Source organism: Gordonia sp. ALPHA1B1 (assembly GCF_005502615.1).
Taxonomy (GTDB): domain Bacteria; phylum Actinomycetota; class Actinomycetes; order Mycobacteriales; family Mycobacteriaceae; genus Gordonia; species Gordonia hongkongensis.
This window is the reverse complement of sequence record NZ_SCOC01000037.1, coordinates 1-45,492: the sequence shown is the minus strand read 5'-3', so window position 1 is coordinate 45,492 and position 45,492 is coordinate 1. Positions and strand designations below refer to the sequence as shown.

General features: G+C 68.5%; 39 protein-coding genes and 2 pseudogenes. 17 read left to right on the top strand and 24 right to left on the bottom strand.

All coding sequences use genetic code 11. The features are described 5' to 3' along the window. Nucleotides 1–267: 267 nt before the first annotated feature. The 6 genes from groL to FFS52_RS19580 all read left to right on the top strand — a co-directional run bounded on the left by groL (nucleotide 268) and on the right by FFS52_RS19580 (nucleotide 8,902). Nucleotides 268–1,920 (top strand): chaperonin GroEL, encoded by a 1,653-nt coding sequence (gene groL, locus FFS52_RS19605; RefSeq protein WP_078113340.1) that lies wholly within the window; start codon nucleotides 268–270, stop codon nucleotides 1,918–1,920. Between the two features lie 282 nt (nucleotides 1,921–2,202). Next, a complete protein-coding gene (locus FFS52_RS19600) occupies nucleotides 2,203–3,996 on the top strand; it encodes a helix-turn-helix domain-containing protein (protein ID WP_171011682.1) in 1,794 nt (597 codons plus the stop codon). 138 nt (nucleotides 3,997–4,134) lie between these two features. Next, nucleotides 4,135–6,030 carry an acyl-CoA dehydrogenase gene (locus FFS52_RS19595; protein WP_137810667.1) on the top strand — a complete coding sequence of 632 codons (1,896 nt, stop codon included), beginning with the start codon at nucleotides 4,135–4,137 and terminating at the stop codon, nucleotides 6,028–6,030. Between the two features lie 65 nt (nucleotides 6,031–6,095). Further along, nucleotides 6,096–6,857, top strand: a complete 762-nt coding sequence (locus FFS52_RS19590) for a glucose 1-dehydrogenase (protein WP_065631863.1) — start codon at nucleotides 6,096–6,098, stop codon at nucleotides 6,855–6,857. Between the two features lie 31 nt (nucleotides 6,858–6,888). Beyond that, nucleotides 6,889–7,407 carry a PH domain-containing protein gene (locus FFS52_RS19585; protein ID WP_078113338.1) on the top strand — a complete coding sequence of 173 codons (519 nt, stop codon included), beginning with the start codon at nucleotides 6,889–6,891 and terminating at the stop codon, nucleotides 7,405–7,407. Then, nucleotides 7,394–8,902 (top strand): PH domain-containing protein, encoded by a 1,509-nt coding sequence (locus FFS52_RS19580; protein WP_078113337.1) that lies wholly within the window; start codon nucleotides 7,394–7,396, stop codon nucleotides 8,900–8,902. The genes FFS52_RS19585 and FFS52_RS19580 overlap by 14 nt, the downstream gene beginning before the upstream one ends. Nucleotides 8,903–8,957: 55 nt before the next feature. On the opposite strand, the gene chrA is transcribed toward FFS52_RS19580, so the two are convergent. After that, on the bottom strand, nucleotides 8,958–10,412 hold the full coding sequence (chrA, locus tag FFS52_RS19575) for a chromate efflux transporter (RefSeq protein WP_137810666.1): 1,455 nt from the start codon (nucleotides 10,410–10,412) through the stop codon (nucleotides 8,958–8,960). Between the two features lie 352 nt (nucleotides 10,413–10,764). Between chrA and FFS52_RS19565 the strand changes: the two genes are divergently transcribed. From FFS52_RS19565 to FFS52_RS19555, 3 genes and pseudogenes are all read left to right on the top strand, one after another. Next, entirely contained in the window at nucleotides 10,765–10,986 is a 222-nt protein-coding gene (locus FFS52_RS19565) for a chromate resistance protein ChrB domain-containing protein (RefSeq protein ID WP_249356502.1), read from the top strand. Between the two features lie 149 nt (nucleotides 10,987–11,135). Beyond that, a pseudogene (locus FFS52_RS19560) lies at nucleotides 11,136–12,967 on the top strand (FAD-dependent oxidoreductase). A gap of 41 nt (nucleotides 12,968–13,008) precedes the next feature. After that, nucleotides 13,009–13,674, top strand: coding sequence for a TetR/AcrR family transcriptional regulator (locus FFS52_RS19555; RefSeq protein WP_137810665.1), 666 nt, complete (start codon nucleotides 13,009–13,011; stop codon nucleotides 13,672–13,674). Here the strand turns inward: FFS52_RS19555 and FFS52_RS19550 are convergent. Further along, nucleotides 13,605–14,123, bottom strand: coding sequence for an NUDIX domain-containing protein (locus FFS52_RS19550; protein ID WP_137810664.1), 519 nt, complete (start codon nucleotides 14,121–14,123; stop codon nucleotides 13,605–13,607). The two genes, FFS52_RS19555 and FFS52_RS19550, sit on opposite strands and share 70 nt — an antisense overlap. Before the next feature lie 77 nt (nucleotides 14,124–14,200). Here FFS52_RS19550 and FFS52_RS19545 point away from each other — a divergent pair, with 77 nt between their 5' ends. Beyond that, entirely contained in the window at nucleotides 14,201–15,910 is a 1,710-nt protein-coding gene (locus tag FFS52_RS19545) for a nucleobase:cation symporter-2 family protein (RefSeq protein WP_137810663.1), read from the top strand. 28 nt (nucleotides 15,911–15,938) lie between these two features. Here the strand turns inward: FFS52_RS19545 and FFS52_RS19540 are convergent, their stop codons facing one another. After that, on the bottom strand, nucleotides 15,939–16,316 hold the full coding sequence (locus FFS52_RS19540) for a cupin domain-containing protein (RefSeq protein ID WP_078113335.1): 378 nt from the start codon (nucleotides 16,314–16,316) through the stop codon (nucleotides 15,939–15,941). Between the two features lie 151 nt (nucleotides 16,317–16,467). Here FFS52_RS19540 and FFS52_RS19535 point away from each other — a divergent pair, with 151 nt between their 5' ends. The 4 genes from FFS52_RS19535 (at nucleotide 16,468) to rsgA (ending at nucleotide 19,516) form a co-directional block, all read left to right on the top strand. After that, nucleotides 16,468–16,701: a hypothetical protein gene (locus tag FFS52_RS19535; RefSeq protein WP_078113382.1), complete on the top strand. Its 234-nt coding sequence runs from the start codon at nucleotides 16,468–16,470 to the stop codon at nucleotides 16,699–16,701. Next, nucleotides 16,702–17,085, top strand: a complete 384-nt coding sequence (locus FFS52_RS19530) for a VOC family protein (RefSeq protein WP_058251932.1) — start codon at nucleotides 16,702–16,704, stop codon at nucleotides 17,083–17,085. A gap of 72 nt (nucleotides 17,086–17,157) precedes the next feature. Then, a complete protein-coding gene (aroA, locus tag FFS52_RS19525) occupies nucleotides 17,158–18,459 on the top strand; it encodes a 3-phosphoshikimate 1-carboxyvinyltransferase (RefSeq protein WP_137810662.1) in 1,302 nt (433 codons plus the stop codon). A gap of 22 nt (nucleotides 18,460–18,481) precedes the next feature. Further along, the gene (gene rsgA / locus FFS52_RS19520) at nucleotides 18,482–19,516 is read left to right on the top strand and encodes a ribosome small subunit-dependent GTPase A (RefSeq protein ID WP_068970078.1); all 1,035 of its coding nucleotides are present in this window, start codon (nucleotides 18,482–18,484) and stop codon (nucleotides 19,514–19,516) included. A gap of 12 nt (nucleotides 19,517–19,528) precedes the next feature. Here the strand turns inward: rsgA and FFS52_RS19515 are convergent, their stop codons facing one another. From FFS52_RS19515 to raiA, 9 genes are all read right to left on the bottom strand, one after another. Then, nucleotides 19,529–20,728 carry a fatty acid desaturase gene (locus FFS52_RS19515; protein ID WP_065631851.1) on the bottom strand — a complete coding sequence of 400 codons (1,200 nt, stop codon included), beginning with the start codon at nucleotides 20,726–20,728 and terminating at the stop codon, nucleotides 19,529–19,531. Nucleotides 20,729–20,800: 72 nt separating this feature from the next. Further along, on the bottom strand, nucleotides 20,801–22,144 hold the full coding sequence (locus FFS52_RS19510; protein ID WP_065631850.1) for a fatty acid desaturase: 1,344 nt from the start codon (nucleotides 22,142–22,144) through the stop codon (nucleotides 20,801–20,803). 232 nt (nucleotides 22,145–22,376) lie between these two features. Further along, nucleotides 22,377–23,495, bottom strand: a complete 1,119-nt coding sequence (locus FFS52_RS19505; RefSeq protein ID WP_137810661.1) for a GNAT family N-acetyltransferase — start codon at nucleotides 23,493–23,495, stop codon at nucleotides 22,377–22,379. 106 nt (nucleotides 23,496–23,601) lie between these two features. Beyond that, nucleotides 23,602–24,717 (bottom strand): ferredoxin reductase, encoded by a 1,116-nt coding sequence (locus FFS52_RS19500; RefSeq protein ID WP_137810660.1) that lies wholly within the window; start codon nucleotides 24,715–24,717, stop codon nucleotides 23,602–23,604. Between the two features lie 76 nt (nucleotides 24,718–24,793). Beyond that, nucleotides 24,794–25,360: a hypothetical protein gene (locus tag FFS52_RS19495; RefSeq protein WP_058251938.1), complete on the bottom strand. Its 567-nt coding sequence runs from the start codon at nucleotides 25,358–25,360 to the stop codon at nucleotides 24,794–24,796. Nucleotides 25,361–25,426: 66 nt separating this feature from the next. Continuing rightward, nucleotides 25,427–26,917, bottom strand: coding sequence for a wax ester/triacylglycerol synthase domain-containing protein (locus FFS52_RS19490; protein WP_065631847.1), 1,491 nt, complete (start codon nucleotides 26,915–26,917; stop codon nucleotides 25,427–25,429). A 55-nt stretch (nucleotides 26,918–26,972) separates the two neighbouring features. Next, a complete protein-coding gene (locus FFS52_RS19485) occupies nucleotides 26,973–27,494 on the bottom strand; it encodes an Rv3235 family protein (protein WP_349291571.1) in 522 nt (173 codons plus the stop codon). Between the two features lie 263 nt (nucleotides 27,495–27,757). After that, nucleotides 27,758–30,586: a preprotein translocase subunit SecA gene (gene secA, locus FFS52_RS19480; RefSeq protein WP_137810658.1), complete on the bottom strand. Its 2,829-nt coding sequence runs from the start codon at nucleotides 30,584–30,586 to the stop codon at nucleotides 27,758–27,760. A 152-nt stretch (nucleotides 30,587–30,738) separates the two neighbouring features. Further along, entirely contained in the window at nucleotides 30,739–31,560 is an 822-nt protein-coding gene (gene raiA / locus FFS52_RS19475; RefSeq protein ID WP_068970071.1) for a ribosome-associated translation inhibitor RaiA, read from the bottom strand. Between the two features lie 395 nt (nucleotides 31,561–31,955). Between raiA and FFS52_RS19470 the strand changes: the two genes are divergently transcribed. After that, nucleotides 31,956–32,585, top strand: a complete 630-nt coding sequence (locus FFS52_RS19470; RefSeq protein WP_137810668.1) for a ComF family protein — start codon at nucleotides 31,956–31,958, stop codon at nucleotides 32,583–32,585. Nucleotides 32,586–32,602: 17 nt separating this feature from the next. Here the strand turns inward: FFS52_RS19470 and lpqB are convergent, their stop codons facing one another. Genes lpqB through mtrA form a run of 3 tightly spaced genes read right to left on the bottom strand, consistent with a single transcriptional unit; the run spans nucleotide 32,603 to nucleotide 36,704 of the window. Beyond that, entirely contained in the window at nucleotides 32,603–34,351 is a 1,749-nt protein-coding gene (gene lpqB, locus FFS52_RS19465; protein WP_137810657.1) for an MtrAB system accessory lipoprotein LpqB, read from the bottom strand. Beyond that, the gene (mtrB, locus tag FFS52_RS19460) at nucleotides 34,348–36,021 is read right to left on the bottom strand and encodes an MtrAB system histidine kinase MtrB (RefSeq protein WP_058251944.1); all 1,674 of its coding nucleotides are present in this window, start codon (nucleotides 36,019–36,021) and stop codon (nucleotides 34,348–34,350) included. Before mtrB ends, lpqB begins: the two co-directional genes overlap by 4 nt. Then, complete coding sequence (mtrA, locus tag FFS52_RS19455) at nucleotides 36,018–36,704, bottom strand: MtrAB system response regulator MtrA (protein ID WP_091344371.1); 687 nt, start codon at nucleotides 36,702–36,704, stop codon at nucleotides 36,018–36,020. The genes mtrB and mtrA overlap by 4 nt, the downstream gene beginning before the upstream one ends. A gap of 88 nt (nucleotides 36,705–36,792) precedes the next feature. On the opposite strand from mtrA, the gene FFS52_RS19450 reads away from it, so the two are divergent. Continuing rightward, nucleotides 36,793–37,446: a dTMP kinase gene (locus FFS52_RS19450; protein ID WP_137810656.1), complete on the top strand. Its 654-nt coding sequence runs from the start codon at nucleotides 36,793–36,795 to the stop codon at nucleotides 37,444–37,446. A gap of 379 nt (nucleotides 37,447–37,825) precedes the next feature. After that, complete coding sequence (locus FFS52_RS23940; protein ID WP_137811466.1) at nucleotides 37,826–38,341, top strand: hypothetical protein; 516 nt, start codon at nucleotides 37,826–37,828, stop codon at nucleotides 38,339–38,341. Nucleotides 38,342–38,421: 80 nt separating this feature from the next. Here FFS52_RS23940 and ahcY read toward each other — a convergent pair whose 3' ends face one another. From ahcY to FFS52_RS19400, 9 genes and pseudogenes are all read right to left on the bottom strand, one after another. Further along, nucleotides 38,422–39,891 (bottom strand): adenosylhomocysteinase, encoded by a 1,470-nt coding sequence (gene ahcY, locus FFS52_RS19440; RefSeq protein ID WP_058251947.1) that lies wholly within the window; start codon nucleotides 39,889–39,891, stop codon nucleotides 38,422–38,424. A 108-nt stretch (nucleotides 39,892–39,999) separates the two neighbouring features. Further along, nucleotides 40,000–40,179, bottom strand: coding sequence for a methionine/alanine import family NSS transporter small subunit (locus tag FFS52_RS19435; RefSeq protein ID WP_058251948.1), 180 nt, complete (start codon nucleotides 40,177–40,179; stop codon nucleotides 40,000–40,002). Then, entirely contained in the window at nucleotides 40,176–41,753 is a 1,578-nt protein-coding gene (locus FFS52_RS19430) for a sodium-dependent transporter (RefSeq protein WP_137810654.1), read from the bottom strand. The genes FFS52_RS19435 and FFS52_RS19430 overlap by 4 nt, the downstream gene beginning before the upstream one ends. 188 nt (nucleotides 41,754–41,941) lie before the next feature. After that, on the bottom strand, nucleotides 41,942–42,244 hold the full coding sequence (locus tag FFS52_RS19425; RefSeq protein WP_058251950.1) for a WXG100 family type VII secretion target: 303 nt from the start codon (nucleotides 42,242–42,244) through the stop codon (nucleotides 41,942–41,944). 46 nt (nucleotides 42,245–42,290) lie between these two features. Then, nucleotides 42,291–42,614 (bottom strand): WXG100 family type VII secretion target, encoded by a 324-nt coding sequence (locus tag FFS52_RS19420; protein WP_014927790.1) that lies wholly within the window; start codon nucleotides 42,612–42,614, stop codon nucleotides 42,291–42,293. A gap of 118 nt (nucleotides 42,615–42,732) precedes the next feature. Beyond that, on the bottom strand, nucleotides 42,733–43,563 hold the full coding sequence (locus FFS52_RS19415) for an ESX secretion-associated protein EspG (protein ID WP_058251951.1): 831 nt from the start codon (nucleotides 43,561–43,563) through the stop codon (nucleotides 42,733–42,735). After that, on the bottom strand, nucleotides 43,560–44,615 hold the full coding sequence (locus FFS52_RS19410; RefSeq protein ID WP_058251952.1) for a PPE domain-containing protein: 1,056 nt from the start codon (nucleotides 44,613–44,615) through the stop codon (nucleotides 43,560–43,562). The genes FFS52_RS19415 and FFS52_RS19410 overlap by 4 nt, the downstream gene beginning before the upstream one ends. Before the next feature lie 77 nt (nucleotides 44,616–44,692). Beyond that, nucleotides 44,693–45,004, bottom strand: coding sequence for a PE family protein (locus tag FFS52_RS19405; RefSeq protein ID WP_137810653.1), 312 nt, complete (start codon nucleotides 45,002–45,004; stop codon nucleotides 44,693–44,695). Then, a pseudogene (locus FFS52_RS19400) lies at nucleotides 45,001–45,411 on the bottom strand (hypothetical protein); the annotation flags it as partial. The gene FFS52_RS19405 and the pseudogene FFS52_RS19400, both read right to left, overlap by 4 nt. Between the last annotated feature and the right edge of the window lie 81 nt (nucleotides 45,412–45,492).

Below are 45,492 nucleotides of genomic sequence, written 5' to 3'. Positions count from 1 at the left end.
CCAGCGAACCCAACGCTGGCGATCCACCCTGCCCACACACCAGCACCAACCATCAAAAGGCGACACCGACAACCGATCGGCGAAACCCTACCCACCCGTGAAAGATTCAGGCTCAGGGAGCAGGGGGTTGGCCGCCCTCCGCAAGCTCCGGGCGCTCCTCAGGGGGCAGGGGTGGGCCGCGCCGTCGAGGTGCGAGCAAAGGGCGAGCAGCACAACAGATTTACCGCAGTACACAGCCGAGAACACCGAACGAAAGGCAGGACGACCATGGCCAAGGAGTTGCGCTACAACGCCGAAGCGCGGCTGCGGCTCGAGCGAGGGGTCAACGCACTCGCCGACGCGGTCAAGGTGACGCTGGGACCGAAGGGACGCAACGCGGTCCTGGAGAAGCTCACCGGCCCTCCGACCATCACGAACGACGGGGTGACCATCGCCCGCGAGATCCAGTTGCGCGACCCGTTCGCCAACATGGGCGCCCAGCTCGTCAAAGAAGTGGCGATGAAGACCAACGGGGTGGTCGGCGACGGCACCACCACGGCGACCGTGCTGGCGCAAGCAATGGTCCGTGAAGGTCTACGGGCGGTCGAACAGGGCGCCAACCCGATGCGGGTGCGTCGAGGCATCGAGCGTGCCATCGCCACCGTGATCGAGTCGCTGTCCGAGCAGTCCGTCGCACTCGGCGGGCGCAGCGACCTCGAGCGGATCGCCACGCTGGCCGCCAGCGACGACGAGGTGATCGGCTCGGCGATCGCGGCGGCCGTCGAGTACGTGGGTCGTAACGGTGTCATCACCACCGAGGAGAGCGACACGCTCGGGCTGGGCGTGGACGTGGTGGACGGCATCGAGTTCGACCACGGGTACATCTCCGGCTACATGGTGACCAATCACGAACGCATGGAAGCGGTTCTCGAGAACCCGGTGGTCCTGCTGACGAACAAGAAGATCACCACCGTTCAGGAGATCATGCCCAGCATCGAGGCGGCCAAGCGTGCCGATCGACCCCTGTTGGTCCTCGCCGAGGACGTCGACGGCCCGGCCCTGCAGCTCCTCGTCGGCGGCAACATGCACAAGACGATGCAGTCGGTGGTGGTCCGGGCCCCGGGCTTCGGACATCGGCGGGTGGCCGAACTCGAGGATCTCGCCGTCGCCCTGGGCGGTCAGGTGATCGCGAAGGACACCGGGCTGGAACTGTCGGAGGTCTCCGTCGAGCAGCTCGGCAAGTGCGACCGGGTGACCATCACCGAAGATGCGACGACGATCGTCGGCGCGCGTGGCGACCAGGGTCTCGTCGACGCGCGGGTGGCGCAACTCGAGGCCCAGCATGCCCGCGCCCGCATCGACGCCGACCGCGACAGCCTCGAACTGCGGATCGCGCGGCTGACCGGCCGGGTGGCCGTGATCCGGGTCGGCGGGGTCACCAGCGTCGAACTCAAGGAGCGCATGCTCCGCGTCGAGGACGCGCTGGCAGCGACACGCGCGGCGGTCGAGGACGGCATCGTCTCCGGCGGCGGAACGGCTCTTGCGCAGGCACATCGGGCGCTCGAGTCGCTCGCCGAGGTGTCCGGTGACGAGGGCGTCGGCATCGACGTCGTGCGTCGATCGATGGCCGAGCCGCTCTTCTGGATCGCCACCAACGCCGGGTTCGACGGCGACGAGGTGGTCCGGGTCGTGAGCGGCCTGCCGCTGGGGCACGGTTTCAACGCGATGACCGGTGGCTACGGCGACATGTTCGACGAAGGTGTCATCGACCCGGCGAAGGTCACCAAGGCGGCACTGGAGAGTGCCGCGTCCATCGCCGCCCTGCTGATCACCACCGAGACGGCTGTGGTCGAAGAGGTCCTCACCCACCCGGGCGCCATCGAGGCGCCCGGCTTCGGCGACCTCGCCGAGGGCATGGTCCGACCCTCCAACATCTACTAGGCCGGCCTTCATCAGGCCGCCACCGGCCGGCCCACACCGGCCGGTGGCCATCGACCCCGGCGGGGACGTCACCGCACGACGGTGACGGGGGCCGGTCGCGATCGGAATTCGTTCTCGGCGTCGATCGCGGCCGGCCCACCGCCGAGCCGTCCCGACAGGCGGATCCCGGCGGGTCAGCACGGTCCGTTTCGTCCGGCTCGACCCACCCCCGCCACCAGCCCGTTGTTCTGTACACTGCTGATGATGTGAGACGTACATCACAGTAGGGAGTTGTCTACCCCGGTGAATCATCAGCCCTCAGCCCAGGCCCGGAATTCGATCGCTTACGTCGCGCGGGCGCGCGAACGTTTCCTCAGCGACGACGGCGTAGCCGACGACCGTTTCGGCGGCACCGTCCGCGACGCGATCTCCACCTCGTGGAGACGGTCGCGGTCGTTCAAGGTGCAGGCGGACCGACTCGAACTCCCCTTCGTCCGCGAACCGAACACGGACAGCCCGTTGATGAGCGCGGCCCGTCCGGTGCTCGACCAGCTCGCCGTCGACCTCTCGGCGGAACCGGTGAGCATCATCCTCACCTCCCCCGACGGCGTGGTCCTGTCGCGCGCCACCGGCAGCCGGGAACTCCTCGGCCAACTCGATGCCGTCTCCCTGGCTCCCGGGTACAGCTACAGCGAAGAACACGCCGGCACCAACGGGATCGGCACCGCACTCGAGACCCGGCAGGCCACACTCGTCACCGGCGCCGAGCACTACGCCGGCTGCCTCGCTCAGCTCAGCTGTGCCGGTGTCCCGATCCGAAACCCCTTCTCCGGCGGCATCGTCGGCGCACTCGATCTCACCGGATGGGTGGAGGAGGGGGGTTCACTGCTGCTCTCCCTGGCCAAGTCGGCCACCGTCCAGATCGAGCAGCAGATGCTGACGAACGCCAGCGAGCGCGAATCCCGGCTGCTCGCAGCGTATCTCGCCACCTGCCGCCGTGCGCCGCAGATGATGGTCCTGGCGCTGGCCGCCGACGTCGTGCTGATGAACCGGCGACTGCGCCAGAGCATCGATCCGCAAGACCAGGTGTCGATGCTCGAGCACGCCGTGGACCAGACCCTGGACAATTCGTCGACCCGCCGGGTCAACACCCTGCCCAGCGGACGCGCGGTCCGACTCGCGCCGGTCGTCGAGTTCTCCGACACCGACGCCGGCATCGCGGTCTTCCACGTACACCTGATGGATCCCGGTCCGGCTCCGGAACCGCGACGCCGTCCGACGGCCGCGGCGACGCTGCCCGGCATCGTCGGCCGCAGTTCGTCGTGGCGGGAGTGTTGTCATCGCATCGCCCAACATGTCGGCGCGGGCCGATGGATCGCGGTATCGGGCGAACGCGGGAGCGGCCGGGCCGCGGTGTTGCGTGCGGCCGCCGGCCAGTACCGCCGCGGCACCATCCGCGTCTTCTCCGCCGAGGACTTCTCCGACGCCGACACCCTCGACACCTTCACCGCCGAGATCGAACGCGACGACTTCGCGATCATCCTGCGCGACATCGACGAGTTCGACGACGACATGTTGTTCGACGTCGCCGACGTGCTGCAGGGTCGCGAACACGCGGGCTGGCTCGGCATCACCCTGAGCACCGTCGACACACTGCCAGCGCTCGGCGCGACGCTGCTTCCGTTCTTCTCCCACACCGTCGAGGTGCCACCCCTCCGGCACCGCATCGAAGATCTACAGGTCCTGGTGCCCGCGATCCTGCGCCAGCTCACCCGCGGCAAGGAACTGCCGGTGGCGCCGGACGCGATGCGCCAGCTCAGCAAATACACCTGGCCGGGCAACGTCGCCGAACTGCGTCAGGCCCTGCGCGACGTGGTCACCCACCACCGTTCCGGGACGATCACCGTCACGCAACTGCCCCCGACGTATCGGGCGCAGAGCCGTCACACCCTCACCCGCATCGAGGCCCTCGAACGCGACGCCATCGTGCGCAGTCTCGAGGAGAACGGCCACAACAAACTCGCCGCCGCCCACGCGCTGGGCATCTCGCGCGCGACGATCTATCGCAAGATCAAGGAATTCGGTATCGACGTCTGACCACGCCGGCCGTGTCGCCGCTCGGGACAACCCACTGGCGAAACCCGGGTCGGGGCGAGCCCTGATGCCGGGGCATGATGGACGGGCGACGGACATCCGCGTACCAGCGTCCGCCCACCTGAACGACGAGGAAGTGCGATGACCACACCCATGTCCCGGCGGGACCTCGAGTTCCTGCTCTACGAATGGCTCGATGTCGAGACGCTGACCTCGCGGGAACGCTTCTCGGCACACTCACGGGAGACCTTCGACGCCGTGCTCGAACTCAGCGCCGACATCGCGATGAAGTGCTTCGCACCCGCCAACAAGATCGGCGACGCCAACGAGCCCTACATCGGTGACGACGGCAAGGTCGTCCTGCCCGACGAGATCGTCGCCGGCCTCACCGAGTACCGCAAGGCCGGTCTCATCTCGGCCTCCTTCGACGACGAACTCGGCGGCATGCAACTGCCCACCGTCATCCGCCAGGCCTCCGCCGTGTGGTTCCAGGCCGCCAACGCCGCGATGTCGTCGTACAACTTCCTCACCGTCGGCAACGCGAACCTGCTGGCCGAGTACGCCACCCCCGAGCAGCGCGACACCTGGGTCCGTCCCCTCGTCGAAGGCCGCTTCTCCGGCACGATGTGCCTGTCCGAGCCACAGGCCGGCTCGTCGCTGGCCGACATCACCACCAAGGCCGAACCCGCCGGCGACGGCACCTACCGCATCACCGGCACCAAGATGTGGATCTCGGGCGGAGACCACGAACTCACCGAGAACATCGTCCATCTCGTCCTGGCGAAGATCCCCGGCGGCGGCCCCGGCGTCAAGGGCATCTCGCTGTTCATCGTGCCCAAGTACCTCGCCGACGGAACACGCAACGACGTCGCGCTCGTCGGCCTCAACCACAAGATGGGCAACCGCGCCACCACCAACACCCTGCTCAACTTCGGCGATGGCACCTTCCCCGCCGACTCCACCCAGACGGCTCCCGGCGCTGTGGACGATCAGCCCGCTCGCTCCGCTCCCGGCGCTGTGGACGATCAGCCCGCTCGCTCCGCTCCCGGCGCTGTGGACGATCAGCCCGCTCGCTCCGCTCCCGGCGCTGTCGGCTACCTCGTCGGCGACGAACACCGCGGCCTGTCCTACATGTTCCACATGATGAACGAAGCGCGCATCGGCGTCGGATTCCTCGCCACCGCACTGGGTTACGCCGGGTACCGGGCCTCGCTCGACTACTCGAAGGTGCGTACGCAGGGCCGACCCGTCGACCACAAGGACCCGTCGACCAAACCGGTCCCGATCATCGAACACGCCGACGTGCGTCGCATGCTGCTCGCCCAGAAGTCCTACGTCGAAGGCTCTCTCGCGTTCGGGTTGTACTGCAGCACCCTCGTCGACGAAGCAGCCACCACGACCGACCCCGCCGAACGCGACCGGTTGAACCTGTTGCTCGAGGTGCTCACCCCGATCGCGAAGAGCTGGCCCTCCCAGTGGTGTCTCGAGGCGAACAGCCTCGCGATCCAGGTCCACGGCGGATACGGTTACACCCGCGAGTTCGACGTCGAGCAGTACTACCGGGACAACCGGCTCAACCCGATCCACGAAGGCGCCCACGGCATCCACGGCTTGGACCTGCTCGGGCGCAAGGTGATCATGCAGGGCGGGGCCGGTCTCGCCGCGCTGGCCGAGACGATCGAGGCCACCGTCGCCCGCGCACGGACTGTCGACGGACTCGACACCCTTGCCGACACGCTGCACGCGGTGGTGGACCGGCTGGTGAAGGTGACCGCGCACATCTGGTCGGCGGGCGACCCGAAGCTGTCGCTGGCCAACGCCACGATCTACCTGGAGACGGCTGGCCACATCGTGATCGCCTGGATCTGGCTCGAACAACTCCTCGCCGCCGACGGCCGGACCGGTGACTTCTACGACGGCAAACGCGCTGCGGCACAGTATTTCTTCCGGTATGAACTACCCAAGACCGGCCCACAGCTCGATCTGCTGACCGCACTCGACCGCACCACCCTCGACGTAGAACCGTCCTGGTTCTGACGCCGATTCCGACTCGACCGGCGCCCCGCGTCGGTCACCGTGCTGAGTACTCAAGGGAGACAACGATGTCCGTGATGGATCTGTTCGACACCACCGGCAAGGTGGTCATCGTGACCGGTGCCTCGTCCGGGCTGGGGGTCTCGTTCGCCCGCGGTTTCGCCGAGGCGGGCGCGGATGTCGTACTCGCCGCGCGCCGGGCGGAGAAGCTCGCCGACACCGCTGCCGCCGTCGAGGAACTCGGCCGCAAGGCGCTGGTGGTCCCCGCAGATGTCGCCGACCCCGAGCAGTGTCAGCGGGTCGTCGACGCCGCGATGGAGACCTTCGGCAAGGTCGACGTGCTCATCAACAACGCCGGCGTCGGGACCGCGTACCCGGCGACCCGCGAGACCCCCGAACAGTTCCGCGGCGTCATCGACGTCAACCTGAACGGCTCCTACTGGATGGCCCAGGCCTGCGGGCGGGTGATGCAACCGGGTAGCTCGATCATCAACATCTCGTCGATCCTCGGCATCACCACCGCCGGGCTGCCGCAGGCGGCGTACGCCGCGAGCAAGGCCGGCGTCATCGGCCTCACCCGCGACCTGGCCCAGCAATGGGGCGCGCGCAAGGGCATTCGCGTCAACGCCATCGCCCCCGGATTCTTCGAGAGCGAGATGACCGACACCTACCAACCGGGATATCTCGACTCCCAGATGCCCCGGGTACTCCTCGGCCGGACCGGACACGGCGAGGAACTCGCTGCCACCGCGATCTGGTTGTCCTCGGCCGCAGCCGGATACGTCACCGGCCAGACGCTGCCCGTCGACGGCGGCATCACCGTCACCTAGCATCGGGGAATCCACCCCTAGACTGGCGGCAATGGAGCCCTCATCTGATCCGACCGTGCCGGTGCACCCCACCCTGCGTGACCCGGTCAACAGTGTCGATCCACGCGCCAAGACCCTGTGGCGCATCGGCCCGCTCGTCCTCGGGGTCCTGGGCGTGGTCGCCGCCGTCGTGGTGGCCGTCGTCGTCGACCAGACGCGATGGATCGCGGTGCTCGCCGCGGTCGCGGTGGTCGTCGTGACCGTCGCCTGGGTCGCGATTGTCCCGCAGTGGCGTTACCGCTTTCACCGCTGGGAGGTCAGCGACGACGCGGTGTACTCGCAATCGGGCTGGTTCGTCCGGCACCGCGTGATCATCCCGATCGCCCGGATCCAGGTGGTCGACACCGAGGCCGGGCCGATCGAACAGTTCCTCGGGCTGGCGACCCTCACCGTGACCACGGCGTCGTCGGCCGGGACGATCCACATCGCCGGTCTCGACGCGGAGGTCGCACGGACGACCGCCGCCGATCTGACCATCCGCACACAGGCTTTCACCGATGACGCGACCTGAGCCGTTCGCCGTCGACGGGCCGGAGGACTGGCACCGGTTGTCGCCGTGGATGATGGCCGTCAAACCCGTCGAGCTCCTGCCCTCACTGATCCCGGTCGTGATCGCGCTGGTCTTCGCCGGCTCGGGCGCGCCGCTGTTCACCCTGATCGCCACCGCGGTCATCGTGCCCTTCGTGACGGTGGTGCCCTGGCTGACCACGCGCTACCAGGTCACCGATGAGCACGTCCGGGTGCGCAGCGGGCTCGTCACACGCAAGGTCGCGACCGCGCGCCGGGACCGCATCCGCAGCGTCGACCTCACCGCGTCCCCGGTTCACCGCGTGCTGAAACTGCAGAAGGTCAAGATCGGCACCGGAGGGGACGACGAGTCGTCGGCGGTCGTCCTCACCGCACTCACCGTCGACGAGGCGCGGGCGCTGCACGACAATCTGATGGCCACGCGCATCCTGCGGGGACCGTCGGCGCCCGCCGGCACCGACCCCGACGACCCGACCGCCCCGGTGGCGGCCGAGGACCCCACGGTCCTGGCACGGTTCCAGACCTCGTGGCTGCGCTACTCCCCCTTCTCCGTCGCCGGGCTCGCACTGGCCGCGGGCGCCGCCGGCCTCGCCGCGCAGATCGCCAACGACGCCGGGGTTTTCACGGAGGGGATCGGATTCGCGCGCGACGCCGTCGACTCCATCCGCGAGACCGCGATCGGACTCGTCGTGCTGGGTGCCTGTCTGCTCGTGATCGTCGTCGGCGGCATCCTGTCCGTTCTGGGGTACGTCCTGAATTACTGGAACTTCCGGCTCCTCCGCTCCCCCGACGGGACCCTGCGCACCGAACGCGGACTGCTGACCACCAACGCGATCAGCTTCGACGAACGGCGCATCCGCGGCAGTCACCTCACCGAGCCGGTCCTCATGCGCCCACTCAAAGGCGCTCGCCTGCAGGCGATCGCCACCGGCAGCACCAAGCACCCGCTTCTGCTGCCACCGGCACCGATCGACGAGGCGATGCGGGTGGCCGGTCTGGTCACCGACGAACGCACCGAGCTCACCACGCCGCTCGTCGGACACGGCGTCACCGCCGGGCGACGTCGGATCAACCGCGGATTCCTGTCCGGCGCAGTGGTGTTCATCGTCATCTGCGTCGCGATACTCACGCACGCCCTCCCGACACCATGGCTGGCGGTGGGGGTCGTCGCCGTTCTCGGCTCGACCGCGCTCGGTGTCGTCCGCGCCCGGCACCTCGGGCATCGGCTGACCTCTCGCTCGGTGGTCATCGCACCGCCGAGCGTCGCGCGGCAACGCATCGTCGTCGACCGGGACGGTGTGATCGGCTGGGCCAGCCGTACGTCGCTCTTCCAGCGCCGGGCGGGCGTCACCACACTCATCCTCGCCACCGCGGCGGGCGCCGAGCACTACCCTCTCGTCGACGTCGACGAGGAGACCGCGGCCGGCGTCGCCCGTGATGTCTCGCCCGACTGGATCCGCCCGTTCCTCGTGCCCTGACGACACCCGTTCAGGTCAGGGTCGTTCAGGTCAGGGTCGTTCAGGTCAGGGTCGTTCAGGTCAGGGGCAGGCCGACGGCGGCGGCGAGCAGGCCGAGCACCGCGCAGATGCCGAGGGTCCGGAGCACCGACTGCTTGAGCGGATAGATCAGGACGAAGGCGATCACGGTGATCACCACGGCCAACGGACGCAGGGTGTCGAGATGCGGGACCGCGAGGTGCAACGGCCCGGCGGTGACGACCGTGGTGTCCCGGAACAGCGTGTGCAGTGCGAAATACAGTGCGAGATTGGCGATCACGCCGACCACCGCGGCGGTGACGCCGTTCAGCGCGGACGTCAGATGCCGGTTGTTGCGGAGCTTCTCGATGAACGGCGCGCCGAGGAAGATGAACACGAAACTCGGCACGAACGTGACCCAGGTGGTCAGGAGTGCGCCGATGGTCGCCGCGACCCAGGGGTCGAGACCGCCCGGATCGCGATAGGCGCCGAGGAACGCGACGAACTGGACGACCATGATGAGAGGGCCGGGGGTCGTCTCGGCGAGTCCGAGTCCGCGCACCATCTCACCCGGCGTGACCCAGCCGTAGACCTCGACCGCCTGCTGGGCGATGTAGGCCAGGACGGCGTAGGCGCCGCCGAAGGTGATGAGGGCGGTCCACGTGAAGAACGTGCCCTGCTGGGTGAACACACTGCCCGTCCCCGTGGTCGCCACGACGATGCCCATCGGGATGATCCAGGCCAGCGCACCGACACCGAGCACCAACCCGGCGCGACGCCAGCTCGGGGATGCCGTGTGGATCGCGTCGTCGGCGATGATCGGCGCGGGCCCGTCGTCGGCGACCTCCTTCTGGGCAGCGACGACACGGCGGCCGGTCAGCCAGCCCAGGACGCCGGCCACAGCGATGACCATCGGGAATGGGACAGCGAAGACCGCCAGGGCGATGAACGCAGCGACCGCGATCGCGATCTGCACCGGCCCGGTGAGCGCCCGTTTGCTCACCCGCGTGACCGCCTGGGCGACGATGGCGAGCACCGCGGGGCCGATGCCGGCGAACAGGGCCGCCACGATGGTCGTCGCGCCGAAGGCGACGTAGATCGCCGACAGCCCGAGTATCGCGATCACCCCGGGCAGGACGAACAGGATGCCCGCGATCAGCCCACCGGCGGTTCCGTTGAGCAGCCAACCCACGTAGATGGCCAATTGCTGGGCTTCGGGCCCGGGCAGCAGCATGCAGTAGTTGAGGGCGTGGAGAAACCGGCGCTGGCCGATCCAGCGCCGGTCGTCGACCAGTGCTCGCTGCATCACCGCTATCTGACCCGCGGGACCCCCGAAGGTCTGCAGCGAGATCAGGAACCACGCGCGGGTCGCGGTCCGCAGCGAGACCCCCGCGGTCGGGTCGACGTGGTCACCCGACTCGACGGCCGCCGACCCTTCGGCCTCCGGCGGACCGTCCGCACGTCTCGACGCATCCGAACTCCCGGGTCGACCGGATCTCTCCGACATCGCCACTCGCACCCCTTCCACCACGCACCAACGTGCCCACGTCGCCGCGATCGTGCGGCTCCCAGCAGATGCAACCACGAGGTCTGGTCGGCCGCGCCCACCAACCCGGCCGAGTTCGAACGCATCCGCGCCGAACTCCAGTCGGCCCGCGGAGCCGAGTACGCGGACATAGTCGACGAGGCGCAGCAGGCGGACGACCATGCCGACCCCGCGAAACAGCTCGGCGTCCTACGTCGCAGGTTCCGTGAGATCACCCGACGGGACCACTTTCCGACAGAGTCGCGCGAGACCGCCCGACAAGCACTTCGCACACTGGCCGACCGACTCCTCGAGACCGAACCGGCGGGGCCGTCGTGAGGTGGGCGACCAGGTCCTGTGGGCGATCGCAGAGATCATCCACGAAGCCGACATCGAAGACGACCGCTACGACGCTCCGGAAGCGCCGGGCCTCGATGTCGTGTTGCGCGGCCTCTTCCTCATCGGCGACGACGAACACACGCTGTCGGTCTCGGATGCCGTTTTCGACGGTTTGCACGAGTACTTTCGCCAACGCACCCTCATCGGCCGCGAACCGTCGTAGTCAGCCGCGGGGCGCGTCGGAGCACCCCGTGAGACGATTCACCAAAACCGTCCGACCCACTTTGACGCTGTGGTAGACATCACAGCAGATAAGTCAACGCTGACTGTTCTCTACCGTCGCGGACAGTCGTCGACAAAGGGGTCATGGGGATGTCGGACGCCACTTCCACTTCGAACAGCAACTCGCCGAACAGCTTTCCGCGGCGGTCCATGCTGCGCGGATCGGCTGCCGCCGCAGTCCTGGCCGGTACCGCAGTGGCCCTACCGGGCGTCACGGTTCCCTCTGCGCGTGCGGTGCCACGACACGGCACCGGCCGCGGACGCGACGTCGCGATCTTCGGCGGCGGGATGGCCGGCTTGTCCGCCGCGCACGAACTCGTCGAGCGCGGCTTCGGGGTCACGGTCTACGAGCCGTCGCGCCTCGGCGGCAAGGCCTACAGCCACGACGTCCCCGGCCCCGCACGGGGGGTCGCCTCGCACTCCCCGGCGAGCACGGTTTCCGGTTCTTCCCGGGTTGCTACCAGCACGTGCCGGACACCATGGAGCGAATCCCCGTCAACAACAGCAACGTTCGTGACCGTCACCTCATCGACGTCGAGTCGGCGGTCATCGCCTTCGACGACGCCGGGTATGCCCCGACCACCGCTCCGGCATCGATCATGGGTTTCGTCCAGCACGCGAACGAGATCGTGACGCTGGACAACCTGCGCAACGCGTTCATGACCGGACTCAAGTTCGTCGTCGATGTGCCGCCTCCCGAACTCGCGTTCTTCGTCACCCGCGAGCTGATCATCGCGACCAGTTGCACCGAGCGTCGAATCGGCCAGTGGGAGAATCAGTCCTGGATGCAGTTCGTGAAGTCCAAGGGCAAGTCACGGGCGTATCAGCGATATCTCGTGGGCGCCCTCACGCGAGCGCTTGTCGCCGCCAAACCCGACACCGCCTCGGCACGGACGATCGGCCAGATCGGACTGGCACTGGCCACGTCGGCGACCGGATTGATCAGCGGATACGACGCCGGGCTCGTACACGGCGGCGTCGACCGAATCCTCAACCGCCCCACCAATCATGCGTGGATCGACCCGTGGGTGGCCCACCTCCGCGGTCGCGGCGTCCGCTTCGAGATGGGGACCGGCCTGGCGCGACTGAATCTGGCGCGCGGCCGGATCAGTGGAGCGCAACTCACCTCCGGCGCTCCGGTCGATGCCGATTGGTATGTCGCCGCGATGCCCATCGATCGCCTCCGTCCGTTGTTGTCGCCCGAGTTGGTCACGGCCGACCCGTCGCTGGCCGGTATCCACGCTCTCAAGGACGACTGGATGGTCGGCATCCAGTACTTCCTGTCCCGGCGCGCCGACATGCCGCCGAGCCACATCGCCGCGCTGGGTACCCCCTGGGCTCTGACCGGCCTGTTCCAGGCCCGCCCCTGGAACGTCGACTTCGCGCGCACCTACGGTGACGGCCGGGTGAAAGATTGTCTGTCCATTGACATCTCGGAGTGGGAGAAGCCAGGCATCCTCTACGGCAAACCCGCCAAACAGTGCACCCGGCAAGAGATCGCGCGGGAAGTGTGGGCCCAGATGAGCCGAGCGATGAACTCGGGGGCCCGGAAGCTCCTGCGTTCGGAGGAGATCGTCACCTGGTCCCTCGACCCCGGGATCACCTGGTCGCCGTCCATCGCCAACGCCACACCGCTCATGGTCAACACCGCCGGCTCGTACAAGAACCGGCCGAACGCCTACACGTCGATTCCGAATCTGTTCATCGGCGGCGACCATGTCCGGAGCAACATCGATCTCGCGACGATGGAGGGCGCCAACGAATCCGGCCGTCGAGTGACCAACGCGATCATCGCCGCGGCCGACAGCCCCGCCCGCGCGGCGACCGTCTTCCCGCTCTGGGAGCTGCCGATGCTCGAGCCGCTGAAACAGATCGACCGCGATCGCTACCGCGCGGGCCTCCCGCACATCCTCGACGTGTGAGGCCGCGGGTCATCCGCGCCGCGCCGAACTACGATCCTCGTGTGACCACCTCTCCCGGCGCCCCGCGCGCGCGGCAGCAACGCAGCGGGGTCACGCAGACCCGCATTCTCGATGCCGCGATCCGAGTCCTCGTCGATCGCGGATACGCCGCCTCGAGTACGGTCGCCATCCAGAACGAGGCGGGCGTGAGCCGGGGCCGGTTGTTGCACCACTACCCGTCGCGGGACGTCCTGCTGATGGCGGCCGTCGGACACCTCGCCCGCACCCGCATCGCCGAACTGCCCAGCCACGTCGAGTGGCCGGCCGATCCGGTCGAGCGCATCGCGCTGGCCACCGATGTCGGCTGGTCGACGTTCCACCAGCCGTACTTCGTCGCGTCGATGGAGTTGTGGGTCGCGGCACGGACCAATGCCAATCTGCGGACGGCCCTGCTCCCCACCGAACGCGAGATCGGCCAGACCGTCCGGCGCGCGGTCGCCGGGTTCCTCGGTCCCGAGTTGACCGCGTCGCCGCGCTACGCCGCCCTCTACCCGCTGCTCCTGACGAGCATGCGCGGTGCGGCGACCACCTACCTCATCGACCGGCGCGACCCGCTGACCGACCCGCATCTCCCGCTGTGGCGAGACCTGACGCGCACCTACCTCCTCGGTGACGCCGGGTCCGCGGACCCCAGCGCCTCGAGCAGACGGTCGACGAAGGGAACCTGAGCGGGGTTGAGCCGGGTCCGCGCGAGATCGACGGAACACCATTCGGCGCGGTCGATCTCGGGGAACGCCTGCATCCGCCCCGACCGCGGCGGCCACATCAGCTCGAAGGTGTTGCTGACGACCGACACGACGTCGAGGTCGCCTTCCACGGCGAATCCGACCACCCGCTTGCCGCTCTTCAATCTGACCTCGCCGAGTTCGATCGGCGGGGCGTCGGGCACCGGGCTCCCGATCTCCTCGGCGTACTCGCGTCGCGCGGCGGCCCACTCGTCCTCGCCCGGTTCGACGAGCCCCTTGGGCACCGACCACGACCCCGCGTCCGGTTTACGCGCCCAGATCGGACCCCCGGGGAACACGAGGAGAACTTCGACGGCAGCGGCACCGTCGGCCGACGTCGTCCGGCGATAGAGCAGGATTCCCGCGCTGCGGCGGGAGGCGGTGGCCATCACGGATATATCTTGGCGGAAACGTCGCGGATACACGCTCGCGCCTTCGCGGAAACGTGCGAACCGTAGAACTGACGACCATGTCGGTTCTCGATGTCGTCAAGAACGGAACGTCCGCCGCACATCCGGTGGACGAGATCCCGCCGTTCATCAAGCTGTTCCCGCTCGGCCTCCAGCACGTCCTGGCCATGTACGCCGGGGCCGTCGCGGTACCCCTCATCGTCGGCGGCGCGATGGTCGGCGCCGGCCAACTCGAGCAGGGTGACATCGTCCACCTGATCATGGCGGACCTGTTCGTGGCGGGCATCGCGACAATCTTGCAGGCCGTGGGGTTCTGGCGGTTCGGGGTCCGACTCCCGCTGATGCAGGGCGTCACCTTCGCCGCGGTCGGCCCGATGATCACCATCGGGACCTCGTACGGCATCACCGCCATCTACGGGTCGGTCATCGCGTGCGGGTTGTTCATGATCGCCGTCGCACCGATCGTCGGGAGACTGATCCGCTTCTTCCCGCCGCTGGTCACCGGGACGATCATCCTCATCATCGGGGTGTCCCTGATGCGGGTGGCGGCCGGCTGGTTCGGCGGCGGCACCGCCGCGGGCCCCGACTTCGGCGACCCGAAGAACATCGCCTTCGGATTCCTCACCCTGGCCGTCATCATCGGCATCGAACGATTCGCCCCCGCGGCGATCCGCCGGGTGTCGATCCTGCTCGGCCTGGCGGTCGGCACCCTGATCGCGATCCCGTTCGGCATGACGCACTGGGATCAGGTCGGCGAGTACCCGTGGGTCGGCATCCCGCAGCCGTTCCAGTTCGGCGCACCCACCTTCGAGGTCAGCGCCATCATCTCGATGATCATCGTCGGCGTCGTGATCATGACCGAAACCACCGGCGACATCGTCGCCGTCGGCGAGATCGTCGACAAGAAGATCACCCCGCGCAAGCTGGCCGACGGGATGCGCGCCGACGGCCTGGGCACCGCACTCGGCGGCGTGTTCAACACGTTCCCCTACACGGCCTTCGCGCAGAACGTCGGCCTCGTCGCGATCACCGGGGTCAAGACGCGACACGTCGCGACCTGCGCCGGGGTGATCCTGGTCGTTCTCGGCCTGCTGCCCAAGATGGCCGCCGTCGTCGAGGGCATACCGCTGCCGGTACTCGGCGGCGCCGGCGTCGCCCTGTTCGGCATGGTCGCGGCCAGCGGCATCCGGACGCTCGCGAAGGCGAAGCTGAACAACACGAACATCCTGGTCGTCGCGATCTCGGTCGGTGTCGCCATGCTGACCGAGGCCAAGATCTACTACACCGACCGCGAACTCGGCGAGGCGCCGGTCAACGTGGTCCTGGATCTCTACGCCCAGTTCCCCGACTGGTTCCAGACCATCTTCCATTCGGGGATCTCCGCGGGTGCGCTCACCGCGATCGTGTTGAACCTCCTGCTGAACACGCGCAGCGTCTCCGCCGATCCGGTCGACTACCACAACACCGGCGACATCGCGGTGGTCGGTGCACCCGACGGTTCAACCGACCTCTCCGGCGCCGACGGCGTCCGCGCCGCCGCCTTCGACCCGCGTGACGCGTTGGCGGCCGCCGACCCCGACACCCCGCCCGACACGCTTCGCTACCTGGCCGACCACGACTCGTCGCTGCACCCGTTCATCGTCACCAATCCGGCCACGCCCAAGGACCTGGCCGATCACATCAAGAGCCTCGGCGACCCGAAGGTGTTGCGGCTCTTCGACACCTGGGACGGCTACACCTCGGGCGGGTTCTCGCGGCGCGGTTCGTGACGGGCTCGGTTCGGACCGTGGTCGGCCGTCACCCGGTCTGCTGTTTGGCGTAGTTGCTGGCGCCGTAGAAGTCCACGAGCACCACGGGTTCGTCGCCGACCACCCAGGCGTCGTGGCCGGACGGCAGGGACGTGATCGATCCCGGCCCGGCGTCGAACTCGGTGCCGTCGGCCATCACGATGTGCAGGACCCCGGAGACGTGATACTGGAAATGCGGTGCCTCACACAGTTCGGTACCGGCGATCGGTTTGACGTCGACCGACCATCGCCAGCCGGGCTCCAGGGTCAGCCGGCCGATGTCCGACGTCCCAACGGTGAGTAGCTCCACCTGCCCGTGCCCGAAGGTGCGTACCTCGTCGGGTTCGGCGAAGTCTCGGTGCTCGGTCCGGTGCTCGATGCTGGTCATGATTCCCTCCCGGTGATCGTGCGGTAGCCCGACCACGACAACGCTAGGCCGCTGATCTTGCGGTTGTACTGCGACGACCGCACGATCGCGCAACGGTCGGGCCGCTCCCGAATCCCGCGCACCGCGCCCGGTTCGGCCTATCGTGGAACCCATGTCCCCCAGTTCTTATCCCGAGCCGATCGACGACGACGGGCGCATCGTCGACCCCGACCTCCCGCACGAGTGGCCGCACGATTCCGCGTTCGCGTTCGGCGATTCGACGCCCATCGGCGAGACGGAACGGCTGGCCCGCGAACGGGCCGCGTACGAGGCCGCGAGCCACGGGAGCGACCTCAACCGCGGACACGCCCTGGGCGGCTCCGCCGGCACCACCGAGGGGCAATAGATGGAGGTCCTGGCCAGCCGGGTGCTCCTGCTCTCGGCCGATCCCGAACGCCTGCAGTCGTTCTACCGCGAGCGGCTCGGTCTGCCGGTCCACCGCGAGTATCCGGGTGGTGTCGTGTTCTTCGCCGGCAACGGGCTTATCGAGATCTCGTCGCACATGAAGACCGACGAGCCGGCCCCGTCCAGCGATTCGGTTCTCTGGCTTCAGGTCCGGGACGCCGAGGCCGTCGCCGACGAGTTCCGCGACCGCGGCGTTCCCGTGACCCGCGAGCCGCGCACCGAGCCGTGGGGTCTCATCGAGATGCACGCGACCGATCCCGACGGCCGGACCCTGATCGTCGTCCAGATCCCCGCCGATCACCCGCTGCGCAAAGACACGCGATAGATCGGGAACCCACCGCCGTGGACGGCCCATCGGCGGCGGGGAACGTGAGCACCCCATGACAGACTGGACGCCATGAGTTCCTGGAACGCGCCGACGATCACCGAGGGTGGCTTGGATGCAACCGCCGGAGGCGGCCTGGATGCAACCGTGGAGTTGCCGGGTTCCAAGTCGATCACCAACCGCGCTCTCGTCCTCGCCGCCCTCGCCGAGGGGCCGTCGACCGTCCGTGGAACCCTCCGGAGCCGCGACACGAACCTGATGCTCGCCGCGCTCGAGGCCCTGGGCGCCGAGATCCGCATCGACCCCGCGAGCGAGACCACGGTCTCGATCGTGCCCGGACCCCTGCGGGGTGCCGCGATCGACTGCGGCCTCGCCGGGACCGTGATGCGGTTCCTGCCGCCGGCCGCGGCCCTGGCCACCGGGCGCGTGGTCTTCGACGGCGATCCCCACGCGCGCGAACGGCCGCAGACCACCATCCTCGACGCGTTGCGCGGGCTGGGTGTCGCCGTCGACGGCGATCGATTGCCGTTCACCATCGACGCCACCGGCACCGTGCCCGGCGGCGAGGTCACCATCGACGCATCCGGGTCATCGCAATTCGTGTCGGGGCTCCTGTTGTCGGCGGCCCGGTTCGAGGCCGGCGTCGTCGTCCGGCACGTCGGCGCGGCCGTCCCGTCGACCCCGCACATCGACATGACCGTGGAGATGCTGGCGACGGCCGGCGTCGTCGTCGACACCTCCGAACCGAATGTCTGGCGCGTTGCTCCCGGGCCGATCGCGGCCGTCGACTGGACGGTCGAGCCCGACCTGTCGAACGCGGCCGCGTTCCTCGCCGCGGCAGCCGTCACCGGCGGTACCGTGCGGGTGCCGTACTGGCCCGCCGTGACCACCCAGCCCGGTGCGCGGATCGCGGACGTCCTCGCCGCGATGGGTTGCGCCGTCGAGCATCTCGACGGCACGCTGTCGGTTCGCGGACCCGCGGTACTCAAGGCCGTCGACCTCGACCTCCGGGACATCGGCGAGCTCACCCCCACCATCGCCGCGCTGTGCGCGCTCGCCGACGGGGAGTCGGTACTGTCCGGGATCGCCCATCTCCGCGGCCACGAGACCGACCGGCTCGCCGCGCTCACCACCGAGATCACCCGCCTGGGTGGGACATGCGTCGAAACCGGCGACGGACTGCGCATCACCGGCACCGCCGGCTCCCCGTTACGCGGGGGAACCTGGGAGTCCTACGCCGACCACCGGATGGCCACCGCCGGAGCCATCGTCGGCCTGGTGACACCCGGTGTGGTGGTCGCCGACATCGAGACGACGAGCAAGACGCTGCCCGACTTCCCGGGGATGTGGCAGCAGATGTTGGGGCGCGCATGAGCGCTCGAGGACGGGCGCGCCGTTGAGTCGCCGCGCGGCGAGCTACGACGAATCCGACGTCCGGGTCCGTCCCGGGAAGGGCACCCGACCGCGCACCAAGACGCGACCGTCGCACGACGACGCCGAGCAGGGCATGGTGGTCTCGGTCGATCGCGGTCGCTGGGGCGTGGTGCTCGACGGCGACCCGGATCGGCGCGTCGTCGCGATGCGCGCCCGAGAGCTGGGTCGCACCCCGATCGTCGTCGGCGACGACGTGTCGCTGGTGGGCGACCTGTCCGGCCGGCCCGACACGCTGGCGCGTATCGTCCGGGTGGCCGATCGTCGAACGGTGTTGCGCCGCACCGCCGATGACTCCGACCCCTACGAGCGGATCGTCGTGGCGAACGCCGATGCGCTCCTCATCGTGACCGCCATGGCGGATCCGCCGCCGCGCACCGGATTCGTCGAACGCGCACTGGCCGCGGCCTACGTGGGCGGCCTGTCCCCCATCCTGTGCCTGACGAAATCGGATCTCGCCGATCCCGCCGAATTCACCGCGGCCTTCGCCGATCTCGACCTGCCGGTGGTGTGCGCGGGCCGCGACGACCCGCTCGACGCGATCCTGTCGACGTTGCGCGGTCGGATCACCGCGTTCATCGGCCACTCCGGGGTCGGCAAGTCCACTCTGGTCAATCGTCTTGTCCCGGACGCATATCGGGCGACCGGCGTGGTGTCGGGAGTCGGCAAGGGCCGGCACACCTCCACCCAGTCGGTGGCGTTGGCCCTGCCCGACGACGCCGGCCCGCGTGGCTGGGTCATCGACACACCCGGCATCCGGTCGTTCGGACTCGCGCACGTCGGACCCGACGACATCGTCGCCGCCTTCGACGATCTGGACGCCGCCATCGAGGAATGTCCCCGCGGCTGTACACATCTGGGCCCACCGGCGGATCCCGAGTGCAAGCTCGACGAGCTGACCGGCCACTCGTATCGTCGCGCGATGGCCGTGCGCCACCTCCTGGTGGCGGTCAGCGGCGGCGAGGGCGACGCGGCCGAGGAGCCCCGTTCGCCGGAGTGACCGAGTGGCGCGCTACCGCCGGCGACGCCGGGCGCGCAGCTCGCGGATCGCGGTCTTGAGGCCGGCGGCGCGGGGGGTCATCCCGGCGAAACGCCGCTCCGACGCGGTTTCCGGGGCATCATCGGCGGTGTCGCGCAAGAACGAGTCGGGCAGGGCCAGCTTGTTGATCGTGCGCAGCGTCTGAAGGTACTGCACGACAATCGATCCCGTCGTGTACGGAAGGTCGTACTTGTCGCAGAGAGCGCGTACCCGCACCGCGATCTCGGCATACCGGTTGCTCGGCAGATCAGGGTACAGGTGGTGCTCGATCTGGTAGCACAGGTTGCCGCTGAAGAAGGCCATCGCGGGCCCGGCGTCGAAGTTCGCCGTACCGAGCATCTGCCGCAGGTACCACTGGCCCTGCGTCTCGTTCTCGAGTGACTCCGCGGTGAACTTCTCCGCGCCGTCCGGGAAATGACCACAGAAGATGACGACGTAGGCCCACACGTTGCGGATCAGATTGGCACTGAGGTTCGCGGTCAGCGTGTGCTTGAAATTCGGTCCCGACAGCGCGGGGAACAGGACATAGTCCTTGGCCAACTGCTTGCCGACCTTGCGCGCGAACACCTTCAGCTGCGGGATCGCGACCTCTTTGGGCTTCTTCCCCGAGATCGCGTCCTTGATGTCGAGGTCGTGCAAACCGATGCCCCACTCGAACAGCGCCGCGAGGAGGATGTTGGTGACCGGCTGGAGGAGCTGCTTGGGCTTCCACGGTTCGTCCCGCGTGACCCGCAACGTCTTGTAACCGACGTCGTGGTCCATGTCGAGGACGTTGGTGTACTTGTGATGGATGTAGTTGTGGGAGTGCTTCCAGTGCGGCGCCGCGCACACCATGTCCCACTCCCAGGTGGTCGAGTGGACCTCCGGGTCGTTCATCCAGTCCCACTGCCCGTGCATCACATTGTGCCCGAGCTCCATGTTCTCGATGATCTTCGACAGCGCGAGCGCTCCGGTGCCCAGCAGCCAGAGCGGCCGGGAACGGCTGCCCATGAGAGCCGCTCGGCCCGCGACCTCGAGAGCACGGTGCGCCAAGATGGTGCGCCGCAGATACCGGACGTCGCGCATGCCGCGGTCCGCCTCGATCTCACGGCGGAGCGCGTCGAGCTCGGCACCGAGTGCTTCCACGTCGGCGTCGGTCAGGTGCGCGTACTCGTTGATATCAGTGATTGCCATTGCGCCTCATTATGCCCCTGTCGGGGCCACTGCCTTGGTCTCGATGTGTGCCGGCCGTCTGACCTGCGCCGATCAGGCGGCCTGCTCGTCGGAGCGGGCGGCCGACGTATCGACACCGATTCGGGAACGAAGCGAGCGGAGCGAACCCTGGTCTCGCCGCCGGGAGCGGAGCGACGCAATGGCCGAGCGGAGTCCCCGGCGCGCGCCGGTCGTCTCGTCGATCGTCGCCTGCAGACGCGCACCTTCCGGCAGGCCCTGCTTGAAGCGGCGTTCGGAAGCGGTCTCGGGTGCGTCGTCCGCGGTCGCCGACAGGTACTTGTCCGGCAACGAGAGCTTGGCGATGGTCCGCCACGCCTTCGCGTACTGCACCGGGAACGGACCCGAGGTGTACGGGAGGTCGTACTTGTCGCAGAGCGCGCGCACACGTACCGCGATCTCGGCGTACCGGTTGCTGGGGAGATCGGGGAAGATGTGGTGCTCGATCTGGTACGACAGATTCCCGCTCATGAAGGCCAGCGGAAATCCGGCGTCGAAGTTGGCGCTGCCGAGCATCTGGCGCAGGTACCACTCCGCCTGCGTCTCGTTGTCGATGTCCTGCTTGGTGAACTTCTCCGCGCCGTCCGGGAAGTGACCGCAGAAGATGACTGCGTTGCTCCACACGTTGCGGATGACGTTGCCGAGCGCGGTCGCGGTCGCAGCCTTGGCGTACGCGCGGCCGTACCCGACCTTGTGCCCGGTGGCGGCACTGACCAGCGCCGGGTACGCGAGGTAGTCCTTGGCGACCTGCTTGCCGATCTTCGACAGGACCTCGTTGCGATTGCGCCGGAACTCTTCCTGAGCCTCCGGGGTCTTGCGCTTCTTGCCCAGCTCGAGATGCTGCACGGCGACCCCGTATTGGAAGGCGAGCGCGAGAATCGTGTTGTAGACGAGATTTCCGTAGTTGAACGGACGCCACCGCTGATCGCGCGTGACGCGCAGCAGTCCGTAGCCCACGTCGTCGTCCATGCCCAGCACGTTCGTGTACTTGTGATGGATGTAGTTGTGGGTGTGCTTCCAGTGCGCCGACGGGTCGGTGTTGTCCCACTCCCAGGTGGTGCTGTGCACCTCCGGGTCGTTCATCCAGTCCCACTGCCCGTGCATCACGTTGTGCCCGAGCTCCATGTTCTCGACGATCTTCGCGACGCCGAGGGCGCACGCACCCGCCCACCAGGCCGACTTCCGAGTCGAACCGAACAGCAGGGCGCGGCCGGTGACCTCCAGCCCGCGCTGGAACCGGATCGTGTTGCGCAGGTACCGCGCATCCCGCTCACCACGGTCGGCTTCGATGTCGGCGCGGATCGCGTCGAGTTCGGCTCCCAATGCGGCCACGTCGGACTCGGTCAGGTGCGCGTATTCGGGGATGTCAGAGATCGCCATACGTGTGGTTCCCTTCGCCGGTGGTCGGTCGATGGCGCGACTTCGAGGTGCGCGTGTCGACCGCTGCCTACGCCTACGTTTCCGTAACTTACGCAAGCGTAGGTTGGCGACGGCGTCGTGTCCAGTGAGTGTGACGAACCGGGACTCAACCGATCAACGGAACGGGTTCCGTGCCGGCGAGGAAGCTGCACAATCGACGCGAGACACAGGATGGTCGACGGGGCGGGACTAGTCAGTCCTTGCGGTCGGCCTCGTAGTCGTCGCGGAACAGCTCGAATCCCACGAGGTCCTCGAAGACGCCGTCGGACCGGGCGGCGAGTTTCTGTGTGCCGAACTCGCGGAAGCCGGCGATGCGGGCGAGCTTCTTGCTGCCCTCGTTGCTGTCGGCGGCGAAGAGGGTGAGGCGGCGGAACCCCAGCTTGTCGAAGGCGTACCGGACCGCAGCCGGAAATGCCTCGCCCAAAACGCCTTTGCCGCGGGCCTCGGGGTGGGTGTAGAAACCCGCCTCGGCGCCGGTGACCTCGTCGATGTGCAGCAGGGTGATGTCGCCCAGGTAGTCGTCGGTCTCGCGATCCGCCACCGCCCAAGTGCATGTCGTGCCCTGCGCGGCCGTCCACCACTTGCGGAGGCGTTCGGCCGCGGCGTGTTCGAGTTCCAGCGGATCGGGGCGCGCGAACAGATACTTGCGCGACACCGGGTCGTCGAGCGTCTCCCGGATGCGCGGATCGTCGGTCTCCGCGAGCGGCCGCAGGCGGAAGCGCTCGGTCTCGAACACGTCTGTCCGCCAATCGGTCTTGGGATGCTGAGGATCGCCTGCGTGCAGCGATCCCACCCAGGCGTCGCGTATGTGACCGCGCACCTCGATGCCGTTGGGGACCGCGGCGTCGAGACGGAAACCGCAGGAGTGGGCCACCCGCAGCGCGTCGATGTTGCCGGCGACGGTCGTCCATCGGACGACCTCTTTGTCCGCCTCGGTGAACGCGTAGTTGACGGCCAGCAGGACGGCGCGCTTCATCACCCCCCACCCTCGGGCGTCGGGGTGCAGGTCGTAGCTGAGTCGGGTGAGTGGTCCCTCGCCCTCGATGTCGACGGTGCCGACGAACCGGCCGTCGAATTCGACGGCCCACAACATCCGGGTGCCCTTCGCCCAGCTACGCGGCGCGTAATCGAGGGCGAAACGCTCGGCTGCCGCACGACTGTAGGGCGCCGGTATCGGGGTCCACCGCATCATGGCCGGGTCCGCCGCGAGTTCGACCATGCGGTCGAGGTCGTGGGGCTCATGCGGCCGCAGGGTGACGCCTCCGTCGCTCAGGACGGGGATCTCGCTGGGGACCGGGACCTCAGCGGTCACTGGTGCCTTCGCCGGCGTTTCCACAGAACAGATTCCTCTCGCCACGCACGTCGTTCACCCTACCGGCTCACCGATGCGCGCGAGCCACACGAGACGAAGACGCTGCTCAGACGGCGAGGGTGCAGTCCCCCGCCGCGGCGGAAACACAGGTCTGGATGCGCTCGCCCTCGACGTGTTCGACGCCCGAACGCAGGTCGCGCACGCATCCCTTGTCGAGCATGACCACGCAGCTCTGGCAGATCCCCATCCGGCATCCGAACGGCATCATCGCGCCCGCGGTCTCCCCCGCCTCGAGCAACGTGGTCGCACCGTCGACGACCGCCGACTTCCCGGACCGCGAGAACGTGACGGTGCCGCCCTGGGCCCCGACGACGCCGCGTTCGAGGGCGAACCGCTCGATGTGCAACTGCTCGGTCAGGTGCGCCTCCGCGTAGAGGCGCTGCAGGCCGTCGAGGAACCCGGCGGGTCCGCACGCCCAGGTCTGACGTTCGCGCCAGTCGGCGCAGAGGGACGGCAGCACGTCGGGAGTGATCTGCCCGTCGGTTCGCGTGTACTGCACGTGCAGGTCGACGACGCCGCTGTCCGCCAGGTCCCGGAGTTCGTCGGCGAAGAGCAGATCGGCCGGCGTGGGCGTCGAGTGCACGAGTGTGATGTCGGTGCGCTGGTCGCGGTGTCGTGCGGTGCGCAGCATCGAGATGATGGGCGTGAGTCCGCTTCCGGCGGTCACGAAGAGAACCTTCGCCGGCAACGGGTCCGGCAGCACGAACTCCCCGCGCGGTGCGGCGAGCCGGACGACCGTGCCGGGCCGGAGACCGTTGACCAGGTGACTGGACAAGAAGCCCTCGGGCATCGCCTTGACCGTGATCGAGATCGTCTTGTCGTTCGCCGACGAGTCGGGGGTCGAGGTCAGCGAATAGGAACGCCACGCCCAGCGGCCCTCCATCAGGACGCCGATGCCGATGTACTGACCCGGGGCGTAGTCGAACGAGAAGCCCCAACCGGGCCGGATGCGGATCGTCGCGGTGTCCTCGGTCTCCTTGGTCACCGAGACGACCTTGCCCCGCAGCTCGCGGGCCGACCACAACGGATTCGCCAGGTGGAGATAGTCGTCGGGCAGGAGCGGCGTCGTGATCCGGGTGAGCGCGGCGCGGGCCCACTGCGAGCCGCGGCTGCGGGCCGCGACGCCGGAAACCGGTTCCTCGAACCTCTCGAGCAAACCCATCTCACTTACCGCCTTCGACGTCGGGGAACGTGTCGGAGCCACCATAACCTACGCAACCGTAGGTTAGTGGTTCGGTTCAGAGCAGCTCGAGGAGGAACGGCAGTTCCTGAGTCGCGTACCACGCGAGATCGAAGTCCTCGACGTCGCCGACCGCGAGTTCGGCATCGAGGTCACCCATGTCGGCGGCGTCGATGACCACCACGGCCGCACGGACCTTCGGCTCCGCCTCGGCGACGTCGACATGCACCGACGCGATCGCCGACACCGGGACGGGCCCGGCGATCTTGACCACCGCGTCGTCCAGGTCGGGACGCAGTGTCACGTCCTCCACGTCGGCCGCGACGACCACGCGCCGGGGCGGCAGACGCGGGGTGTCCGCGGAGTCGGTGACCGCCTCGTCGGCGACCAGTTCGGACTCGGACTCGCGGTCGCCGGCCTCCGGGGCCTCCCCGGCGAGCAGGCGCAACGACGCACGCGCGGCCTCGCGCAGCGCGACTTCGGACAGCTCCTCGTCGTCCCCGGAGACGAAGGCCTCACGCAGCGCGGGCGTCAGGGCGAATCCCGTGCCGCCCAGCGGACGGAACTCGCCGTCGGTATCGAGCCGCAACAGCATCGCCAACGTCGCCGGCAGGTACACCCTCATTCGTCAACTACTCCCGTTCGGCCAGCGGTGGGGCTGGGTCAGCTCTTCTGGGTCAGCTCTTCTGGGTCAACTCTTCTGGGTCAACTCTTCGTGGGACTCGAAGACGTAGTCGGCCATCGCGGGCAGATCGGCGATGACTCCGCGGTCGGCGACGAAGGCGAAGTGCAGATGGTCACGGTACTCGACGACGCTGATCGCCAGCGCACGCTGCGACACGAGGGTGGGAATCGAGAAGACCTGGCGCACCGGTGCGCCGAGGACGAAACGGTCCGGCACCGGCGACGTGCTCATCGCCACCGGCACGTTGTACGCACGGCTGTTCAGCGACCGGAACGCCCGAGAGCTGATCTCCGGGAACGGCACCACACCCAGTTCGGGGAAGAGCGGGCTGGGACCGAGAGTCATCCGGCGCGGCGACTGCGCATATCGGTCGGCCAGGCCGGCCACCTGCGCCAGCCGAACGGCCGGATTACTCTCCCCCACCGGCAGATCGGTGACGAAACTCGGTTTGCCGACCCCGATCCACCCGGGTTCCGGCTCGGCCGTGCGCTCGACACCCGGGTCGCGTGCTGACAGCGGCACGACGACCCGCACGGTGTCGGCAGGGACCTCGGCCGGATCGAACGACAGCATCCACTTGCGCATGACGCCGGAGATGATGGCCAGCTCGACGTCGTTGATGGTGCAACCGTGATGCTCGGCGACCTTTGCGCAGCCCCGTCGCGGCAGTGCGACGGTGGTGAAGGACCGGGTGGTGGTGCCCGCGTTGTTCAACGGACTGCGTGGCGCCGAATCGGTCAGTTGCGACACCACGTCCCCCACGCGCCGCACGGTCGTGCCGACGGCGGACCGCATCTCGGACACGATTCCGTTGCCGTGGAGCACCGTGTCCACGAGGTCGCCCGGACGCGCGAGCGCCTCGGCGAGGGCACCGGCGACGAGATGGGTGCCGCCCGGCGGCCTGCCCGGCATCCACAACTCCTCCGGCAGCGGTTCCGCTGTCTCGGTGTCGTCGCAGATGACCTCACTGATCTCCCGGCTGCCCGCATCATCGATGAGGCATCGGTGCGACTTGGTCAGGATCGCGAGTCGGCCGTCGGCGAGACCCTCGATGAGATACATCTCCCAGAGCGGTCGCGTGCGGTCGAGCGGCCGCGACATCACCCGGGCGACGAGTTCGTCGACGTCGACGGCTCCACCGGGCCGCGGCAGACCCGCGCGACGGATGTGGAAGTTGATGTCGAAGTCGGGGTCGTCGACCCAGACCGGGCGCGCGAGCCCGAGCGTCACCTCGCGGACGACCTGGCGATACCGCGGGATGAGTTGAAGGCGGTTCTCGACCAGCGAGACCAGACCCGCGTAGTCGAGCGTCGACTGCCGGGACGCTCGCCTGGCCGCGTCGGACGCTTCGGATCCGGTGTCGCCCGGTTCGGCGTTCTCCGAGGTCGCCTGCGCGGCCGCGGGATCGACGATCAGCAACGCCCCGAGGTGGGTCGTGGACCGCGAATCGTCGAGGAAGTAGTACATCGCGTCGCGGGGCGACAGACGGGTGACCACGACGCCGATCGTAGCCGTCGACGCGGATTTCCGTGGTCTGCGCAGGAGCTACCCGTCAGCCGAACTCGAGGGCCACCAGCTGCCACCGGTATTCCACTCGACCCAACGATCGCCGGCCTGGGTCCGCGGCGCCACGGACCCGGATCGGCTTGCGCTCGATGCGGCCCGCGAACGCCCGGGTCCGCCCACCCCCCTCGTACGAGCCGAACACTTCTGCGGCGCTGGGATCGCACACCTGGACGTGCACGCGCCGCAGCACATTCCCGGTCGACATCTGCGCCACCGGCGTCGATACGGTCCCCGGCGTCCCGGTTCCGGTCGACTCCGGAATCCGAAAGGCGTCGTGCCGGACGAGGGCTGCGACCTGGTCGGCGATCGCCGGCGACACGACGTCGCCGAGGTGCGCGACCGAGCGACGCCGATCGACCACCTCGAACAGCAGCCGGGACATCGCAACGGTGAAGCGGCGGGCCTCGGCCGCGGCGACCGCGGTCTTGCGCGCCGAACCGGCACCCGGAGCCGACCCCGGGAACGGCCGGATGGCCGTCGGAGTCGCGAGGCCGTGCGGTGCTGCCACCACCGGACCGGCGGGCTCGTACGGCGGCGCCGGACGAACCCGGACCCGCGGTGTCTGCTGCGACGGCCGCGATCCGTGCGGCCGCGACGTGCTCGTGGGTGCGAGTTCAGGACCCGCCAGGAGTGGACGCATGGGATTTGGACGCACGGGGCGGCGTCCCGGTTCCATCGAATCCGAGAAAAACGTCGACGGTCGGTCCCGGACATCTCCGGGACCGACCGTCGGCGGTCACTGCTGGTGGCGGCACCCGCTTGGGGCGCCGGTCAGCGGCGCTGCTTCTTGGACTTCGGCGGCTTCGGCCGGGACCCCTTGGTGGTGGCGCGGGCCGCGGCGCGGCGCTCGCGACGGCTGGCGGATTCCGCGGCGCCCGAGAGCTCCTCCTCCCCGGAGTGCACGACCGTACCGCCGCCCTCGCCCGGGCCCGAGTATGTGACCGCCGCGTCCGCCGACTGAGTCGGGGCCCGCAGGGCGGCCGGGGCCTGAGCACCGGAGTCGGCGGCCGGAGCGGGAGCGGGCACCGGTGCCGGGGCACCCGCGCCCACGGCCGCGCGCAGGTCGGCAGCACTCGGGAGCGGTTGCTCGGCCGCCGGCTGCTGTGTCTGCACCTGCGCGTTGAACAGGATGCTCAGCGTCTCTTCCTTCAAGCCCTCGAGCATGCCGTGGAACATGTCGAAGCCCTCGCGCTGGTACTCGACGACCGGGTCACGCTGGGCCATCGAACGCAGGTGGATGCCCTCGCGCAGGTAGTCCATCTCGTACAGGTGGTCGCGCCACTTGCGGTCGAGCACGCTCAGCAACACGCTCCGTTCGAGCTGTCGCATCGCGCCCTCGCCGGCGATCGCGTCGATCTGCTTCTCACGGGTGTCGTACGCGGCGCGCGCGTCGGCGACGAGCTTCTCGCGCAGCTCGTCGGCCGAGATGTCATCGCGCTCACCGTATTCGGACTCACCGACGACATCCTTCGGATCGAGCTCGATCGGGTACAGCGCACGCAGTGCGGTCCACAGCTCGTCGAGATCCCAGTCCTCGGCGTAACCCTCGGCGGTCGCACCGTCGACGTAGGCCCCGACGACGTCGGAGACCATCTGCTTGACCTGCTCGTGGTGATCCTCGCCCTCGAGGATGGTGCGGCGCTCGGCGTAGATGACCTTGCGCTGCTCGTTCATCACCTCGTCGTACTTGAGCACGTTCTTGCGCATCTCGAAGTTCTGCTGCTCGACCTGCGTCTGCGCGCTGCGGATCGCCTTGGTCACCATCTTCGCCTCGATGGGGACGTCGTCGGGCAGCCGGTTCATGATCGCCTCGAGCGCACCGCCGTTGAATCGACGCATGAGCTCGTCGGCGACCGACAGGTAGAACCGCGACTCACCCGGGTCGCCCTGGCGGCCGGAACGGCCGCGCAGCTGGTTGTCGATACGGCGTGACTCGTGGCGTTCGGTGCCCAGCACGTACAGACCGCCGGCTGCGCGGACCTCCTCGGCCTCCTTCGCGGCGTCGGTGCGGGCGACCTCGATGGCCTCGTCCCACGCGGCCTCGTACTCGTCGGGGGTCTGCACCGGGTCGAGACCGGCCTTGCGAAGCCGGGTGTCGGCGATGATGTCGGGGTTGCCGCCGAGCACGACGTCGGTACCGCGACCGGCCATGTTGGTGGCCACGGTGACCGCGCCGAGCCGACCCGCCTCGGCGATGATCTGCGCTTCCTGCTCGTGGAACTTCGCATTCAGGACGCTGTGCGGGATCTCGCGCTTCTTGAGCTGGCGGGAGAGGTATTCCGAACGCTCGACGCTGGTCGTACCGATCAGGACGGGCTGACCCGTCGCATGGCGCTCGGTGACGTCGTCGACGACCGCGGCGAACTTCGCCTCCTCGGTCTTGTAGATCAGGTCACCCTGGTCCTTGCGGATCATCGGCTTGTTGGTCGGGATCGGCAGCACCCCGAGCTTGTAGATCTGGTCGAACTCGGCGGCCTCGGTCTCGGCGGTACCGGTCATCCCGGACAGCTTCTCGTAGAGGCGGAAGTAGTTCTGCAGTGTGATCGTGGCGAGCGTCTGGTTCTCGGCCTTGATCTCGACGCCCTCTTTCGCCTCGATGGCCTGGTGCAGGCCCTCGTTGAAGCGACGCCCGTCGAGCACGCGGCCGGTGAACTCGTCGACGATCATGACGTTGCCGTTGCGGACGATGTAGTCCTTGTCGCGCTGGAACAGCTCCTTGACCTTGATCGCGTTGTTCAGGTAGCTGACCAGGGGCGAGTTGGCGGCCTCGTAGAGGTTGTCGATGCCGAGGCGGTCCTCGACGAACTCGACGCCGGCCTCGTGGACACCGACGGTCTTCTTCTTGATGTCGACCTCGTAGTGCACGTCGCGCTCGAGCAGCGGGGCGATCCGCGCGAACTCGGTGTACCACTTGCTCGACCCCTCGGCGGGGCCGGAGATGATCAACGGGGTACGGGCCTCGTCGACGAGGATCGAGTCGACCTCGTCGACGATCGCGTACGAGTGGCCGCGCTGGACGAGGTCCTCGAGCGAGTGCGCCATGTTGTCGCGCAGGTAGTCGAAGCCGAATTCGTTGTTCGTGCCGTAGGTGATGTCGGCGGCGTAGGCCTCGCGCCGCGCGGCCGAGCTCATGCCGGTGAGGATGACGGCGGTGTCGAGACCGAGGAACCGGTGCACGCGGCCCATCCACTCGGAGTCGCGCTTGGCCAGGTAGTCGTTGACGGTGACCACGTGCACGCCGTCGCCGGAGAGCGCGTTGAGGTAGGCCGGGAGCACACAGGTGAGCGTCTTGCCCTCACCGGTCTTCATCTCGGCGATGTTCCCGTAGTGCAGCGCGGCCCCGCCCATGATCTGCACGTGAAAGTGCTTCTGGTCGAGCACTCGCCACGCCGCCTCGCGGGCGACCGCGAAGGCCTCGGGCAGCAGCTCGTCGAGCGACGCCCCGTCGGCGATGCGCTCTTTGAACTCGTCTGTCTTGGCACGCAACTCGGCGTCGGTCAACGCCTCGACGTCATCGGACAGCGTCTCGACGTGCGATGCGATCGCATCGAGTCGCTTGACCATGCGGCCTTCGCCGACACGCAACAGCTTGTTCAGCACCGTGGATCGAGTCCCTCACCTGTAGAAAACACACGGAATCCGGCCCGCGCGAACGCACAGACCGGATCCCATGGTACCGAGGTGAGCTGAGCAGACCCTGATCGGATCGTCGGACATCGACCGGATGACCGCCTGCGGGGCCCGCTCGGGCGTCAGGTCAACCTGATGAGCCCGTAGTCGAAGGCGTGGCGGCGATAGACGACGGACGCCTTGTCGGTCTCCTTGTCGTGGAACAGGAAGAAGTCGTGGCCGACCAGTTCCATCTCGTAGAGCGCGTCGTCGACGGTCATCGGCACGGCCGTGTGCTCCTTCACGCGGACGATCTGACCGGGTGTGTATTCCTCCACGCCGTCGTCCCACCGTTCGGCGGAGTCGGCCGCCGTCGAGTTCGGATCACCGACGAAACCGTCCACGGAGAGCTGGTTGTCGCGGAGGGGCGGCGCACCGATCTCGGTGGCTTCGGCGACCGAGAGCGGCCGACGGTTGCCGTGATGGACGCGGCGGCGGTCCTTGACGCGGCGCAGCCGGGACTCGACCTTGTCGAGCGCGTGTTCGAGGGCGGCGTAGAAGTTCTCGCCGCAGGCCTGCGCCCGGACGATCGGCCCCTTGCCCGTCGCGGTGATCTCCACCTGTTGACAGACCTTGGACTGTCTCCGGTTGCGCTCGTGGTTCAGCTCGACGTCGAATCGGTAGATGGTCGGATCGAATCGCTCGAGGCGAGCGAGTTTGTCGCCGACGTAGATGCGGTAGTGGTCGGGGATCTCGACGTTGCGGCCGCTGAACACGACCTTCGCGGTGGGTTCGGCCGGCTCGTCGGCGTCCACCGTTCCCGGTGGGCGGACGAAGGCGAATTCCGGATCGTAGGAATCGTTCTCGGTTGATCGGCGGTCGGGCGCGGGACCCTCCTCCACGGTCGGCCGTGGGTCGGCGGTCTTCGGTTCGCGCTGGCCTTTGCGGTGGATGACTGTGGACATTCAACTACCTCCTGAATTGTCCCGAAGCCGATTGAATCGCCGTGATCTGTTGTCGCACTGGCGATTCGAACGGCACCGAGGATGTGTCCATGTCAGCTGACAGCTGACACTCAAAGACAGGGGCATCACCTCCCGGCAAAAGCGGTCGTGGCCGGCACACCTCGACGGCCTCCGGCAACCTGCTGTACCCCCGACCGTAGCCGCAAGTTCCGGTATCGGCCACGTTTTGCGGCGCGGCGTCGGCATGTCGGGACGAACGGGCACGAGATCCTCCCGCGAGCACCCGTGCCCCGGTTGTGCACACCCTCGCCCACCGCCCCGCACACCTGTGCGAGGTGCACTACCGTCGGCGCGTGACGTGGCGCCGGGAGGTCTTCGAGGCGGGAGCCGATCTGATGTTCCCGATGGTCTGCGGCGGGTGCGGTCGCCCAGGTACCCGGTGGTGCCGACGATGCGAGCGCGCGTTGTCCGACGCCCCCATCGCGGCCCACCCTCGGGTCGCGCCCGGCGTCCCGGTCTGGGCGCTGGGCCGGTACCGCGGTCCGCATCGGCAGGCGATCATCGCGCTCAAGGAACACGACCGTCGCGATCTCGCCCGGCCCCTCGGCACCGCCCTCGCGCTCGGTGTCCGCGTGCTGGCCCGGTGGGGTGAGCTCCCCGACGCCGAACGGCTGCTCCTGATCCCGGCACCGACCCGCCGGATGACGGCGCGGCGGCGCGGCGGGGACCCCGTCACGGCGGTGGCGGCGAACGCGGCGCCCGCACTGGGCCGACGGGTACGGGTCGCACCGCTGCTGGTGACGTCGGCGACGGCACGGGACTCCGCCGGACTCGACGCCCGGGCCCGCGCCCGGAATCTACGCGGCGCCGTCCGGCTGCGCTCCGGCGCCGTCCCGGCCCCCGGGGCGAGCGCGATCCTGGTCGACGACGTGCTGACGACCGGCGCAACCGTGACCGAATCGGTGCGCGTGCTCGCCGAGAACGGCGTCGACGTCGCGGCGGTCGTCGTGCTCGCAGCTGCCTGACGGTAGCGGCTCGGATTTCAGGGCAGGACCGGGATCGCGCCCTCGATCATCGCCGGCTCGACCTCGGTCCAGTACTGGTCGGGTTGGCCGTTGCTGCTGCCGAGTCGCAGCACACCGCGCTGATCGCCCACGTAGATCGTCGAGGCGTTGGCGACCACCGCCCGCACCGGCGGTGACACGTTGCCGCTCAGCAGGCCAACCGCCGGGGTGCCGTCGATCGACAGTTGCACGACCGGCGACTCGGGTGCCTCGCGCGCGATCATCAGCGTCGTCGGCGACGCCCAGTCCACCGAGACCGCGCGGTTGCCGATGTTGTAGGCCGCGATCCGCGGGCTGGTCAGCGAGACCTGGCCCTCGGTGTTGGTCGACAGCACCGCGAAGACGATCTGTCCGCCGACCACCAGTGCGGTGCGCACACCGTCCGGGGCCACCTGCATCTCGGTGATCGCGCCTCGCGCGACCGTCGGGATCGCCGAAGCCTCGACGGGCACGGTGGCGGTGCCGTCGTCGTCGCGTTGCCATTGGATCGGTTTGCCGTCGACGACGACCCACACGGTGTTCTCGTCGGAGCCGAACGACGGCCGGGTGATCGACGACCCGCCGACGATCGGTCCGACGTCGCCGCCGTAGTCGCCGATCACCAGTTCGAGCCTGCGCTCGGGTCCGGACAGACTCCGGACCGCGGCCACCCGCGCCCCGTTGTCGGAGATGGTCGCCGACCGCAGATCGCGCGCCGACCCGAGCGGCCCCTGCACCGGCACGGTCGCGGTGTCGGTCACCGCTCGCAACGCGCCGCCCGTGACGATGTTGAGCCCGACATCGGTGGTGGGCACAGAGTTCGGATCGAAGGCCCGCACGTCGGTGGTCTGCCATCCGGAGGCGCGTTCGGCGGCCAGCGGCGCGCCGTCGGCGTCGATGACGTAGGGCCCGGATATGTCGGCGCCGTCGAGCGTCCAGATGATCTGCGCCGCCAGCAGGTTGCGATCCCGCGCGGGGGCGCTCCCGATGCCGTCGAGATCCACACGTACGCCGCCGCCGGCGAGGCCGACGACCGGACCCCGCAGTGCGGCTCCATTGGGGAAACCGCTGTCCACTGCCGCCGCGAGGTCCGACGCGGGTCCCGCGATCAACCGGTTCACCAGCACGGTCGGGTCGGTCGCCTGTCCCGCGTAGAGCCAGCGCGGGTCGGGGACGAGCCGGCGCCCGGTGCGGTCGCTGTAGTACAGCGAGACCGGCCGGTAGGTGCTGTCGAACTGGTCCCGGTCGATCATCGTGCCGTTCGGCAGGGGCCCGTCGATGCGCCACTGGTCTCCCGAGCGGGTGAGGCTGATGCTGGTCTCGACCCGTCCCGAGGCCGGCAGCAGCTGACCGTCGGACTTGAGGGTCCCGACGTTGTCGCCGATGAGCCGCATCCGCACCGAGTCCTCGTTGCGTTGGTCGACGAAGGTGTTGATCTCGTCGACGATCAGCGCGTCGCCGCGGTCGTCCCACTGCTGCGAGGCGACCGAGGTCAGGAAGGCGCGCGCCGACCGATGCGCCGAGTCGGGATCGACGGTGGACTTGAGGAAGGCCCGCACCAGGGCCTCGGGATCCATGTCGGCCTGGGGCACCGGGACGGCGTTGGTCGCGCCCTCCCGTTCGAACGATTTGATCGGCTGGGGAGACGAGTCGTTGGGGATCGCCCCGCACGCGGTGACCAGCAGCAGCGCCGCGATGCCGAGCGCCAGCGCCAGGACGGCGCGGCCGGACCGGGATGACCGCATCATTCGGCACCCGCTCCCGGGCCCGCGGCGCGCCCACCCGTCCTGGGCGCGGATGTGCGCTGCAGGGTGCCCACCGACTTCAGGGGCAGCGGCGAACCGAGGACCTTGTGCCCGCGCACGAGCGGCAACGTCAACCGGAAGCACGCGCCCTTGCCCGGTTCACCCCACGCCTCGAGGCGCCCCTGGTGCAGGCGGGCGTCCTCGATGCTGATGGCCAGGCCGAGGCCGGTACCGCCCGAACGCCGGAATCGCGACGGGTCGGATCGCCAGAACCGGTTGAACACCAGCTTCTCCTCCCCCGGCCGCAGTCCGATGCCCTGATCGCGCACGGTGATGGCCACCGCGTCACCATCCGAACGCATGGTGAGCGTCACCGGTTTCCGTTCGCCGTGATCGATGGCGTTGGCGAGCAGGTTCCGCAGGATGCGTTCGACGCGACGCGGATCGATCTCGGCCAGGACGGGTTCGGCCGGGAGATCGAGGACGAGCTCGGTGCCGGTCTCCTCGGCGAGGTGACCGACGGTGGCCAGGGCACCGTCGATCGGGATGGCCATGTCCATCCGCTCGGCGGCCAGTTCGGCCATGCCGGCGTCGTGACGCGAGATCTCCAGGAGCTCGTTGAGCAACGTCTCGAAGCGGTCGAGTTCCTTGTCCAGCAATTCCACCGACCGCTTGCGGACCGGGTCGAGATCCTCGCGGCCCTCGTAGAGCACGTCGGAGGCCATCCGCACGGTGGTCAGCGGTGTGCGCAGTTCGTGGCTGACGTCGGAGGTGAACTGCCGCTGCAGTCCGCCGAACTCCTCGAGATGGGTGATCTGCTTGGACAGGCTCTCGGCCATGTCGTTGAAGGACATCGCGAGCCGGGCCATGTCGTCCTCACCGCGGACCGGCATTCGCTCCTTCAGCCGGCCGTCGGCGAACCGCACCGCGATCCGCGACGCCGACCGCACCGGGATGACGACCTGACGCGACACGAGCCACGCGATCGCGGCCAGCAGACCGAGCAGCACGATGCTGCCCGTCAGCAGCGTGCCGCGGACGAGGTCGAGCGTGTTCTGTTCCGCCGTCAGCGGGAACACCAGGTACAACTCGAGGCCGGGCACCGAGGCGTTCGTGGGACTGCCGACGATCAGCGCCGGCGCCCGACCCCCCGTCCCGTCGGGGACCTGGGTGTACTGGTATGCCACCTGACCGCCGCGGACCATGTCCCGCAGGTTCGACGGCACCTCGGCCGTCGGCCCGACGCCGCTCGCGACCCCGTTGTCGGAGCCGCCCGGTACCAGCAGGACGGTGTCAAAGGCACCGACGGCACCCGACGCCTGCCCGGTGTCGGCGTCCCGGTCGGTGAGCAGGGACCGCGTCTGACGCAAACGGTTCTGGACGGACATGTTGCCCGCGCCGCTCGACAGATCGCGCTCCACCGAGATGCGGGCGCGATCGATCTCCTCGGTCGCCGCCGCCAGCTTGACGTCGAGCAACCGGTCGGTGATCTGGGTGACGAGGACGAAGCCGAGAATGAGGAGAACGACGACCGACAGCACCAACGTGGACACCACGACCCGCAACTGCAGCGAGCGCCGCCAGATGTGCCCGAAGGCACGTCCGACAGCGCCGGCGGTGCGGGTGAAGCGTCCGAGAGTGCTGTTGACCCGTCGTCGAGATCGACCGATCACGGCGGGCCGGCCTTGTAGCCGACCCCCCTCACCGTCAGGACGACCTCGGGATTCTCCGGGTCGGTTTCGACCTTGGCGCGTAACCGCTGGACATGCACGTTGACGAGTCTAGTGTCCGCCGGGTGCCGGTATCCCCACACCTGTTCGAGGAGGACATCGCGGGTGAACACCTGACGGGGCTTGCGCGCGAGCGCGACGAGCAGGTCGAACTCGAGCGGGGTCAGCGAGATCGGCACGCCATCGCGGGTGACCTTGTGGGCGGGCACGTCGATCTCCACCGGGCCGATCGACAGCAGCTCGGCCGGTTCCTCGTCGGTCCGGCGCAGGCGCGCACGCACCCGGGCGACCAGCTCCTTCGGCTTGAACGGTTTGACCATGTAGTCATCGGCGCCGGATTCCAGGCCCAGCACCACATCGACGGTGTCGGACTTCGCCGTCAGCATCACGATGGGCACACCTGAATCGGCACGCAGCACACGGCAGACGTCGATGCCGTTCATGCCGGGCAGCATGAGGTCGAGAAGCACCAGATCGGGACGGATCTCCCGGACCGCAGTCAGAGCCTGTGTGCCGTCGCCCACCACGAAGGGCTCGAAACCCTCGCCGCGCAACACGATCGTCAGCATCTCGGCGAGTGCGGCGTCGTCGTCGACGACGAGGATGCGGGGTTTCATGTTGTCAATGGTGACATCACCGTGATGAAACCGTGGTGATCGACGCGCCGGGACGGACGTTCTGACCCGTTTGGTTTAACCACCTAGACTCCCCGCCGTGGGTCAATTGATAGCCGTGGAAGGACTCGACGGCGCCGGCAAGAACACCTTGGTCACCGGTCTGATCGACCGATGGTCAGCGGCCGGACTCCGGGTCGCGACGTTCACCTTCCCCCGCTACGGCCGGTCGGCGACCGCCGACATCGCGGCCGAAGCGCTCCACGGTTCGCACGGTGACCTACGCGACAGCGTGTACGCGATGGCACTGCTGTTCGCGCTCGACCGGGCCGGAGCGGTCGAGGACATCCACGCCGCCACCGAAGCCCACGACATCGTGATCCTGGACCGCTATGTCGCGTCCAACGCCGCCTACAACGCCGCACGTCTGGAGCAGGGCGCCGGCGGTGAGATGGTGCGGTGGGTCGTCGACCTCGAGTTCGGCCGATTCGACATGCCGGTCCCCGATCGTCATGTCCTGCTCGGGGTGTCACCGGAGGTCGCGATGCAGCGTGCGGCGTCGCGCGCCGACCAGGACGCGGCGCGAGCCCGGGACGCCTACGAACGCGACGACGCCCTGCAGCGCCGGGTCGACGCCGTCTACCGCGAACTCGCGGGGGACGGTTGGATGTCGCCCTGGTACCTGTTCGACGGCGAGGATGTCGCGGGCCTGGCCGACGACCTCCGTACCGACCGAACAGCACCGACCGAATGACGCGTCCGATGACCTCGCGGCGCCCTTTCGATAGCCTTGGACCACCGATTCTGAAGGGCGTTTCATGACCTATCAGCCACCGCCACCAGGTGGTGGACCGCCGCCGTACGGTCCGCCGGGCCCCGGCCGGCCGGGCCCGGGTCCTCAGGGTTCGGGCCCGCCGGGTCCCGGCAGGCAGGGCCCCGGTCAACAGGGTCCCGGTCAGCAGTACGGCCCGGGTCGGCAACCAGTGCCCGGTCCGCATCGCCCGGGGGGATACGGCCCTCCGCCCGCCCCGTACGGCCGCCCCCCGTTCGCCCCGGGACAGTACGGTCCCTCCGCGCCCGGGACTCCCGGCTTCGGAGGCCCGCCCGGCCCGCCGCCGCGTGGCAACACCGGGGTGATCGTCGCCTGGGTGCTCGGCGGCGTCGCGATCGTCGCGGTGATAGCCCTGGTGCTCACGGTGGTGGTGACCAGATCGTCGTCGGACGACACCGTGGTCGCCGGTTCGTCGAGCGCGACATCGGGCCCGACCTCCGCCTCCGACGACCCGTCGCCGAGTGAGAGCGGGTCGGAGCCGGGATCGACCGACTACACCGCCCTTTCCGAGATCCGGGCGGCGTTGCTCGCCTACATCACCGCCCGCAACGAGCGCGACGTCGCGCGCATGCGCGCCGCGGTGTGCACCCAGTCCCGAGACCGGATCACCGGCGTACCCCCTGCCGACGGCGGAGACATCGTTCTCGACGGCTTCCTCGACACGGTCTTCGACGGCGACGTCGCCCAGTCCGAGGTCGTGTCCCACCTCGAGAAGGGCACGGAGAGAACGGCATCGGAGAAGTCGAACGAGCGCTTCCTCAAGGAGGAGGGTTCGTGGATCTACTGCCCCGACGCCGAACCCGACATCGGAACCTGACTTCGGGAACCCGGCTTTCGAACCCCCGGTCATAGAAAAGGAGCCCCACCGAGGTGGGGCTCCTTTTCTATGCCGATCGATCAGTAGCGGTAGTGCTCGGGCTTGTACGGCCCCTCGACATCGACGTTGATGTACTCGGCCTGCTCCTTGGTGAGCTTGGTGAGCTTGCCGCCGAGCGCCTCCACGTGGATGCGGGCCACCTTCTCGTCGAGGTGCTTGGGCAGGCGGTAGACCTCGTTGTCGTACTCGTCGTTCTTCGTCCACAGTTCGATCTGCGCGATGACCTGGTTCGAGAAGCTGTTGCTCATGACGAACGAGGGGTGACCGGTCGCGTTGCCGAGGTTGAGCAGACGGCCTTCGGAGAGCACGATGATCGACTTGCCGTTCTCGAAGATCCACTGGTCGACCTGCGGCTTGACGGTGATGCGCTTGGCACCCGACCGCTCGAGGCCGGCCATGTCGATCTCGTTGTCGAAGTGGCCGATGTTGCCCAGGATCGCCTGGTGCTTCATCGCCCGCATGTGCTCGAGGGTGATGATGCCGAGGTTGCCGGTCGAGGTGATGACGATGTCGGCGTTGCCGATCGCGTCCTCAACGGTGACGACGTCGAAGCCGTCCATCAGCGCCTGCAGCGCGTTGATCGGATCGATCTCGGTGACCTGGACGCGGGCGCCCTGGCCGGCCAGCGACTCCGCGCATCCCTTGCCGACGTCGCCGTAGCCGCAGATCAGCACCTTCTTGCCGCCGATGAGGACATCGGTGCCGCGGTTGATGCCGTCGATCAGCGAGTGGCGGGTCCCATACTTGTTGTCGAACTTCGACTTGGTGACCGAGTCGTTGACGTTGATCGCCGGGAACGCGAGGTCGCCGGCGGCGGCGAACTGGTACAGCCGCAGCACACCGGTGGTGGTCTCCTCGGTGACGCCCTGGACCGACTCGGCGATCGCGGTCCACTTGCCCTTGTCCGTCTCGAACCGCTTGCGCAGCAGCTCGAGGAACACCTTGTACTCGGCGGGGTGGTCGTCCTCCGCGGGCGGGACCACGCCGGCCTTCTCGAACTCGGCACCGCGGAGCACCAGCATGGTGGCGTCCCCGCCGTCGTCGAGGATCATGTTCGCCGGTTCACCGGGCCAGGTCAGCATCTCCTCGGCCGCCCACCAGTACTCCTCCAGGGTCTCGCCCTTCCAGGCGAAGACCGGCACACCCTTCGGCTCGTCCGGCGTGCCGTTGGGCCCGACGACGATCGCCGCGGCCGCGTGATCCTGGGTGGAGAAGATGTTGCACGACGCCCATCGCACCTCGGCGCCGAGCGCGGTGAGGGTCTCGATGAGGACCGCGGTCTGCACGGTCATGTGCAGCGAGCCGGAGATACGAGCTCCCTTGAGCGGCAGCACGTCCGCGTATTCGCGTCGAAGCGCCATGAGTCCGGGCATCTCGTGCTCGGCGAGCTCGATCTCCTTGCGGCCGAAGTCCGCGAGGGACAGGTCGGCCACCTTGTAGTCGATTCCGTTGCGGCTGTCGGCCTTCAGCTCGTCCTGAGCGGTCGTCACTTGATCCCCTTGTCGTTCGCGTCGGGCGCCCGTCGATGCAGGCGCGAATGCGTTCGACCCAGGCTAACCGAACGAGCGGGCGGTTCCGAGGGGCAGGTGCTCCGAGCCTCAGGTGTCGCGCGAAGGGTGGGGCCGGGCCGCGCGGTCGGCGTCCTCCCGGACCAGGTCCGGATCCTCCGCCAAGTCCTCCACCTCGGGCCGACGACGGAGGAACACGATGCTCGCGACGAGCCCACCCCACACGATGGTGATCGACACGATGAGCATGACGATGGCGATACCGCTCATCGGACGGTCTCCTTCGTGGACGGGCCGGAGGTGCGGCCGGTGTCGGCCAGCGGTGGCCACGGTAGGAAGTCCGGTTGATCCCGGCCCTTCCAGGACGGCAGGGTGAGCAGCACCGCAGCCACGACGATCAGCGCGATCGTGCCCCAGCCGAAGACGCCGAGGTACCACGTCGGGTATCCCTCGTATCCCTCGTCGATGACCGACCACACCTTCTGCACCAGCATGATCGTGAGGAAGATCGGCGCCACGACCCCGACGAGCGCCAGCCAGATCTTGCCGACCTTGAACGTCGAGACGGCGTTCAGGTGCTGGCGCAGCATGTCTCCGCGGCGGAGCACCCAGATGAGGATGACCGTCATCATGATCGCCGACGCGACGACGCCGACGTTGTTGGCGAACATGTCCACCGTGTCGAGGGCGATCAGGCCCGAGGTCGTGGAGAACAGGGCGATCGAGATCAGACCACAGATGCCGGAGACGCCGACCGCCGCCTTGGTGCGGCTGATGCCCCACTTGTCCTGGAGCGCACCGGACACACCGATCATCAGCGAGATGAGCGAGGTGAAGCCCGCGATCACGAGCGAGCCGAAGAACAGCGCCCCGAAGAACGCGGCGCCCGGCATCTCCGAGATGACGGCCGGGAACGTGACGAAGGACAGGATCGGACCGGTCAGACCCTCGAGATCCGAGACGGCCACCTGCTGCTGGTAGGCCAGGAAGCCGAGCGCCGAGAACACGCCGATGCCGGCGAGGATCTCGAACGAGGAGTTGGCGAACGCGACGACCAGACCCGAGCTGGTCATGTTGGCCCGGCGTCGCTGGAACGACGCATAGGCGATCATGATGCCGAACGCGATCGACAACGAGAAGAAGATCTGGCTGTAGGCCGCGATCCACACGTCGAGGTCCTTCAGCGCGGCCCACTGCGGGGTGAAGAGGGCGTTGAGCCCGTCGGCGGCGCCGGGCAGGGTGATTGCCCGGATCACCAGCCCGGTGAACCCGATGAACAGCAACGGGATGAACACGATGTTGACCTTCTCGATGCCGTTGGCGACACCGAGCGCCAGGACGGCCAGCACCGCGAGCCACACGATGACCAGGGGCAGTGCGACGCCGCCGACGACGGTCGTCGAGACACCCGGATCACCGACCTGGAGGTAGTCCTGGGTGAAGAAGGTCGCCGGGTCGTCGCCCCAGCTCTGGTTGAACGAGAAGAAGAAGTAGCTGGCGGCCCAGGCGATGACCGCCGCGTAGTAGACGCCGATGACGAACAGCAGACCGGTCTGGAACCAGCCCAGCGCCTCGACCGGCTTCTTGATGCGTCGGAACGACAGTGGTGCGGTGCCGCGGAAGCGGTGCCCGACCGCGTAGTCGAGGAACAGCACTGGAATGCCCGCGGTCAGCAGGGCGACCAGATACGGGATGAGGAACGCGCCGCCGCCGCTCTCGTACGCGACGCCCGGGAAGCGCCAGATGTTGCCGAGGCCCACTGCGGAACCGATTGCGGCGAAGATGAAGCCGGAGTTCCGGGTGAACTGCTCCCGACCACCTCCGACGGTCTTGGCAGATGCCACCGCTTACCTCCTCGTCGAGATCTGCGCCCTCGGGGTACGGGTGCCGCGAGGTCTGTAGACGTCGACGCTATCGCACGAAGCGGGACTCCCGCGGGCGTTGGCAGACGGCGCGCCCGAACGCGAACGGGGACCCCCGGCGCACGGCCGTGGGTCCCCGTCCTGACGTCGGGCTACGAGTCGGTCGGCGGTCAGACGAGACCGCGGAAACCCGTTCCGATCGCTGCGTCGGTGTCCTGCATGACACGGCTGGCGTTGCTCACACCCTGCTCCAGCGCGGTCAGCGAGTCACGGGACTGGGTGAAGATCCGATCGAAGGCGCCCTGCGCGTCGACGTAGGCGGCCTTGGCCTGCTGGGAGTTCCAGTTCCCGTCAAGGGCGGCGACCTGCGCCTTGAGCTGCGAGTTCAGGTCCTCGAGCCGGGTGAAGGCAGCCCGGAGGCCGCCGCTGAGATCGCCGAGAGCGGCGAAGTCGTAATTGATGGAGCCGTTCATGGTGGGTTCCTTTCGCAGAACGTGAGGTTCGGGATGCGGACCGGTGTCAGACGCTGGTGTTGAGTCCGCGCGCGGCAGCCGCGTCCTGGTCCTCGTAGCCGGCGAAGCCGTTGGTGAGCTGGGTCTTGATCTGCTCCAGCAGTTGGTTCATGGTCAGCGCGGCCTTGTTCCAGTCGGTGTGCGTGCCGTCGAACGCGACACCGGCCGAGCCCTGCCACGTGGGTGTGGCGTTTCCGGCGTGCTGGGCGATCTGGTTGATGACGGCCTTCATGTCCTCGACGAGACTGCCGACCTTGGCTGCGGTGGCCTGTCCGTCCGCGACGTTCACGGTGACGCCGGCGCCGCCGCCTGCTCCGGGCAAGTTCAGCATGAGTGCTCCTCCTGTGTAACGGCACCGTTTGGCGATGCCCCCGTTGGTATCCGTGACACAGATACCCCTGACAGTTGATTCCCGCGGCGGTCTGTTCCGCGGAATCCCCCGATGCGGATCATGGCATCCATTTCCCGTCGGGCAGGGTCTCTATCAACAGGCTGACCGCCTGTGCGATTCGATGACCCGTTCCCGGCGAGAAGGTGGTCCACACCCGACCGTCCGGGGACTTGCTGGGACTGGACACGATTCGACCCCGTTCGGTGTCGAAAATCGCGACAGCTCCAGAAGATTGAGCGAATCGTCCGTCCTCGTTCATCGAGGCGACGACCTCGGTGCGGGTCCGGCACGACGCGAACCCTGCCGAGACGACGACGGCATCGGCCGGTGCGGCGCCGAGCGCGTGCAGGGCGTCGGTCGTCTCGGTGCCGGCCCGACAACGGCCGAGCCGGTCGACGACCTCGTCGGACGGAGCCGAGAAGGCCGTGAATTCAGCCGGCTCCGCGGCGGATTCGAGAGCGTCGAACTGAGCCCGCACGACCGCGGCGAGGGCCTCGACGTCGGCGACATCGACGACCGTGACGTCGACGCGACGGCCCGTCCGCGTCACGAGTACGTGGTCGTGGCCGTTGCGCGCCACACAGATTCGGCGAACCGCGTCGTCAGTGTAGGAGCGGATCTCGATCTCGCGCTGCGGTTGCGCCAGCACCCGTAGCACCGTCGACGCCCACGGTGTGGGCTCACCGTGCTCGACGAGTTCGAGCGCCGCGATCACCGCGTCGGGGTCGGCTTGGGTGACGTTGGCGGAGTCATTCCCGGTGTCGGACTCCGCGGCAACGTTCCCGAGGTCGAGGACGACCGGCCAGGTCTGGACTCCGAAACGTTCGCCGAGCCGGCACAGGACTGCGGCATCGAACGTCATCCCGGCGTCGTGCACGATCGGCATCATCGGCGTTCACCCGGGTTGCCGAGCATCAGCGTCTCCGATAGGTAGCGCGGATCGACGTCGGGCATTCCGTGCCCGTCTGGCGCCGAGACATAATGCGCAGCAGGACGATCCGACGTGGCCAGCTCGGCCCAGGTCGTCTGTTCCGTGGATTCGGTCGCCACCGAGGGCGGAGGGTCGGACGAGTCCAGTTCGGCGGCGTCGGCGCCGACGGTGCGGACGACCGAACCGCGGTCCGCCGTGGCGACACCCGGGGCCACCGGCGGCGGTACGCCGGGGCCGGTCACGGGGGCCGACGCCCCCGGAGCGCCGCCGGACGTCGTGGCGGCGACCTGCGATGGTCCGCTCGCGACGATCGTCGGTGCGTACTTCAGCTTCTCGGGCGGCGGCAGGAACACTCCCCCGATGCCCGCGGGCATCGCCGCACCCAGAGGCGCGGCCGGCGCCGGGGTCGGAGGTGGCGCGGCCGCGCGGGCCGCCGCCGCCCGCTCGGCGGCGAGCGCGTCACCGGACACGAGCCCCGGTGCGGGTTTCGCCGATTCCCACGGCGCGGCAACAGGTTCGGTGGCATTCTCGTACGTCTGCATCACACGGGCAGCCCGCATTCGCTGGTGCGCGACCGCACGCTCGGCCTGGGCGGCCGCACCGGCGATGATCGGTGCGACCGCGGTGGCGGTGGTTGCGATCTCGTGCAGTTTCTCGACGACGTCGACCTCGGCGAGGTCGGGCATGTTCAACCGCGCGACCGTGATCGCCGCGGCCTGGGCTTCGGCGCGTGTGGCATTCTCGGCCGCCTCGGTCGCGACTTCGGCGAACCACGGGGCCAGCCGGGTCAGCTTCTCGAAAGCCGCACTGGTGTGGGCGGACTGCCAATGCGCCCCCAGGCGTGCCAGCACGGCGGCGTATTCGACACCGGCTTCCCCGACCTCCGCGGCAAGAGCGGCCCAGGCCAGGCCCGCTTCCGCCAGCGGCGCGGGCCCGGGACCGGCGCCGAGGTCGGCGGCGAGCTGTTCGGTCGGACGGGTGTCCCAGTTGACTCCGGTGAAGCCGATCACGAGCGCCTCCCTTCGATGCCGGCGGGTTGTGGATGTGCGAGCGGAATGATGTTGCTATGCAGGGGGTTCGCGCTCTCCTACAACGCCACGCGGAAGGCGTCCGACGCCTCGGCATCACCCTCGATGAAGCCGGCGGCCTGCGCGCGGAGTACGGCGGCGATCTTCCGCATCTCCAGAACTCCCGTCGCCGTGTCCGTTTCGAACTTCTCGGCTACCGTCGTGAAACTCTCGGCAGCTGCGGTCGAGACCTCATCGCGACCCTGCGCGGCCACGGGCAACGCCCGACCGGCGGCGGTGAGCGCGTGTTCCAGGCGGTCGGCGATCCGGTCGAGGTCGCTTGCCGCCGAGATCAGTTCGGCGGGTTCGACGCGGAGTTGCGAGTTGCTCATACTTCCTCGTTTCGTTTCGGACCGGGCACGCCCAGTCGCAGTTCGATGTCCGGGCTGGGATCGGCTTCGGCGGCTTCCTCATGACCGATGACGGCTGGAGCGACCTCAGGCGACTCACCGACCACGCGACGGCCGTTGTCCTCGGTGACGAGATAGTCGGGTACCGAATGCTGGTCGTCCGCGGCGCCCGCGCCGCGCGCACCGGCGGCACCCATCGGGGCACCGCCCATCGGTGCGCCACCCATCGGCATAGCGGCGGGCGCCGTCACGGGCCTGGCGGTCGTCGATGCACCGAGGGCGGGTTCGCCGAGGTTGAAGTTCGTCGGGACGGTCGGTCGAGAAGCGCCCAGCGGCGTCGCTATTCCGCCCACGCCTCCGATGCCGGGACTGCCACCGCTGCAGCCACCGAACCTGGACATGTTCATCAAACCGATGACCGATCTGCTGGGTGGTTTCGGCACCGGTGATCTCTCGGGTGGCGGATTCGA

Coding starts and splice junctions, on each gene's coding strand:
- FFS52_RS19415 (WP_058251951.1), bottom strand. CDS start 43,563: ATGATGCCGATCGTGCACGACGCCGGGATGACGTTCGATGCCGCAGTC.
- raiA (WP_068970071.1), bottom strand. CDS start 31,560: ATGTCCACAGTCATCCACCGCAAAGGCCAGCGCGAACCGAAGACCGCC.
- FFS52_RS19535 (WP_078113382.1), top strand. CDS start 16,468: ATGTCCCCCAGTTCTTATCCCGAGCCGATCGACGACGACGGGCGCATC.
- FFS52_RS19595 (WP_137810667.1), top strand. CDS start 4,135: ATGACCACACCCATGTCCCGGCGGGACCTCGAGTTCCTGCTCTACGAA.
- FFS52_RS19425 (WP_058251950.1), bottom strand. CDS start 42,244: ATGAACGGCTCCATCAATTACGACTTCGCCGCTCTCGGCGATCTCAGC.
- FFS52_RS19500 (WP_137810660.1), bottom strand. CDS start 24,717: ATGGGTTTGCTCGAGAGGTTCGAGGAACCGGTTTCCGGCGTCGCGGCC.
- FFS52_RS19435 (WP_058251948.1), bottom strand. CDS start 40,179: ATGAGCGGTATCGCCATCGTCATGCTCATCGTGTCGATCACCATCGTG.
- FFS52_RS19580 (WP_078113337.1), top strand. CDS start 7,394: ATGACGCGACCTGAGCCGTTCGCCGTCGACGGGCCGGAGGACTGGCAC.
- FFS52_RS19585 (WP_078113338.1), top strand. CDS start 6,889: ATGGAGCCCTCATCTGATCCGACCGTGCCGGTGCACCCCACCCTGCGT.
- aroA (WP_137810662.1), top strand. CDS start 17,158: ATGAGTTCCTGGAACGCGCCGACGATCACCGAGGGTGGCTTGGATGCA.
- FFS52_RS19405 (WP_137810653.1), bottom strand. CDS start 45,004: ATGAGCAACTCGCAACTCCGCGTCGAACCCGCCGAACTGATCTCGGCG.
- lpqB (WP_137810657.1), bottom strand. CDS start 34,351: ATGATGCGGTCATCCCGGTCCGGCCGCGCCGTCCTGGCGCTGGCGCTC.
- FFS52_RS19515 (WP_065631851.1), bottom strand. CDS start 20,728: ATGGCAATCACTGATATCAACGAGTACGCGCACCTGACCGACGCCGAC.
- FFS52_RS19420 (WP_014927790.1), bottom strand. CDS start 42,614: ATGCTGAACTTGCCCGGAGCAGGCGGCGGCGCCGGCGTCACCGTGAAC.
- groL (WP_078113340.1), top strand. CDS start 268: ATGGCCAAGGAGTTGCGCTACAACGCCGAAGCGCGGCTGCGGCTCGAG.
- FFS52_RS19590 (WP_065631863.1), top strand. CDS start 6,096: ATGTCCGTGATGGATCTGTTCGACACCACCGGCAAGGTGGTCATCGTG.
- FFS52_RS19510 (WP_065631850.1), bottom strand. CDS start 22,144: ATGGCGATCTCTGACATCCCCGAATACGCGCACCTGACCGAGTCCGAC.
- FFS52_RS19495 (WP_058251938.1), bottom strand. CDS start 25,360: ATGAGGGTGTACCTGCCGGCGACGTTGGCGATGCTGTTGCGGCTCGAT.
- FFS52_RS19545 (WP_137810663.1), top strand. CDS start 14,201: ATGTCGGTTCTCGATGTCGTCAAGAACGGAACGTCCGCCGCACATCCG.
- FFS52_RS19530 (WP_058251932.1), top strand. CDS start 16,702: ATGGAGGTCCTGGCCAGCCGGGTGCTCCTGCTCTCGGCCGATCCCGAA.
- FFS52_RS19470 (WP_137810668.1), top strand. CDS start 31,956: ATGTTCCCGATGGTCTGCGGCGGGTGCGGTCGCCCAGGTACCCGGTGG.
- FFS52_RS19540 (WP_078113335.1), bottom strand. CDS start 16,316: ATGACCAGCATCGAGCACCGGACCGAGCACCGAGACTTCGCCGAACCC.